Annotated in this window: 42 protein-coding genes and 3 tRNA genes; 26 read left to right on the forward strand and 19 right to left on the reverse strand. The window is 62.9% G+C overall.

From position 1 onward, the window contains the following. On the reverse strand, window positions 1–292 hold a 292-nt coding region (locus tag ACODSD_RS21965), incomplete at its 3' end, for a hypothetical protein (protein WP_488878330.1). A 91-nt stretch (window positions 293–383) separates the two neighbouring features. Continuing rightward, window positions 384–1,226 carry a ChaN family lipoprotein gene (locus tag ACODSD_RS21970; protein ID WP_488878331.1) on the reverse strand — a complete coding sequence of 281 codons (843 nt, stop codon included), beginning with the start codon at window positions 1,224–1,226 and terminating at the stop codon, window positions 384–386. Window positions 1,227–1,571: 345 nt separating this feature from the next. Between ACODSD_RS21970 and ACODSD_RS21975 the strand changes: the two genes are divergently transcribed. The 4 genes from ACODSD_RS21975 (at window position 1,572) to ACODSD_RS21990 (ending at window position 5,004) form a co-directional block, all read left to right on the forward strand. Beyond that, window positions 1,572–2,168 (forward strand): TetR/AcrR family transcriptional regulator, encoded by a 597-nt coding sequence (locus ACODSD_RS21975; protein ID WP_107799942.1) that lies wholly within the window; start codon window positions 1,572–1,574, stop codon window positions 2,166–2,168. Window positions 2,169–2,259: 91 nt separating this feature from the next. Next, window positions 2,260–3,000: an NADPH-dependent oxidoreductase gene (locus ACODSD_RS21980; RefSeq protein ID WP_107799943.1), complete on the forward strand. Its 741-nt coding sequence runs from the start codon at window positions 2,260–2,262 to the stop codon at window positions 2,998–3,000. Window positions 3,001–3,048: 48 nt separating this feature from the next. Next, window positions 3,049–4,149, forward strand: a complete 1,101-nt coding sequence (gene nemA / locus ACODSD_RS21985; protein ID WP_107799944.1) for an N-ethylmaleimide reductase — start codon at window positions 3,049–3,051, stop codon at window positions 4,147–4,149. Window positions 4,150–4,581: 432 nt separating this feature from the next. Beyond that, window positions 4,582–5,004, forward strand: coding sequence for a hypothetical protein (locus ACODSD_RS21990; protein ID WP_146176674.1), 423 nt, complete (start codon window positions 4,582–4,584; stop codon window positions 5,002–5,004). A gap of 89 nt (window positions 5,005–5,093) precedes the next feature. On the opposite strand, the gene ACODSD_RS21995 is transcribed toward ACODSD_RS21990, so the two are convergent. Continuing rightward, window positions 5,094–5,759, reverse strand: coding sequence for a UPF0149 family protein (locus tag ACODSD_RS21995; RefSeq protein ID WP_488878332.1), 666 nt, complete (start codon window positions 5,757–5,759; stop codon window positions 5,094–5,096). 93 nt (window positions 5,760–5,852) lie between these two features. Next, window positions 5,853–7,541, reverse strand: coding sequence for an AMP-binding protein (locus ACODSD_RS22000; RefSeq protein ID WP_488878333.1), 1,689 nt, complete (start codon window positions 7,539–7,541; stop codon window positions 5,853–5,855). 147 nt (window positions 7,542–7,688) lie between these two features. On the opposite strand from ACODSD_RS22000, the gene ACODSD_RS22005 reads away from it, so the two are divergent. Further along, window positions 7,689–8,087 carry a MerR family transcriptional regulator gene (locus ACODSD_RS22005; RefSeq protein WP_107799948.1) on the forward strand — a complete coding sequence of 133 codons (399 nt, stop codon included), beginning with the start codon at window positions 7,689–7,691 and terminating at the stop codon, window positions 8,085–8,087. A 119-nt stretch (window positions 8,088–8,206) separates the two neighbouring features. On the opposite strand, the gene ACODSD_RS22010 is transcribed toward ACODSD_RS22005, so the two are convergent. Next, entirely contained in the window at window positions 8,207–8,824 is a 618-nt protein-coding gene (locus tag ACODSD_RS22010) for a nitroreductase family protein (RefSeq protein ID WP_227107356.1), read from the reverse strand. A 45-nt stretch (window positions 8,825–8,869) separates the two neighbouring features. Further along, a complete protein-coding gene (locus ACODSD_RS22015) occupies window positions 8,870–9,772 on the reverse strand; it encodes an EamA family transporter (protein WP_488878348.1) in 903 nt (300 codons plus the stop codon). A 129-nt stretch (window positions 9,773–9,901) separates the two neighbouring features. Between ACODSD_RS22015 and ACODSD_RS22020 the strand changes: the two genes are divergently transcribed. The 4 genes from ACODSD_RS22020 to ACODSD_RS22035 all read left to right on the forward strand — a co-directional run bounded on the left by ACODSD_RS22020 (window position 9,902) and on the right by ACODSD_RS22035 (window position 14,522). After that, window positions 9,902–10,414, forward strand: a complete 513-nt coding sequence (locus ACODSD_RS22020; protein WP_231464600.1) for a MarR family winged helix-turn-helix transcriptional regulator — start codon at window positions 9,902–9,904, stop codon at window positions 10,412–10,414. A gap of 104 nt (window positions 10,415–10,518) precedes the next feature. Beyond that, a complete protein-coding gene (locus tag ACODSD_RS22025; RefSeq protein WP_199225893.1) occupies window positions 10,519–12,189 on the forward strand; it encodes a sensor histidine kinase in 1,671 nt (556 codons plus the stop codon). Beyond that, a complete protein-coding gene (locus ACODSD_RS22030; protein ID WP_048410449.1) occupies window positions 12,183–12,911 on the forward strand; it encodes a LytR/AlgR family response regulator transcription factor in 729 nt (242 codons plus the stop codon). Before ACODSD_RS22025 ends, ACODSD_RS22030 begins: the two co-directional genes overlap by 7 nt. Before the next feature lie 396 nt (window positions 12,912–13,307). Beyond that, window positions 13,308–14,522: an L-lactate MFS transporter gene (locus ACODSD_RS22035; RefSeq protein ID WP_488878334.1), complete on the forward strand. Its 1,215-nt coding sequence runs from the start codon at window positions 13,308–13,310 to the stop codon at window positions 14,520–14,522. Between the two features lie 392 nt (window positions 14,523–14,914). Here ACODSD_RS22035 and ACODSD_RS22040 read toward each other — a convergent pair whose 3' ends face one another. The 5 genes from ACODSD_RS22040 to ACODSD_RS22060 all read right to left on the reverse strand — a co-directional run bounded on the left by ACODSD_RS22040 (window position 14,915) and on the right by ACODSD_RS22060 (window position 20,181). Next, window positions 14,915–17,128 (reverse strand): phage tail tape measure protein, encoded by a 2,214-nt coding sequence (locus tag ACODSD_RS22040; protein ID WP_488878335.1) that lies wholly within the window; start codon window positions 17,126–17,128, stop codon window positions 14,915–14,917. Window positions 17,129–17,252: 124 nt separating this feature from the next. Next, complete coding sequence (locus ACODSD_RS22045; RefSeq protein ID WP_488878336.1) at window positions 17,253–17,630, reverse strand: hypothetical protein; 378 nt, start codon at window positions 17,628–17,630, stop codon at window positions 17,253–17,255. A 193-nt stretch (window positions 17,631–17,823) separates the two neighbouring features. Then, on the reverse strand, window positions 17,824–18,729 hold the full coding sequence (locus ACODSD_RS22050; protein ID WP_488878337.1) for a Mu-like prophage major head subunit gpT family protein: 906 nt from the start codon (window positions 18,727–18,729) through the stop codon (window positions 17,824–17,826). Between the two features lie 123 nt (window positions 18,730–18,852). Next, window positions 18,853–19,242, reverse strand: coding sequence for a Mor transcription activator family protein (locus ACODSD_RS22055; RefSeq protein ID WP_488878338.1), 390 nt, complete (start codon window positions 19,240–19,242; stop codon window positions 18,853–18,855). A gap of 75 nt (window positions 19,243–19,317) precedes the next feature. After that, on the reverse strand, window positions 19,318–20,181 hold the full coding sequence (locus ACODSD_RS22060) for a Mor transcription activator family protein (RefSeq protein WP_488878339.1): 864 nt from the start codon (window positions 20,179–20,181) through the stop codon (window positions 19,318–19,320). A gap of 292 nt (window positions 20,182–20,473) precedes the next feature. On the opposite strand from ACODSD_RS22060, the gene ACODSD_RS22065 reads away from it, so the two are divergent. From ACODSD_RS22065 to ACODSD_RS22075, 3 genes are all read left to right on the forward strand, one after another. Continuing rightward, window positions 20,474–20,701: a hypothetical protein gene (locus ACODSD_RS22065; protein ID WP_488878340.1), complete on the forward strand. Its 228-nt coding sequence runs from the start codon at window positions 20,474–20,476 to the stop codon at window positions 20,699–20,701. A 382-nt stretch (window positions 20,702–21,083) separates the two neighbouring features. Next, window positions 21,084–21,410 carry a hypothetical protein gene (locus ACODSD_RS22070; protein WP_488878341.1) on the forward strand — a complete coding sequence of 109 codons (327 nt, stop codon included), beginning with the start codon at window positions 21,084–21,086 and terminating at the stop codon, window positions 21,408–21,410. Between the two features lie 916 nt (window positions 21,411–22,326). After that, entirely contained in the window at window positions 22,327–22,851 is a 525-nt protein-coding gene (locus ACODSD_RS22075; protein ID WP_488878342.1) for a hypothetical protein, read from the forward strand. Between the two features lie 131 nt (window positions 22,852–22,982). Here ACODSD_RS22075 and ACODSD_RS22080 read toward each other — a convergent pair whose 3' ends face one another. Then, window positions 22,983–23,432, reverse strand: a complete 450-nt coding sequence (locus tag ACODSD_RS22080; RefSeq protein ID WP_043593836.1) for a YaiI/YqxD family protein — start codon at window positions 23,430–23,432, stop codon at window positions 22,983–22,985. Between the two features lie 140 nt (window positions 23,433–23,572). Here ACODSD_RS22080 and ACODSD_RS22085 point away from each other — a divergent pair, with 140 nt between their 5' ends. From ACODSD_RS22085 to ACODSD_RS22120, 8 genes are all read left to right on the forward strand, one after another. After that, entirely contained in the window at window positions 23,573–24,742 is a 1,170-nt protein-coding gene (locus ACODSD_RS22085; protein ID WP_081547845.1) for an isovaleryl-CoA dehydrogenase, read from the forward strand. 183 nt (window positions 24,743–24,925) lie between these two features. Beyond that, a complete protein-coding gene (locus ACODSD_RS22090; protein WP_486636762.1) occupies window positions 24,926–25,189 on the forward strand; it encodes a hypothetical protein in 264 nt (87 codons plus the stop codon). 8 nt (window positions 25,190–25,197) lie between these two features. Continuing rightward, window positions 25,198–26,796 carry a carboxyl transferase domain-containing protein gene (locus ACODSD_RS22095; RefSeq protein WP_488878343.1) on the forward strand — a complete coding sequence of 533 codons (1,599 nt, stop codon included), beginning with the start codon at window positions 25,198–25,200 and terminating at the stop codon, window positions 26,794–26,796. An 18-nt stretch (window positions 26,797–26,814) separates the two neighbouring features. Continuing rightward, window positions 26,815–27,678 carry an enoyl-CoA hydratase/isomerase family protein gene (locus ACODSD_RS22100; protein ID WP_374422835.1) on the forward strand — a complete coding sequence of 288 codons (864 nt, stop codon included), beginning with the start codon at window positions 26,815–26,817 and terminating at the stop codon, window positions 27,676–27,678. A 205-nt stretch (window positions 27,679–27,883) separates the two neighbouring features. After that, window positions 27,884–29,851: an acetyl/propionyl/methylcrotonyl-CoA carboxylase subunit alpha gene (locus tag ACODSD_RS22105; RefSeq protein ID WP_488878344.1), complete on the forward strand. Its 1,968-nt coding sequence runs from the start codon at window positions 27,884–27,886 to the stop codon at window positions 29,849–29,851. Between the two features lie 5 nt (window positions 29,852–29,856). Then, complete coding sequence (locus ACODSD_RS22110; protein ID WP_488878345.1) at window positions 29,857–30,369, forward strand: GyrI-like domain-containing protein; 513 nt, start codon at window positions 29,857–29,859, stop codon at window positions 30,367–30,369. 12 nt (window positions 30,370–30,381) lie between these two features. After that, complete coding sequence (locus tag ACODSD_RS22115; protein WP_253315254.1) at window positions 30,382–31,293, forward strand: hydroxymethylglutaryl-CoA lyase; 912 nt, start codon at window positions 30,382–30,384, stop codon at window positions 31,291–31,293. A gap of 53 nt (window positions 31,294–31,346) precedes the next feature. Next, a complete protein-coding gene (locus ACODSD_RS22120) occupies window positions 31,347–33,305 on the forward strand; it encodes an acetoacetate--CoA ligase (protein ID WP_488878346.1) in 1,959 nt (652 codons plus the stop codon). A 132-nt stretch (window positions 33,306–33,437) separates the two neighbouring features. On the opposite strand, the gene ACODSD_RS22125 is transcribed toward ACODSD_RS22120, so the two are convergent. The 4 genes from ACODSD_RS22125 to cysS all read right to left on the reverse strand — a co-directional run bounded on the left by ACODSD_RS22125 (window position 33,438) and on the right by cysS (window position 37,974). Next, window positions 33,438–35,093: an ArnT family glycosyltransferase gene (locus ACODSD_RS22125; protein ID WP_107799961.1), complete on the reverse strand. Its 1,656-nt coding sequence runs from the start codon at window positions 35,091–35,093 to the stop codon at window positions 33,438–33,440. 109 nt (window positions 35,094–35,202) lie between these two features. Continuing rightward, a complete protein-coding gene (locus ACODSD_RS22130) occupies window positions 35,203–36,129 on the reverse strand; it encodes a hypothetical protein (RefSeq protein ID WP_235089640.1) in 927 nt (308 codons plus the stop codon). Window positions 36,130–36,262: 133 nt separating this feature from the next. Further along, window positions 36,263–36,478, reverse strand: coding sequence for a 50S ribosomal protein L31 (gene rpmE, locus ACODSD_RS22135; protein WP_043593861.1), 216 nt, complete (start codon window positions 36,476–36,478; stop codon window positions 36,263–36,265). Between the two features lie 122 nt (window positions 36,479–36,600). Further along, a complete protein-coding gene (cysS, locus tag ACODSD_RS22140; RefSeq protein WP_235089642.1) occupies window positions 36,601–37,974 on the reverse strand; it encodes a cysteine--tRNA ligase in 1,374 nt (457 codons plus the stop codon). A gap of 153 nt (window positions 37,975–38,127) precedes the next feature. Here cysS and ACODSD_RS22145 point away from each other — a divergent pair, with 153 nt between their 5' ends. The 3 genes from ACODSD_RS22145 to ACODSD_RS22155 all read left to right on the forward strand — a co-directional run bounded on the left by ACODSD_RS22145 (window position 38,128) and on the right by ACODSD_RS22155 (window position 40,288). Beyond that, entirely contained in the window at window positions 38,128–38,745 is a 618-nt protein-coding gene (locus ACODSD_RS22145; protein WP_107799964.1) for a UPF0149 family protein, read from the forward strand. Between the two features lie 77 nt (window positions 38,746–38,822). Continuing rightward, the gene (locus ACODSD_RS22150; RefSeq protein WP_235089644.1) at window positions 38,823–39,644 is read left to right on the forward strand and encodes an undecaprenyl-diphosphate phosphatase; all 822 of its coding nucleotides are present in this window, start codon (window positions 38,823–38,825) and stop codon (window positions 39,642–39,644) included. Between the two features lie 173 nt (window positions 39,645–39,817). Continuing rightward, entirely contained in the window at window positions 39,818–40,288 is a 471-nt protein-coding gene (locus ACODSD_RS22155) for an NUDIX hydrolase (RefSeq protein WP_048414591.1), read from the forward strand. 79 nt (window positions 40,289–40,367) lie between these two features. On the opposite strand, the gene ACODSD_RS22160 is transcribed toward ACODSD_RS22155, so the two are convergent. From ACODSD_RS22160 to folD, 3 genes are all read right to left on the reverse strand, one after another. Further along, window positions 40,368–40,949: a hypothetical protein gene (locus ACODSD_RS22160; protein WP_107799966.1), complete on the reverse strand. Its 582-nt coding sequence runs from the start codon at window positions 40,947–40,949 to the stop codon at window positions 40,368–40,370. An 8-nt stretch (window positions 40,950–40,957) separates the two neighbouring features. Then, complete coding sequence (gene purU, locus ACODSD_RS22165; RefSeq protein ID WP_048410466.1) at window positions 40,958–41,821, reverse strand: formyltetrahydrofolate deformylase; 864 nt, start codon at window positions 41,819–41,821, stop codon at window positions 40,958–40,960. Between the two features lie 162 nt (window positions 41,822–41,983). Then, a complete protein-coding gene (gene folD, locus ACODSD_RS22170; protein ID WP_488878347.1) occupies window positions 41,984–42,835 on the reverse strand; it encodes a bifunctional methylenetetrahydrofolate dehydrogenase/methenyltetrahydrofolate cyclohydrolase FolD in 852 nt (283 codons plus the stop codon). Between the two features lie 229 nt (window positions 42,836–43,064). On the opposite strand from folD, the gene ACODSD_RS22175 reads away from it, so the two are divergent. The 3 genes from ACODSD_RS22175 to ACODSD_RS22185 all read left to right on the forward strand — a co-directional run bounded on the left by ACODSD_RS22175 (window position 43,065) and on the right by ACODSD_RS22185 (window position 43,353). Continuing rightward, window positions 43,065–43,141 (forward strand) — tRNA-Pro (locus ACODSD_RS22175). 23 nt (window positions 43,142–43,164) lie between these two features. Next, window positions 43,165–43,241, forward strand: a tRNA-Arg gene (locus tag ACODSD_RS22180). Window positions 43,242–43,277: 36 nt separating this feature from the next. After that, a tRNA-His gene (locus tag ACODSD_RS22185) sits at window positions 43,278–43,353 on the forward strand. The last annotated feature ends 102 nt before the right edge of the window (window positions 43,354–43,455 follow it).

Consider the following 43,455-nt stretch of genomic DNA (forward strand, 5'->3'; position numbering starts at 1 on the left):
CGCGGGCCTCGCTCAGCGTGGCGGCCTCGCCCAGCAGGCTGAGCGCGCGGCCCGTGGCGCGGTCGGCGCGCCACAGCGCCGCGCCCTTGACCAGCAGCACCACCCAGCAGGCCAGCGCCGCCAGCAGCAGGCCCAGGATCACGGTCTTCACGACCGGGTCTGCCGCGCGGTACATGCCCAGCGCGCTCAGGTCGGCCGGCATGGCCGCGCCGGCTTCCGCCAGCGCCGTCAGCGGCCAGCACGCGCCTGCCAGCGCGCAGCCTGTCGCCGCTCGTTTCATGGTGTTCATCATCGGAAATCCAAGCGAAGTTTTATTTGTTCGAGTTGAGAATGTTATACGTAATGAGAATCATTATCAATATATAAGCGCAGCGCAACCGCGCTCAAGGCCGGGCCGGCGCCGCGAACCAGGCGTAATCGCCCTGGCGCGCGTCCAGCTTCATGCCCTCTTCCGCCAGGATCAGCACCCGCAACGGCGTTTGCGGCTGCAAATCGCGCACATGCAGCGGCACGCCGATGTCGGCGGCGGCGTGATAAGCGCCGGCGATCAACAGCGCCGGCGCCGGCGCCGCCAGCAGCCGCTCGGCCATGCGCCGGTCCCGCGCCTGCTGCACCGCCAGCATCGAGGCCAGGTGCTCGGCCTTGACCTCCCCGCCGTGCTCCTCGCGGATCAGTTCGCTCAGCTTGGCGCGCACCTCAGGCCGCGTGGACGCCTGGCCCGGCAATTGCACCTGGCTGCGGTACACCGCCTGCATCTCGTTCCTGTCCAGATTGGCCGCCAGCACCGGATAAGGCGCGCGCATCACATGCTCGGCCAGTTTGCCGTACAAGGGCCACGGCCAGCCCGGCAGCCAATCCACCGCCTGGGCGAGCGCGGCGCCGGACAGCGGCTGGCCGGCGCGCAGCCGGGCCTGCGCCTGTTCCACCTTGGCCTGCTGCGACGGGGTCAGCATTTCCAGCAGCACGCTGCCCTGCGGCCGCCGCGCCGCCAATTCCGTCGCCAGCCAGCGTTCGATGCGGTGGTGCTCGCGGTTGTCGTGCTTTTCCCCCACCAGCAGCCGCGGCGCCGCGGCCAGCCGCTGCAGCAATTGCGCCGGCTGCAAAACTTCGCCGCTGCGCAGGTCCACAATGCGGCCGGGCGGGTCCCCGGCCGGTTCGGCCTCCTGAGACAGGGCCGCGCAGCCGCTCAGCAGGACGATGGCCAGCAGCTTCCAGATTGACTTCATAGGGTTTCCTCTCGCATCGTCGGCTTAGAACCTGTTCAAAAATCTGCTGCGCTTCGTGCAGCGTTGCACGGTGAGCACCCGCTCAAAATACTCAGTGCCACGCGTACCTTCCGCTTTTCGCTCGTTTTCGCCTTGTCTCGCTCTTGCTCGCGGGATCATGAACAGGCGCTTAGCGTAAAACCCGGCATTGTAGTTGCAATTGATTCTTATTATCAATATTTACCATGCTAAAAGCATTCCTCGCCCGCCTGATTCGCCGGCCTCGCCCTTGTCGCCAGCGCGCGCCTCTCCCAGGGATTGAAAAATTTCTTGAAACTAGACGACCGGTCTAGTAGACTTCAGCCCATGTCACGTCCCAACCAGTTTTCAGACACTCGCGAACACCTGCTGGCCACCGGCGAAGCCATCATCCTCGGCAAGAGCTTCTCCGCCGTGGGCCTGGCGGAAATCCTCGGCGCGGCCGGGGTGCCCAAGGGTTCGTTCTACCATTACTTCCGCAGCAAGGAAGGCTATGGCGTGGAACTGCTGCGTCGTTATTTTGAGAAATACGACGGCAGACTGGTGAGCTTTCTGTCCAAGGACGCCGGCAGCGCCCGCGATTGCCTGCTGCATTATTTCGACGGCTGGCTGGAAACCCACCGTTGCGATCAGCCGCAGCGCTGTTGCCTGGCGGTGAAGCTGGCCGCCGAGGTCTCCGACCTGTCCGAGCCGATGCGCGAGGCGCTGGCGGAAGGCATGGGTTTCGTGGTGCGCAATCTGGCAGCCTGCATCCGCCGCGGCCAGCAGGAAGGCTCTCTGGACGCGGACCTGCTGCCGGACGAGACCGCCAGCGCGCTGTACAGCCTGTGGGTGGGCAGCGCGCTGCTGTTCAAGACTCAACATTCGCGCGCGCCGCTGTTGGCGGCGATGGCGCATACGCAACAAATTCTGCGCGCGCCCTAGCCAAGGCGAGGCCGCGCCCTCCCCCGCTCCCCGGAGCGGGTTATTTTGACATTAAAACTAGACGACTGGTCTACTTGAAGGAGTCCCAAGCATGAACTCGACACTGGAACTAATGCAAGAGCACCGCAGCGTGCGCAGCTACCAGGACAAACCCATTCCCGCCGAGGTGCTGGACGCGGTGCTGGACGCCGCCTGGAAAGGTCCCACCTCCATCAACGGCCAGCAGGTGTCGCTGGTGGTGGTGCAGGACGCGGAGCGTCGCCAAAAAATCGCCGAAATCGCCGGCGGCCAGCCGTGGATCGCCCAGGCGCCGGTCTTCGTCGCCATTGTTCCCGACTTCTACAAAACCCGGATCGGCGTGGAAAAAGCCGGCGCCGAGCAAGTGATCCACAACAGCGTGGAAGCCTTCGCCGTCGGCGCGGTGGACGCCGGCATCGCGCTGGGCAACCTCATGACCGCGGCCCGTTCCGCCGGCCTGAGCGTGGTGCCCATCGGCGGCATCCGCCGCGACCCGCAAGCCATGGTGGAACTGCTGGAGCTGCCGGAACTGACCTTCCCGCTGGTGGGCGTGGTGCTGGGCTACGCCGATCAGGACAGCGCGGTCAAGCCGCGGCTGCCGCGCGCCAGCTTTGTGCACCGCGAACGCTACCAGGCGGCGGAACTGCCGGCTATGATCGCGCAGTACGACGCGTCCATCATGGATTACTGGAAGAGCATTCAGCGCGCCGACGGCCAGCCCTGGTCCGCCAACACCGCGCAGTATTACCGCAACGTGTATTTCCCGCAGGTCGCGCCGGTGGCGCGCAAACAGGGTTTCGGTTTCGATCTGTGATCGCGCCCGCCCACTTTTCCCCGCTTAAATAGAGCCAAGGACATCGCAATGCAAGCCGACAAACTGTTCACCCCGCTGCGCGTAGGCGCCGTGACCCTGAAAAACCGCGTGGCGATGGCGCCGCTGACCCGGCTGCGCAACACCGAGCCGGGCGACGTGCCCACCGCGCTGGCGGAAACCTATTACGCCCAGCGCGCCGGCGCCGGCCTGATCGTGGCGGAAGGCACCCACATCTCCCCCACCGCCAAGGGCTACGCCGGCGCGCCGGGCATCTACAGCGAAGCGCAAGTGGCGGCCTGGACCAAGGTCAACGCCGCGGTGCACGCCAAGGGCGGCCTGACCGCGCTGCAACTGTGGCACACCGGCCGCATTTCCCACCGCTCCTTGCAGCCGGACGGCGAAGCGCCGGTGGCGCCGTCGGCGATCCAGGCCGACAGCCGCACCAATATCCGCGCCGCGGACGGCAGCCTGGTGCGCGAGCAGTGCGACACCCCGCGCGCGCTGGAAGTGTCCGAACTGGCCGACATCCTGGAAGACTATCGCCGCGCCACCGACAACGCGCGCCGCGCCGGCTTCGACCTGGTGGAAATCCACGGCGCCCACGGCTATCTGCTGGACCAGTTCCTGTCGCCGCAGGCCAATGTCCGCACCGACGAATACGGCGGCAGCGTGGCCAATCGCGCGCGCTTCCTGCTGGAGGTGGTGGACGCGGTGGTGTCGGAATGGGACGCCGAGCACGTGGGCATCCGCATCTCGCCGCTGGGCGTTTTCAACGGCATCAGCAATACCGATCAACTGGAGATGGCGCTCTACCTGGCCGAGGAACTGGCCAAGCGCAAACTGGCCTTCCTGCACATCTCGGAACCGGACTGGGCCGGCGGCCCGGTGCTGGACGAGGGCTTCCGCCAGGCGCTGCGCCAGCGTTATCCGGGCGTGATCATAGGCGCCGGCGCCTACACCGCGGAAAAGGCGGAAACCCTGATCCGCCAAGGCTATATCGACGCCGCCGCCTTCGGCCGCAGCTATATCGCCAACCCGGACCTGGCCGAGCGCCTGCAAAGCGGCGCGCCGCTGAACCCGCCGGACCTGGCCACCTTCTACGGCGGCGACGCGCGCGGTTACACCGACTACCCGGCGCTGAACGGCTAAGCCCACCGCTCACCGCCAGGCACGCGGCGCGCCTCCCCCATGGGAGCGCGCCGCTTTTTCATGGCCGCACCCATCCGGGCTTGCCGGCCGGCTATTTTCCGCCCGCGGCCGATACCGGCCGCGTAAGCGAGCATTGACGGGCTTTTAACGCCCGGCCTGCGCCTTGACCGGGCAGCGGGCAACTGTGCACAATCGCTGCCGTGCCGTTCCTCGCGGCACCGGACTTGGCCGTCCGGCGAACTACACTGCGAACAAGCGCTTGAGCTTTGCGTTTGGATCGCTGCACTCGTGCGCGCTCACAATGGCGGGCCGGGTGGGGACACCTTAGCGGGTGTGCCGGAGTCGTGTAGTCCGGTCGGCCAACCCTGTTCGGTCTGCCACCTCCGCTTGGCCGTGGGGGTGGCAATGAAAAACCGCTACACGGAGGTGATCATGTCGATCAAAACCCCATCCCGCCGCCATTACCGTCCAGACCCGGACCCGACGTCCCGCGCGGAATTGCCGTTTGCAGCCAACGCGTCCAACCGGCGCGGCGTTCATTGCTGGCAAGTTCCGCCCATAGACGACCAACACGCCGCGCATTTGCTGGGCCGCGAATTCGCAGGACATTTCATCAAGTATCTGCAGGACAATCCCGACGACGGGCTGCGAAACCTGCTCGCCCAAATCGCCGCGGACATAGACTTTAGCGACGACAGCGCCGCCAAAGGCTATTGGGAAGGCTTCTTCAGCCTGCTTGAGCAAGTGCTGGCGCTGACCACCTCGCTGCTGGACGTATTCGATTACATCGACCGGCTCAACGCCCGGGAGGCCGCGGAACGCGCGCTAAAGCCCGCCGCCGCGGCCGGTACTTAACAATTTCAGCAAGCGCCAAGCGCGCCGGCATGAAAAAAGGAAGCCTCCCGGCTTCCTTTTTTTAACGCCCGGCGCAACGCGCGGGACAATCAGTTGCGGCCGCAGCAGGCCTTGTACTTCTTGCCGCTGCCGCACGGGCAGACGTCGTTGCGGCCCACTTTGTCGCCTTCGCGGCGCACGGTGCTGGGCGCCTGTTCCTTGGCGCGCCAGTAGGTGTGGACCGCGGCCAGCGCTTCCAGCATTTCTTCCTTGTAGCCTTCCACTTCTTCGTCGCTGAAGGTCAGCAGGTCTTCGCCGTCTTCCTGCTCGAAAGCGCCGCCCAACACCAGCATCGGCATCATCAGGCTTTCAAAGCCCTCGTCCTCGTCGGCCACTTCGAACCAATCGGTGTCCACCACGTCCAGCGCGTAGAGGAAGGCGTTGGCCCACGGCCAGTAGTCCGGCTCGTCGCTGTCGTCTTCCGCGTACAGGATCAGGTCCAGCTCGTCGCCGGTCGCCAGCGCGGCGGCGGTGGCGTCGTACAGCTTCTGCAGCAGGGTTTTCAGTTCCGCCGCGTCGTCCGCGTTTTCAAAGGCCGGCGCGTCGCCCAGCACTTCTTCCAGCCAGAAATCGGCGTCCACCGCGTCCGGACCGCACGCCAGCGCGGCGAAAAAGCCCTGCACTTCGTCCGGGCGCATGGTGCTGCCGCTGGCGGACAAGGGGGTCAGCAGGTTTTCCAGACGCAGCAGATCGGCGTCGTTGAATACGGTAGTCATGATGGATTCCTCAGCTTAAAGATCAGTCTGGCGGCATTGTAAGCCAAAAAGCCCCGGCAAGCCGGGGCTTTTGCTCCCATTGTTTGAGACGGGTCAGGCGGTTTTGCCGTCCGCCAGACCCAACTTCTCCTTCATCTTCTCTCGCATGACGAATTTCTGAATCTTGCCGGTGATGGTCATCGGGAAACTATCGACGAATTCGATGTAACGCGGAATCTTGTAATGCGCGATCTGCCCCTGGCAAAAAGCACGGATATCGTCGGCGTCGGCGCTCTCGCCGTCGCGCAGCCGGATCCACGCGCACAACTCCTCGCCGAAGCGCTCGTCCGGCACCCCGATCACCTGCACGTCCTGAATCTTGGGATGGCGGTAGAGAAACTCCTCCACCTCGCGCGGATAGATGTTCTCGCCGCCGCGGATCACCATGTCCTTGACCCGGCCGACGATGTTGACGTAGCCGTCCGCGTCCATCTCCGCCAGATCGCCGGTGCGCATCCAGCCGGCGGCGTCTATCGCCTCCGCGGTCTTGGCCGGGTCGCCCCAATAGCCGGGCATCACCGAATAACCGCGCGTGCACAACTCGCCGCTCTGGCCGCGCGGCGTGATGCGGCCTTCCACGTCCACGATCTTCACCTCCACGTGCGGATGGATGCGCCCCACCGTGGCCACGCGCTTGTCCAGCGGCGTGTCGGTGGCGCTCTGGAAGCTCAGCGGACTGGTCTCGGTCATGCCGTAGCCTATGGTCACCTGGCTCATATTGAGCTGGCTGGTCACCCGCTTCATCACCTCGATCGGACACGGGCTGCCGGCCATGATGCCGGTGCGCAGCGTGGACACGTCGTAATCGGAAAAATCCGGCCGATCCAGCACCGAGATGAACATCGTCGGCACCCCGTGCAGGCCGGTGCAGCCCTCCTCCTGCACCGTGCGCAACACCTCCTGCGCGTCGAAGCTCTCCGCCGGAAACACCATGGCCGCGCCGTGGCTCAGGCACAGCAAGGTGCCCAGCACCATGCCGAAGCAATGATAAAGCGGCACCGGGATGCATAGCCGGTCGTCCGGGCCGAAAGCCATCGCCGCGCCGGCGAAGTAAGCGTTGTTCAGGATGTTGTGATGGGTCAGGGTGGCGCCCTTGGGGCTGCCGGTGGTGCCAGAGGTGAACTGGATATTGATCACGTCGTCGAACTGCAGCGTCTCGCCCAAGCGCTGCAACCCGGCTTTCTCCTCGGCCGACGGCGCGGCCATCAGATCGGCGAAATTGAACATGCCCGGCGTGCGCTGCTGCCCCAGACGGATGACGATTTCCAGCTGCGGCATGGCGGCGGACTTGAGCCGGCCCGGCTCGCTGCCGGCCAGCTCCGGCAGCAGATCCGCCGCCATCGCCAGGTAGTCGCTGCTCTTGAAGCTGGGCGACAGAATCAATGCGCGGCAGCCCACCTTGCTCAGCGCGTATTCCAGCTCGGAGCGGCGATAGGCCGGATTGATGTTGACCATGATCAGGCCGGCCTTGGCGGTGGCGAACTGAGTCAACACCCATTCCGCGTTGTTCTGCGACCAGATGCCGATGCGGTCGCCGGGCTTGAGTCCCAGCCGGATCAGGCCGCAGGCCAGCCGGTCCACCTGCTCGCGCAATTCCTCGTAACTCCAGCGTATCTGCTGATGGCGCACCACCAGCGCTTCGCGGCGGCCGTGCTCGCGGCAGGTCTGGTCGAACAACTGGCCTATGGTCTGGCCGATCAAGGCTTGCGGGCTGGCGCCGTGGACATAGCTGGGCAAGGTCATCGAATCTCTCTCTCCTGGTGGACGGTACGCATCGCTTTTGTTTTTTTCATTCATCCCACAAGTTGACGATTACGTAAACGTAAATCATGCTAGGGCTGAGAACGCGTTAAAAAAAAGCTACAATCGCCGCTTGCCTTGGAACACACCATGACCGAACCCGAATTCTTCAGCATCTCCGACCTGGCGCGCGACTTCGACGTCACCCTGCGCACCATCCGCTTCTACGAGGAACAGGGCCTGATAGAACCGCAGCGCGACGGCCGCCAGCGGGTGTTCAACCGCCGCGACCGCGCCCGGCTCAAGCTGATCCTGCGCGGCAAGCGCATCGGCCTGTCCTTGTCCGACATCCGCGAAATCCTGGACCTGTACGAGCAGGCCCACGACGAGGCCAGCCAGTCGCAAAAACTGCTGGACCTGGTGCTGGAACGCCGCCGCCTGCTGGAAGAACAGCGCCGAGACATCGACGCGGTGCTGGAAGAAATCACCCGCCTGGAAAGCCACTGCCGCACGGTGCTGGCGCAGCCGCCGGCCGCGCGCAGCGCCTGAGAACCTGTTTACGATCTGCTGCGCGTCGACGATACCGCGTTGGAACCGAGCTCAAAATGCTCATGCACCACGCGGACATTGAGCTGGCTCTCAAAACCAGTTCACGATCAAGCAGGCCATCAAGCCCACACCATCACCTCGGCCACCGGCCGACGCGGCTTCTGCGGCCAATTGCCGGCCGCCGCCCGCCCCACCGTCACCAGCATCACCGGCAACTCGTCCGCGCCCAGGCCAAACTCCCGCGCCACCGCGGCCGCGTCGAAACCGCCCATCGCGCAACTGGCCAGGCCGCGCTCCTCCGCCGCCAGCAGCAAGACCATCGTCGCCAATGAGGCGGAACGGATCGCCTCGTCGCGCTGCGCGCGCGCGTCGTCCCGGTGGGCGTTCTCCGCCGCGCGCAGCCAGCTGTCGCCGACCTCCGGCGGCAGAATGCCGGCGTCCACCGCCGGCCGCAGCGACGCCTCCAGCCCGCGATGCGCGTTCAGCGTGCCGCAGCAGATGAAGGTCACCGCCGCGTCCGCCACTTTTTGCTGGCCGTAGCTGGCCGCCTGCAAACGGCGCTTGGCCTCGGCGCTGCGCACCGCGACGAACTTCCAGTTCTGCAAATGGTAGGCCGACGGCGCGCGGGTGGCGGCGTTCAGCAACTGCTCGATCTCCGCGTCCGCCAACACATGGGACGGATCGAAGTGATTGGCCGACACGCGCTGGTCCAACAAGGTTTGCAAAGCGCTCTTCATGAACAGACTCCTTATTTGATTGCTGCTGATTGATTCCATTACCGCTCAAGACCGCGCGCGCGCCGCGCCGGCCATGATCTGCTTGTCCGCCGGCGGCGGCGCGGCCATGCTGCGCTGCACCGCCAGCACGCTGGCCAGCACCGTGGCCAGGCCGGCCAGCTGCAAGGGTCCCAAGGCCTGCCCCAGCAACAGCCAGCCCAACAGCACCGCCGTCAGCGGGCTGAGCAGGCCCAGCGAGGACACCGCCACCGACGGCAGCCGCGTCAGCCCGCGAAACCACAATAAATAGGCTAGCAAGGCGCCGAACAGGCAGAGATAGCCGTAACCCAGCCACTGCGTCGCGCCCAGCGCCGGCAAGGCCGGGTCCAGCGCCCAGGCCAGCGGCGCCAGCATCAGCCCGCCCAGGGCCAGTTGCCAGCCGGTCAAGGCGGCGAGCGGCGCGCTCGGCCGCCAGCGCCGGGTCAGATAAGTGCCGCTGGCCATCGCCGCCGCGCCGCCCAGCGCCGCCAACATGCCGATGCCATCCCAGACCGCGCCCGGCGACAACAGCAAGGCCGCCATGCCCGCCACCCCGGCGACGCCGGCCCAGGCGGCCGTCCGCGCCGGGCGGCGGCCGTCCAGCCCCCAGGCCAGGCCCATCACCAGCAGCGGCTGGGTGGCGCCCAGCACCGCGGCCAGGCCGCCCGGCAAGCGATAGGCGGCCACGAACAACAGCGCCTGGAACACGCCGATGTTCAAGGCGGACAAGACCAGCAGACGGCCCCACTCGCCGCGCCGCGGCAGGTGGCGGCTGGCCAGGATCAACAACAAGCCGGCCGGCAACACCCGCAGCAAGGCGGCGGTGAACGGCCGGTCCGGCGGCAGCAGCTGGGTGGTGACGATATAGGTGGAGCCCCAGATCGCCGGAGCCAGCGCGGTCAACAACACATCGCTCCAACGGGAGGCCATCAGGCGCGCAGACATGGGCATTCCTTTCGCAATCGCTTATAATCGCATCGAAAACTAACTTGAATTCAAGATAACATTGCCTTGAATTCAAGACAAATAAAATCTTGAATTCAAGATAAAGGAATGCGCATGACGCAACAGAACGCCGGCGACGCCGTGGACGCCATCCTGGCGCAATGGCACCGGGAACGGCCGGACCTGGACGTGGCGCCGATGGGCCTGATCGGCCGGCTGCGCCGCTGCTCCGTGCTGCTGCAGCACAGGCTGGACGCCACTTTCGAGCAATTCGGCCTCAGCGGCTGGGAGTTCGACGTGCTGGCCACGCTCAGACGCGCCGGCGCGCCGCACAGCCTGGCGCCCACCGCGCTGTTCTCCTCGCTGATGATCAGCTCCGGCACCATGACCCACCGGCTGAAAGTGCTGGAAAGCAAGGGCTGGATCGAACGCGCCGCCTGCGCCGAGGACGCGCGCAGCACCCTGGTGCGCTTGACCGAGAGCGGGCTGGAACTGATAGACCGCGCCGTCACCGCCCACGTGGCCAACGAGCACGCCATCCTGTCCGGCCTCAACCAGCGCAGCCAGGACGCGCTGGACCGCAAGCTGGCGGAGTTGCTGGCGGCCTTGGAACCTCCAGCGTCATGACGCCCGCCTAATCTGCGCCCGCCTGCGGCCAAAGCCCGCCGCATGGCTTAAAATCAGGGCTTGAGGCCGGCCCGAGCGGGCGCGGCCGCCCCACTCCCGACGCCATGATAGAAAACCAAGCCATGCTGCTGGCGGTGTTCGAACGGGCGGCGCTGATGTTGATGGCGCTGTTCTTCCTCACCCGCACCCGCCCGTTTCAACACCTGTTGCGCAAACAGGACCACAGCCCGGCCGAACTGGCGGCGGTGTCGCTGCTGTTCTGCCTGTTCGCCGTGTTCAGCACCTATACCGGCATTCCGGTGGACGGCTCCCTGGTCAATGTGCGCATCATCGCCATCCTGTCCGGCGGCATCCTGTTCGGCCCCTGGGTGGGGATACCGGCCGGCATCGTCTCCGGCCTGCACCGCTACCTGATAGACATCAACGGCTACACCTCGCTGCCCTGCCTGATCTCCAGCGTCTGCGCCGGCCTGCTGGCCACCTGGATACACTGCCGCGCCGACCGGGGGCGGCTGTGGCTGTACGGCATCCTGGCCGGCATGCTGTGCGAAGGGCTGACCATGGGCCTGATCCTGCTCTTGACCGAGCCGGCGGTGGGCGTGCCCATCGTCAGCCACATCGCCTTCCCGATGATTGTCGGCACCGTCTGCGTCGGCCTGATCATCAAGCTGGTGCAAGACCTGAACGACGAAAAAGAACTGCTGGCCGCGCGTCAGGCCAAGCTGGCGCTGACCATCGCCAACCGCACCCTGCCCTATTTCCAGAACCTGGACCGCGACGCCATGGTCCAGGTCTGCACCGTGATCCGGGACCAGCTGGACGCCGACGCGGTGGCCATCACCAACACCTCGGACGTGCTGGCCTATGTCGGCCTGGGCAAGGACTACTACGAGATGGACGAGCACTCCGCCATCGGCGCCATCACCCGCCAGGCCATTGCCGGCGACCAGATCATCATCGAGAACAATCTGCAGCAATACCACCTGGCGGACTTCCACTCGGTGATCATCATCCCGCTGCGCGAAAAGGCCGGCGTCAGCGGCACGCTGAAAATCTTCTACCGCAAGAGCCACGGCATCAGCACGCCGCTGCGCGAAGTGGCGGTGGGCCTGTCCCAGCTGATCTCCACCCAGATGGAAGTGTCGCGGGTCAAACAGCTGGAAGAAATGGCGCGCAAGGCGGAATTCAGCGCGCTGCAAAGCAAGATCAACCCGCACTTCCTGTTCAACGCCCTGAACGCCATCTCCTCGCTGATCCGCATCCAGCCGCAGCAGGCGCGCCAGCTGATCGCCAACCTGGCGGACTACCTGCGCTACAACCTGTCGCTGGGCGACCGGCTGATCGACATCCAGGAAGAACTGCAGCAAGTGCGCGACTACGTGGCGATAGAACAGGCGCGCTTCGGCGCCAAGCTGACGGTGGACTTCGACATCGACGACGTGCACGTGCGCATCCCCAGCCTGCTGTTGCAGCCGCTGGTGGAAAACGCCATCCTGCACGGCATCCAGCCGCGCAAGGAGCCGGGACGGGTCAGCATCGCGGTCAAGCGTGACGGCGCCAAGGTGCATGTCTGCGTGCGCGACACCGGCTACGGCGTCAGCCAGGAAGTGCTGGACGGCGTGGCCGCCGGCACGCTGTCCAGCCGCAGCATCGGCCTGAGCAACGTCAACCAGCGGCTCAAGCTGCTATACGGCGAGGGCTTGCGGCTGACCCGGCTGGAGCCCGGCACCGCCGTCTGTTTCGACCTGCCCGCCGCCGAGGAGCCGACATGCTGAAAGCCCTGATCGTGGAAGACGAATACCTGGCGCGCGAAGAGCTGGCCTATTTGATCCGCGAGCACAGCCGCATCGACATCGTCGCCAGCGTGGAAGACGGGCTGGAAGCGTTCAAATTCCTGCAGGAACACGAAGTGGACGTGGTGTTCCTGGACATCAACATCCCGTCGATAGACGGCCTGCTGCTGGCCAAGAACCTGCACAAATCGTCGCGGCCGCCGCGCATCGTCTTCGTCACCGCCTACAAGGAGTTCGCGGTGGAAGCGTTTGAAGTGGAGGCCTTCGACTACATCCTGAAGCCTTACAACGAGGCCCGCATCATCAATCTGCTGGCCAAGCTGGAAGCGCAGACGCCGCCGGCCGCCGCCGCGCCGGCCGAAGCCCCGGCCGCCAGCCGCACCGTCAACCTGGTCAAGGGCGACAGCATCATCGTCACCCCCTGCGAACAGATCTACTACGCCGAGGCCGACGAGAAAGTCACCCTGGTCTACACCGCGCACGACCGCTACGTGATGTCGATGAGCATCAGCGAGTTCGTCGCCCGCCTGCCGGCCGACAGCTTCTTCCGCTGCCACCGCTCCTACTGCGTCAACATCCACAAAATCCGCGAGATCGCGCCCTGGCTCAACAGCACCTACATCATCAAGCTGTACGACCTGAAAGCCGAGATTCCGGTCAGCCGCAGCAATATCAAGGCCTTCCGGCAGTTGATGCATCTTTGAGCGTTGGTCGCCCGCGCGGCGCATCAAACCGGCTGCCAGCCGGCTCCTGAATAAGAACCTGTTCATAATCTGCTGCGCTGCGGCGATACGGCGTTGAAACCGGCTTCGAAATGCTCATGTACCCTATGTACACTCCGCTTTCTCAGCCGTTTTCGCCTTGTCTCGCTCTGGCTCGCGAGATTTTGAACAGGCTCTAAGGCCAGACATTCCATTGGCAAGCCGGCTTTGCAATGGAAATGCCATCCACTCATTCGAGCCATTTTCAGGGCCTGCAACTGGTTCGCCGCCGTCTGCACTTCATTCCGCGCCGCCTGCATCTCATGCCGCCGCCGCGCCCCCTACATAAGCACAGGCTTATAGTCACACCAACAGTAATGACTTTAAGCGAGCAGCGCCATGAACGCCTCAAACACCATCCGCTACCGTACCCTGGCCGGCACCGTCCTCACCCAATTCGCGCTAGGCTCCGTCTACACCTGGAGCCTGTTCAACGCCCAACTCTCCGCCAAGCTGTCCGAGCCGGTCAGCCAGGTGGCTTTCGCCTTCGGCCTGCTCAGCCTGGCGCTGGCGGTGGCCTCCTCGCTGGCCGGCAAACTGCAAGAACGCTTCGGCGTGCAGCGCGTCACCCTGGGCGCCGGCCTGATGCTGGGCCTGGGCTTCTTCCTCACCGCCCAAGCCAATAATCTGGTCATGCTCTATCTGTGCGCCGGCGTGCTGGTGGGCCTGGCCGACGGCGCCGGCTACCTGCTGACGCTGTCCAACTGCGTCAAATGGTTTCCGGAGCGCAAGGGCCTGGTATCCGCCTGCGCCATCGGCGCTTACGGCCTGGGCAGCCTGGGTTTCAAATACATCAATCTGGCGCTGCTGGCCCGCTTCAGCCTGGAAACCACCTTTGAGCTGTGGGGCCTGATCGCCATGGCCATGGTGGTGGCCGGCAGCCTGCTGATGCGCGACGCGCCGCAGCAGCAAGCCGCCGCTCAACAAACCGCCAGCCATGACTACACCCTGGCCGAGGCGATGCGCCAACCGCAGTACTGGATGCTGGCGCTGATGTTCCTGACCGTGTGCATGAGCGGCCTGTACGTGATCGGCGTGGCCAAGGACATTGGCGAAAGCTATGTGCACCTGCCGGCGCTGACCGCCGCCAACGCCGTCGCGGTGATCGCGGTGGCCAATCTGTCCGGCCGCCTGGTGCTGGGCATTCTCTCCGACAAGATGCCGCGCATCCGGGTGATCACCATCGCCCAGATTGCCGCGCTGGCCGGCATGCTGACCCTGCTGTTTGTGCCCCTGAACGCCACCCTGTTCTTCCTGGCCATCGCCTGCGTCGCCTTCAGCTTCGGCGGCACCATCACCGTCTACCCGTCGCTGGTCAGCGATTTCTTCGGCCTCAACAATCTGACCAAGAACTACGGCGTGATCTATCTGGGCTTCGGCATCGGCAGCATCGTCGGCTCCATCGTCGCTTCGCTGTTCGGCGGCTTCCTGGCCACCTTCCACCTGATCCTGGCGCTGTTGATCGTCGCGCTGCTGTTCTCGCTGACCATCCGTCAGCCGGGCAGCAGCAAGGAAGCGGAGTTCGAAGCCGAGCCGCACCTGGGCAAGGCCTGATTCCCGCGCCGCTCGCCGCAACGCCCCCGTTTTGGGGGCGTTGTTGTTTGATTGAATCCGCTGCGCGGATGATGATTTTGATTGCCGGGGCTGCCCGGCGGGCAGGAAGGGGAATTTGCTCGGCCAAATTCCCCTTCACCCCAAAGGCCGCCCTGCAAGCCTGGCCTGCGGCTTCCCGCCGGGTCCCGTCAGGCCCGAGGCGCGGCTGAACTCGCACCGCGCTAATGTAACGCGGCGCGCTATTTGTCACTCATTTGCACTTTTTTTGGCACCGTGGATTGTTGTGCATTTTGGTTATATAGCGAGCTTGCCATCCCTGCTTGGCCAGCCCTTTAAAGGGCTAAGTTCTGGCAAGGTAGGTGCGTGCTAACCATGTTCAAGAAAGATGGATGCTACTGCCTTTGCGCATTCCTCGAGTTGGCCCCGTTGACTGTTGCCACCAAATCACCGCCACTTAAACGAAACTCTCCGCCAACTTGAACTTTTATCTCTTCGACTTGCACCTTTACAGGCTGATTGGCTGCTTGCTGCATCTTCTGTGCCAGCATATCGAGCCCGGTGGAGGCATTGAGAGAGGATTGCAGCAAACCTAACTGAGGGATAGGGGCTGCACTGCTAGGGGCATTGCGTAGATCAATAGGCGGTGCTTTTGATCGTGCCTCATCTTGGCTATAGCGTTTCAACCACTGCTCGTTTTCGGCGGCGTAGCCATCGCCAAACTGATACCAGGGCTGATAGCGTTTGCGTGCTGCATCAATTTGCGCTTGCGAGTACCGGGAACGAATTTGCTTCCAAAGGGCTTTCCCATTTTTTAGCTCCTCATCTTCCTGATCGGTGGTGAAGTTTGCCAAGGATAGAGCTGCCAGGCCAAGCCCTCCCGCTCGTAGAGCCACGCCAGCATTACCGGTGGCACGGGTTGCGGGACCATTCCCCCCAGATCGAGAGCCAGGTAACCCGCCTCTCCCCATCAAAAGCATTGGTAACGCAGCTGCGCCGGCAGCAGCAGCCAAGGCGCTGATGGCAGTTGTCGCACCAACCAGCGAAGCAGTGAGACCAGGGTATTGAGAGCCATACTCAGCAAGCTTGCCAGCAACATCGCCAGCAACACTATTGAGTTTGCCAACAGAGTCGTATAACCCTCTTTCCTTGGCATTTGCCACCTGTTGAAACTTAAAGCTATCTTGCTCTTTCATGAACAGATGGTTTGTCTCAACATCTTGTGCACCACCTGCTTTTGTCTTTTTATCCAGTTCGGCAAGTTTTGCCGGATCAAACAAGATAGGTAGCAGCCCAAGTAGGGCCTGCCTGTCTTGAACGGTTTTGCCAATACCTTTTGCCATCATAATATCGGCCATGCTGGCGAACATATCCGATTTGTCTTTGTCGCCGGCAGATGATTTTACCCGCTGTTCCAGCTTGGCAAACTCGGGGTCTGCCTTTGCAACCTTGCTCACCAGTGCTGTAAATGCATCGACAGCATCCATGCCTTTTTCTCTGGCTTGTATCAAGGTGCCATACAGGTCTATCCCTTTTTCTCCACGCTTTTTATCACCGAAGGTGCGAGCGCTGATTTTCTTAAAATCGTTTGCTGTATCTGCTGAGGTAAGTTTTTGCAGAAAGTTGAGGACGTTATTTCCCGCCTCTTCTGTACCACCCGCCGCTGTTACGGCCATTTGGCTGACAGAAAGAATCTTTGAAAGCCCATCGATTCCACGAAGTCCTGCGACTCCGCCAACGGCCAGCAGTTTGGGCAACCATTTTGCCATGTCTTTAAGTTCAAAGCCGCCAAGTTGGCCAGCTTTCAAAGCCATCCCTAAAGCTTTCGGGATTTGATCAATTGGAATTTTGGCATTTTGCACTGCGGCCATGACTACATCAGTCATTTCCTCTGCACTGGAACCCGATGCAGTGGCCGCCTTACTGATCATGGGGAGCAGCTTGCCAGCCTGTTGTGGGGAGAAAATACCGCGTGCAATCAGTTTATCAAGTGCGGCGGCGTTATCATCGTTAGTCCCACCTTCAAGACCAGCTGTAGCGATATAGTCTTGCAACTGTTTTTTGCCATCCCGGCGGCGTTGTAATTGCTCTTCAACCGAAAGCTTTCTCCCATTCTCTTCCGTGTCGTTGAAGGCAGTGTTTGCCATTTGCGCCAAGCGCATGTCGTAGTTGGCCACTCTACGCATGGGGGAAGAGAGCACCGCACCACCTGCGACTGTTCCTACTGCCACAGCTGCCAACGTTTTCGAGCCAGCAGCAAGATTTCGGTGCAATTGGCTGACACCAGTCATTTCGCGGCGAAGCTCTTTGACCTGATCCCGCATTGCACTGTAGGCGCGGGTTTGCTCCCGCGCCGTCATGGTGCCGCTGCTGGCCAGGCGCTTGTAGGCGGCCTCGGTCTGCTGAATCTCGCGTTGTATGGCGCGCTCCGACCTGACGCCCAGTTGCTCCCGTGCGGAGGCCATACGCTGGCTTTCACGCGACAGGCCGATGACGGCCTTCTCGGCGCGCTGGGTGTTCTTCTCCAAATCCTGCATTGCCCGCGCAATTGGGCGCGAGGCTTCGTCGCGGGCCTTGAGAATTAAACCAACTTCAGGTGCTCTTGCCATGTTTAACCTGGCTTTCTTTTACGCTGGGATTTAATGCTGCGCTGCTCGACGCCACCGCGCTGACGTGTCTTGCCGCCGTACAAGCTATTGACGGCGGCAAGGAAGCCTTCAAACTCGACGGCGCTTAGCTCGCGGGCCCGGCATTCGGAGATGCCGTGCCGGCCGAGGACGACGACGGCGAGTCGGAACCCGCTGAGTTGCTCTTCGGCCGCATCCGCTTTTTTTTGAGACGATCCCGCGCCTCTGCCATCACGTCGAAGTCGTCATCTACCATACCAACCAGCAGCTCGTAGGTGATCGCCTCACGCGGGATGCTGCCCAGCTTCACCAAGCTAGCGGCTAACATCATCGTGTTGATGCGAAAATTGGAGCTGCCACTGCGGGCCTCAATGGCGTCGATGTTGTCGCCTACTGTCGGCAAGCGCAGCTCGAATTCGTAGTGCATCTGGCCAGACCCTGCCGGGTACTCCACGCCATATTGCAATTCGTCTTTTTCGGTCATGGCAATCGTCCTTTCGCGTGACTTGCTTATGAAAATAAGTTGGTAGCAGGGGGCCACCTTTTGTCTCGGCGGTGGACTGCTACCGGTTCCAAAGCCAACCATATTCGGGCTTGTTGAGTGGTGACTATGATCGGCCTATCTCGTCACCATCCGCCCCCCAGCCTGTCGGAGGGACAGGACTCGCTGAACTCACTTAGTCCAAATGCGACGTGACGATCACGTCCAGCAGGCCATAATTCGGATTCGATGCGCCGTTCTCCAGTCTTTCGGCCTGCGCGATGTAGAAGGCCGCTTCGCGGTTGGAACTCCCCACCAGCAGGATGTTCGGTTTGATACCCAGCGGGCGACCTTCATCGGTCTTTTGCGCCGTCATGGCGGCGTACAGTGCATTGAAGTTGGCCGCAGTCAGATCGCGGCGGCTGGCAAAGGCCTGCTGCCAGAAGGCAAAGCCGACGTTCAGTCGAGCATCCACGCCATACAGGAATTCATCCCGCATGAAGACGTTTTCGTCATTTTCGTTGGTCAGTTTTTTCAGCGCATACGGACGGCGTTCCTGCATGATGAACGGCTTGAGCGGGCGGGTAGTGTCCAACAGGAACCACGTGGGTTTGGCTTCAGGCTCGGTGGCCGGGGCTTGATAGTTGGCAACCGAATCCACGCCTGCCTTGGTGACGACCGGATGATCGGTGTCAAAGAAGTACTGGCCGTCATAGCACGGGGTCGAGAAGCCGGAGCGAATCAGTTCGAACAGTAGTTCATCGGGGTGCGCGGCGGCGGCGTTGCCCATTTCTTGGAACAGAGGCCCCATGACACCAATGCGGTCATCTTCGATGTCTTCGCGCTTGAGCGAGATGGTAGATTCAAACTTACGGTTCTTGATGGCATAGCCGTGCGCCGTCAAACTGCTGACCTGGCGTTCGCCCAGCCATTCCCGTAAGCGGGGAAACTGCCCCAGCCAGGCATAGTTTTCCTCGCTGGAGACAGACGTCACCTTGGTTGCCAGGTTCGGCCATTCTGGCTTGGCGGTCTCCACCCCCTTGTTGAACAGAGTGTTTACGTTCGTATAGATGGCTTTGAGCGTGTTAGCGTTAACAATCATTTCGTATCACTCCTCTACATGTGTTTAATTGGCGTTTAAAAACGCCTCTACTGCGTTTTTTTGTGGCTTTCGTAGCCCTGAGCAGGGTTTGGTCACAAAATCGTTTTTAAACGCGTTTCTGGCTTAAGTGCTAGTCGGTTCGTCGGCTACGCTATTGGCTGAGCGGGCCTTGCCAAAGATCACGTACACCTGACGTTCGCTGAGCTGGAACTCTTCTGCCACCTGAGGCACAGAGAAACCATCCCGCAAACGGGACACAATACGGGTGTTACGAGCGTCGATCTCGCCAGCTTTATTTTTGGGTATATAGAGACGGTCCCCGCCAAAATGGGCACACATCTTGGCTGTACCCTCTTCGCCGAAGCGGGTGTGCCAGATATCTTTCAGGCCATCACCATGGAAATATTTAGGAATACGAATGGTGTGTCCGCCATAGGCTTCACACATATTGATGGTCCCTTTTTCGCCAAGCAGCGACAGGAGCATTTCATAGGTGGTGCTCGGTTCGCGCATCTCAGTCTCCTCTGTGATGAAATGATTCACGACAAAGATAAGCGACTGAAACTCGACACCTGCAAATGATGGTTTTCAGTGGATTGGCAGCGGCTTTTTTAGGATGCTCCAAACCTGTCGGGTGGTCAGTTGATACTTGCGTGCCAGCTCTTCAACCGCTGTTGTGGCGCTACTATTGCTAAGCATGCGATCGAAGCCCCTTAAGATTTCGATGTCCCTCCCAAGCCTCAACGCCCGGGTAGCTTTGGGTATCGCCACGACTTCGCATGCGTAGTTTTTTGCCAGCTTACTGGCGGCTTCGTAGCCGGTTGCCTCGGCAATTCTTTCATAAGCAAGTAAGCCTTCTTCTCGCTTCATGGCTGGAATGGCCAAGGTTTTTCCACCAAATGTTTTTACCAAGCTCAAAAATGCGTCAGCACCAATAGTCTCTAGAAGCTCGGCGCAAAACCCCCCTTTAATGTGCACCAGTTCTACCAACGCCGAATTAATACTTTTTTTATCTAGTTTAAAAGTGCCGCCACATAACGTTTCGAACCCTCTCTCCACTATCGAGGCCTTGCCATTGGAAAGAATTCTGTAAACGTCTCGCTCGGATATGTCGTATTTCTCTGCCAACATTCTTACTGAGTTGTGTTTTCCAAATGCTTGCGACAGCACTTCGCGGTCTTTTGTTATTTGTGCATCACGAGCATCAAAAAACGCTTGAAGACAGCGCGGAACAGACAAATGCCTGTTGCCAAATTCTTGGCTAAGTTTCTCCATGGCCTCATAGCCAATGACTTCTGCAATGGCTTCATATCTAGCCATACCATCGGACCGCTTCCCCTTGCCAATAGTAAGTTGAATGCCGCCAAAGTGCTTGATTAGCAAATGTGTAGGCTCTATCCCAATTAGTAAGATTAGTCTTTTTACCATCTTTGGGAGGCTGCTGCTATGCATGACTTTTCCTTTTCCTGATTTCCCCCTTATATTTTCTAATTTACTCCTATATGAATAGCCTGAAATAATTCACTTGAGTTTAATTGTCGTTGATTTTGGCTGTGAAAACGTCGTGCATTAATGCTTGCGTAAAAATGAAACTCCTATTTATCTCCATCTCTATGTCTGGTTGACTTTCCATAGTTTTTCTAGTGAAAAATATCTGCCACGATTCACTGTTGCTGTTCGTGGTGTTTCGCTATAGTCGTCTCAACCGACAGCAGACCTTTACTTAACTTTCCTCGGAGGACGTATGGACGAACAAATTTTTTGGTTTGATGGCAAAGAGACGCCCAACCAGCGTGGAGTTACGCTTCGTATCAAGGCGGATGAGTTGTCCATTGGAATAGTTGTAGGGGAGGAGGATGAGCTGTCTTGTTCCTTGGGGGCTGAACAAGTTGCAAAGCTATGCACAGTTATGAGCGAGTGGCTTACCAAGCACAACCAAGCTGATTTGCTACGGCGGGCGGCGGGGCTCTAATGCTAGACCTAGCCTTTCATCATAAGGAGCATCGCAGCGATGCTCGTGCCCATGCCTTGCTAGAAGTGACAAAAGGGATTAGCATTGAGTCAGGTGCTAGTAACACCTGAATAGTCTTGTGACTCGAAAACCCTCAGCGGCACGATTAGGCCGCTCGCGCTTACAGCGCTTGCGGCTTTTTTGTGTTAGCCACAGCAGTGGCAGTCCATCAGTTTCTCCTATGGGTGCGTCCTTGCATCATGGGTATGGTTGATGGGTGGGAGTGCGAGGAATACAAGACCCGCAAGGGGAATAACTCCGCGGACTGAGGGCCGTTACTAGCTCCCACCCGCCCATCTAGTAAATGGGCAACGACTAATGCTCTCCCTCAGGAGTACCGATCATGGTTGCTCACCTTAGCCTGCCTGTTGTAGTCGCAGTACAGCCGCTGCACAGCGTGTTTTCGTTCCCTCGTTGCTATTCCGTGGCACATGCCTCTTTGGCTAGTGATGAAGGCATCCGTGCGATTGATGCTCAAGTTGATCTTGAAGCCATACGTATCCAAGCCCTCGGTCTTTGTCAGCAGCATCTTACATTGTCTCCATTAGAACGTTTCGAGCAACTCAAAGCAGCGTTGGCGAACGCTATTGTGGATGATGGTCAACAGTTGGATTCAACCGAGCTGACCTCCGACCTCGTCCGCCACTTGTTTAAAACCATTGGCAAGTAAAGCTGACCAGGCCTCAGTTAGAGCAAAGCCCGCGATTAGCGGGCTTTGCTGCTCCATAAACTCCATGAACTGCATGGCAGTTAGGGTACACTTTAGCTACAGCCGATTGACTAGGGGGTTATTGCTTAACCACCATGAAACCCTTGCAACACAATGGCGTGAGCACATAGAGCGCCCTCAAGTGAGACGGCACACCTAGCGATGCACTTCGCTTATCTTGATCAGGAACAGTCTTTTCAGTTATAAGGCGGTGCTTCTTCCTGGATTCCCTGGCAGTACAAGGCTTTCGCTATATCTCATAAAGTTGTTATTTACGCTCATTTCAGTGTCAAAATTGCGCAAATATCGCTCATTTTTTCCTATTTAGTGCCAAAAATTTTGCAAGAAAAAAATCATGCCTCTCACCCTGAGAGCCTTATATGGCAAAGGTTTCAAGGCATCCTAAGGCCACATCTTCCCAGAGACAAAATAACCACCACCCCACAGCTAACGTCGCGGTGCTCGAACAAGCAGCCGCTTAAAACCTCGGGCCTGCCACCCGACGGCAGGCTTGAAGGGACCGGGGCACATCGGATACGTAGTGTGCTTCGCATCCAGCCCTACCACACAGTCCGTGTTGAAAACCACTGAAAGCCTCTTGTAGACCTCGAAGACTTGACGCCCTTCACCCACTCGCCAACAATGGCCACCGCGCTGCTACACAAACAGCGCCGGGATTAGTCTCCCGTTTTACTTTCAGCGGACACGCCGCGTTTTGCGGCTTTTTCGTGTCCGATTGCTATTGCTTTGCCTAAATCTGGGCGGGCCGTGGCAAGGGCGCCCTTGGGCGCGCTGGACTGAAAGCCGGTGAGACTAACCTTGTCATGTGCCCGCCTTGCCGCCTTGCGGCTAGGCCCTTCTGCTCAGGAGGTTGCAAATGGTAAAGCCTGTCCATCCGGTGCTAGGCATCGAACTCTCTCCGTCCTCTGCTGAAACCCAAGACATCCGTCTGGACTCCGTATCCCCACTCCCACCGCTAGGCCCGCGCTCGCGCTACCGGTTTGCCGGTCCCCACGCCAAAGACCTCAGCCTGCCCTTCATACGCCGTATCGAAGGCCGCACCTATCCGCATTACTGGCAGCCGGCCGAGGCCAAGGATGAGTTCGAAGCCTGCGCCTTGGGTCGCCAGTACGCCGCCCATCTGGCGCAGTTGCTGAAGCTCAACCGCCAGCATTCCGGGCGCGGACTGCTGTTCCGCATCACTAACGACATGGATTTCAGCGAGCGCGGCCACCGCCGCAGCATGTGCAAAAGCTTCTTCAACTATCTGGAGATACTGCTGAACTTAGGAGTGCAACAGCTCGACCTGCCTAAGCATGTGGAGGCGATGCAACGCTTCCATCTCAGCCTGGACGAATTGAACACCTTGCAGCGGAAGCCGCGTAGAAAGAAGAAAGGCTAAAACCTATTGGCGCTGGAAACGGGAGCGGCTGCGGCTCCTCCGACCCTACGCGCAGTGGCTCGTCATGGGTAGGGTGGGTGGAGCGCAGCGATACCCACGCGGCTCCCCTCTCCTCCATAACTGCTGTCGCCTCAGCCCCGCCGCTTGGCCAGCCAGATATCCAACTGCCGGGCGAAAGCCTGACGGTCCGCCTGGCTCAAAGGCGGCGGGCCTTCGGTCTGCACGCCGCTGGCGCGCAGCGTGTCCATGAAATCCCGCATCGTCAGCTGTGCGGCGATGGTGTCCGGCGAATACACATCGCCGCGCCAGTTCAGCGCCTGCGCACCCTTGCCCAAGGCCTCGGACGCCAAGGGGATGTCACCGGTGATCAAGAGATCGTTCGCCGCGATACGGCGGACAATCTCGTTGTCCGCCACGTCAAAACCCTTGGGCACTTGCAAGGCGCGGATATTCGGCGCTTTCGGCACCGTCAATAGCTGATTGGCGACGAACACCAGCTCCACGCCGGTGCGCTGTGCCGCCCGGCACAATGTTTCGCGGATCACCTTGGGACAGGCGTCCGCGTCCACCCATATCGTCATGTCTGTTCTCTGCATGCAAACCCGGCCATGATAACGGTTTCGCGCCGGTTTCCGTCGTTGCCATGTTGACGCTTACGTAAACGTAAGTAATGATAGAGCATATCACGCGAATCACGCGCGCCCATCAGAGGAGAGAAACCATGTACAGCAGCCTGCGCTTCGCCTTTGGCGACACCTACGATATGTTGCGCGAAACCGCGCGCGACTTCGCCCAAAGCGAAATCGCCCCGCGCGCCGCCGACATCGACCGCGACAATCTGTTCCCGGCCGATCTGTGGCGCAAGTTCGGCGATCTGGGCCTGCTGGGCATGACGGTGGACGAGCAGTACGGCGGCACCCAGATGGGCTATCTGGCTCATATGATCGCGATGGAGGAAATCAGCCGCGCCTCCGCCTCGGTGGGCCTGTCCTACGGCGCGCACTCCAATCTCTGCGTCAACCAGATCCACAAGAACGGCAACGACGAGCAAAAACGCCGGCTGCTGCCCAAGCTGGTGTCCGGCGAGCATGTCGGCGCGCTGGCGATGTCCGAGCCCAACGCCGGCTCCGACGTGGTCAGCATGAAGCTGAAGGCCGACAAGGCCGACGGCGGCTACCTGCTCAACGGCAGCAAGATGTGGATCACCAACGGCGGCGACGCGGACGTGATGGTGGTCTACGCCAAGACCGACGTCAGCGCCGGCGCCAAGGGCATCACCGCCTTCATCGTGGAGCGCGGCTTCGCCGGCTTCAGCCACGGCAGCAAGCTGGACAAGCTGGGCATGCGCGGCTCCAACACCTACCCCATGTTCTTCGACAACTGTTTCGTGCCGGACGCCAATGTGCTGGGCGGCGAAGGCAACGGCGTCAAGGTGCTGATGAGCGGCCTGGACTATGAGCGCGCGGTGCTGGCCGCCGGCCCGCTGGGCATCATGCAGGCCTGCATGGACATCACGGTGCCTTACCTGAACGACCGCAAGCAGTTTGGCCAGGCCATCGGCGATTTCCAGCTGATGCAGGGCAAGCTGGCGGACATGTACGTCAAGCTGTCCGCCAGCCGCGCCTATGTCTACGCGGTGGGCCAGGCGCTGGACCGCGGCGAAACCGGCCGCCAGACCCGCAAGGACGCCGCCGGCGCCATCCTGTACGCGGCGGAGGGCGCCACTCAGATGGCGCTGGACGCCATCCAGTGCCTGGGCGGCAACGGCTACATCAATGAATACGCCACCGGCCGCCTGCTGCGCGATGCCAAGCTGTACGAGATCGGCGCCGGCACCAGCGAGATTCGCCGCTGGCTGATAGGCCGCGAACTGATGGCGGAAACCCGGTAATCGCGGCGGATACAGTGCCTGATGCCGCGTTGCGCCGCCTGGCCGGACCGTATGTGCTGTCTGCGGCGGCGCGCCTGGTCTCGGGCGATGTATCCAGCCATGCCGCCATACGCTTCCGCTTGGCAAGGACTGACCCCATCTGCGGCCAAGCTCAGTTGCCTGTAGAAACATGGAATTGACCAAATGAAGCAAGTACATACAGCGCCTTTTGATATTCAAGCACTGGCCGATGAGGTTGAGCGCGACGGCTTGGCCATCCTGTCTTCAGGCACCAGCTTTCAACGGCAAACCGGCAAGCAAGTCATTGCGGCATTGGAAGATCGTTCCATCCAAGCCCTGTCCACCGAATCAGGCGCCCCAAACTTTCTTCACTGCATTTTTGACATTGAAGAATTCACATCGCTAGAAGCTGCTGCTATTGGTCAATCCTTGGATAAAGAAGAATAGAGATAGCCATGCCCATCCTCGAATCCAAACTCTCGCCGCGCGCGGCGGACTTCCAGGCCAACGCCGACAAGATGCGCGCGCTGGTGGCCGATCTGCGCGACAAGGTGGCCAAGGCCGCGCTGGGCGGCGGCGACAAGGCGCGCGCCAAGCACGCCGCCCGCGGCAAGCTGCTGCCGCGCGAGCGCATCGATCTGCTGCTGGACCCCGGCGCGCCCTTCCTGGAGCTGTCCCAGCTGGCCGCCTTCGGCATGTACGACGACGACGCGCCCGGCGCCGGCCTGATCAGCGGCATTGGCCGCGTCGCCGGCGTGGATTGCCTGATCATCGCCAACGACGCCACGGTCAAGGGCGGCACTTATTACCCGATGACGGTGAAGAAGCATTTGCGCGCTCAGGAGATTGCTCGCGACAACCGTCTTCCTTGTGTGTATCTAGTCGATTCCGGCGGCGCCTTCCTGCCCTTGCAGGACGAGGTGTTTCCGGACCGCGAGCACTTCGGCCGCATCTTCTACAACCAGGCCAATCTGTCCGCCGCCGGCATTCCGCAGATCGCGGTGGTGATGGGCAGCTGCACCGCCGGCGGCGCGTATGTGCCGGCGATGTCGGACGAAACCGTCATCGTCAAGGAACAAGGCACCATCTTTCTGGGCGGCCCGCCGCTGGTGAAGGCGGCCACCGGCGAGGTGGTGACGGCGGAGGAACTGGGCGGCGGCGATGTGCACGCCCGCGTGTCCGGCGTGGCTGACCACCTGGCGCAGAACGACGCCCACGCGCTGTCCATCGCCCGCCGCATCGTGTCCGGCCTCAACTGGCGCAAGCAGGGCGAGCTGGACTGCGCCGAGCCGCGCCCGCCGCGCTACGCGGCAGAGGAAATTTACGGCGTGATCCCGGCGGACCCGAAAAAACCCTTCGACGTGCGCGAGATCATCGCCCGGCTGGTGGACGACTCCGAGTTCGACGAGTTCAAGCAGAACTACGGCGCCACCCTGGTCACCGGCTTCGCCCGGCTGAACGGCTACCGCGTCGGCGTCATCGCCAACAACGGCATCCTGTTCTCCGAGTCCGCGCTCAAGGGCGCCCACTTCGTCGAGCTGTGTTGCCAGCGCGGCATTCCGCTGCTGTTCCTGCAGAACATCACCGGCTTCATGGTGGGCAAGAAGTACGAGAACGGCGGCATCGCCAAGGACGGCGCCAAACTGGTCACCGCCGTGGCCTGCGCCCGCGTGCCCAAGTTCACCGTGCTGATAGGCGGCAGCTTCGGCGCCGGCAATTACGGCATGTGCGGCCGCGCTTATTCGCCGCGCTTCCTGTGGATGTGGCCGAATAGCCGCATCTCGGTGATGGGCGGCGAGCAGGCGGCCGGCGTGCTGGCCCAGGTGAAGAAGGAACAACTGGGCGACGCCTTTGGCGCCGAGCAGGAAGAGGCGCTGAAAGCGCCGGTGCGCGAGCAGTACGAACGTCAGGGCCACCCCTATTACGCCAGCGCGCGCTTGTGGGACGATGGGGTGATAGACCCGGCGCAAACCCGCGAGGTGCTGAGCCTGGCGCTGGAAGCGGCGCTGTCCGCGCCGATTGAAAACACGCGCTTCGGCGTGTTCCGGATGTGACGGCCAAAGGTGACGCAGATGAGTTACTCCACGCTTGAAATCGAACACAGCGGCAAGACCGCGACGATCTGGATGAACCGGCCGGACGTTCACAATGCGATGAACGAAACCCTGATCGCCGAGCTGACCGCCGCCTTCACCCATCTGCAATTGCAGGCGGACTGCCGCGCCATCGTGCTGGCCGGCCGCGGCAAGAGCTTTTCCGCCGGCGCGGACCTGGACTGGATGCGCCGCGCCGCCGGCTACGGCGAGGAGCAGAACCTGGCCGACGCGCAGCGGCTGGCGGCCATGCTCAAGAGCATCTACCGCAGCAAGAAGCCGGTGATCGCCCGCATCCACGGCGCGGCGCTGGCCGGCGGCACCGGCCTGGCCGCGGTCTGCGATGTGGCCATCGCCACCGAGGCCGCCAAGTTCGGCCTGACCGAGGTGAGGCTGGGCCTGGTGCCCGCCACCATCGGCCCTTATGTGGCCGACGCGATAGGCTGGCGTCAGGCGCGGCGTTATTTCCTGTCCGCCGAGCGCATCGACGCCGCCACCGCGCTGCGCATCGGCCTGGTGCACGAGCTGGTGCCGGCCGAGGCGCTGGACGCGCGCGTGGCCGACATCGCCGAGGCGATGGCCCAGGGCGCGCCGCAGGCGCTGTCCTCGGCCAAGGACTTGCTGGCCATGCTGCGCGAGGGCTCGCCCTGGGACGATCAATTGCTGGAGGACACCGCCGGCCAGATCGCCAGCGTGCGCGCCGGCGCCGAGGCGCGCGAAGGCCTGGCTGCCTTCTTCGAAAAACGCGCGCCGAACTGGCTGGAAGCAGGCCTGGACGCCCCCTCTCCCCAACCCCTCTCCCACAAGGGGAGAGGGGCTTTGAGTGGCGACGTCGACAAGTGACTTTGACCGAACGAGATTCGGCGGTTGAAACGGCAACAACGCTTGATCTCTCCCCCTCACGGGAGAGAGGCTTTGGATGGCGACGTTGACGAGTGACTTTAATCAAACGAGATTCGGCTATTGAAACGGCAACAACGCTTGATCACTCCCCTCTCCCCTCGCGGGAGAGGGGCTGGGGGAGAGGGGCCGACCATGAAAGAGCACCATGTTCAATAAAATACTCATCGCCAACCGCGGTGAAATCGCCTGCCGCGTGATCAAGACCGCGCGCGCGCTCGGCATCGCCACCGTCGCCGTCCATTCCGACGCCGACGCCGACGCCCGCTTCATCAAGCTGGCCGACGAGGCCTACCGGCTGGGCCCGGCCCCGGCGGCGGATTCCTATCTGCGCGGGGACTTGATCCTGGACATCGCCCGCCGCAGCGGCGCGCAAGCCATCCACCCCGGCTACGGCTTTCTGTCCGAGAACGAGGACTTCGCCGCCGCCTGCGAGGCCGCCGGCATCGCCTTCATCGGCCCGCCCGCCTCCGCCATCGCCGCGATGGGCAGCAAATCCGCGGCCAAGGCGCTGATGGAGCAAGCCCGGGTGCCGCTGGTGCCCGGCTATCACGGCGAGCGCCAGGAGCCGGACTTCCTGCGCGGCCAGGCGGACGCCATCGGCTACCCGGTGCTGATCAAGGCCAGCGCCGGCGGCGGCGGCAAGGGCATGCGCATCGTGGAAGCCTCCGCGGACTTCGAAGCGGCGTTGGCCTCCTGCCAGCGCGAGGCGCGCGCCAGCTTCGGCGACGACAAGGTGCTGGTGGAGAAGTACCTGCCGCGCTCGCGCCATGTGGAAATCCAGGTGTTCGCCGACAGTCACGGCCAATGCGTGTATCTGTTCGAGCGCGATTGCTCAGTGCAGCGCCGCCACCAGAAAGTGCTGGAGGAAGCGCCGGCGCCGGACTTGCCGCCGGCCACCCGCGAAGCGATGGGCGCGGCCGCCTGCGCCGCCGCCCACGCGGTGGGCTATGTCGGCGCCGGCACCGTGGAATTCATCATGGAAGTGCAGGCCGACGGCAGCCCCGGCCGCTTCTTCTTCATGGAAATGAACACCCGGCTGCAAGTGGAGCACCCGGTCACCGAGATGATCACCGGCCAGGACCTGGTGGCCTGGCAATTGGCCGTCGCCAGCGGCCAGCCGCTGCCGCTGTCCCAGGAGCAGCTCAGCATCAGCGGCCACGCCATCGAGGCGCGCATTTACGCTGAAGACCCGGACAAGGGCTTCCTGCCCGCCACCGGCACCCTCTACCACCTGCGCGCGCCGGCGGAATCCGCCGTCGTGCGCATCGACACCGGCGTCGTCGCCGGCGACAGCATCTCGCCCTTCTACGACCCGATGATCGCCAAGCTGATTGTCTGGGGCAAGGACCGCCGCCAGGCGCTGCAAAGGCTGGACGCGGCGCTGGCCGATTACCAGGTGGCCGGCGTCACCACCAACATCCCCTTCCTGCGCCGCATCGTGCAGCACGCCAGCTTCGCCGGCGGCCAGGTGGACACCGGCCTGATCGCCCGTCACCACGACGCGCTGCTGCCGCCGCCCGCCGCACCGGACGCGGAGCAATTGGCGCTGCTGGCGCTGGCCGAGGCGCTGGCCGCGCCCGGCGGCTTCCCGGTGGCCGCCGGCTGGCGGCTCAACGGCGCGCTCAGCCGCAAGCTCGTGTTCCACATCGCCGGCCAGGACTATCCGGTAACGCTGCGCCATCTGGGCAACGGCTGCGAGATCGCCGCCGCCGGCAGGCTGTTCTCCGCCAGCGGCCGCCTGGACGGCGGAACGCTGCGCGCGCGGCTGGGCGATCAACAACTCGAAGCCGTCGTCGCCCGCAGCGGCCCGCAACGGGTGTTGTTCGCCGCCGGCAGCCGGCTGGAAGCGCAGTGGCTGGACCCGCTGGCGGTGGCCGCCGAGGAGGTTCACGGCGAAACCCATTTGAAAGCGCCGATGCCGGGCCGCATCGTCGCCCTGCTGGCCGCCACCGGCGTCAAACTCAACAAGGGCGACCCGCTGCTGATCCTGGAGGCGATGAAGATGGAGCACACCATCCCCGCGCCGGCGGACGGCGTGGTCAAGGCTTTCTATTTCGGCACCGGCGAGCAGGTCAACGACGGCGACGAGTTGGTCGACTTCGAAGCGGAGTGACACCCATGGATCCCATCATCATCAATCATCCCGGCCTGAATCTGGCCGGCTACAGCATCGCCACCCAGATGGAGAACGGCGACAATCTGCGCCAGATTCCAGAATTCTGGGGCGAATACGCGGCCACGCTGCGCCAGCCGCTGCTGGCGGCGCTGGGCCACGCCGACGCCGCGGAATACGGGCTGATCCACGACTTCGACCCGGACAGCGGCCGCTTCGGCTATATGATAGGGATGGAGTGCGCCCAGCCCTTGCCGCTGCCGCCCGGCTGCGCGCGGCTCAGCACGCCGCCGGCCAAGTGCGCGGTGTTCACCACCCAGCCGGCCGGCAGCGACGCCGAGTTCGGCCAGGCGATCCAGGCGGCCTGGCGCTACATCATGCAGGACTGGCTGCCGGCCTCCAAGCAATGGGAGCAAGCGCCGCTGGGCTCCTTCGAGCGTTACGACGGCCGCTGCGCGCCGGGGCTGCCGCAACGCCAGATGGACATTTACATCCCGGTGCAGCCGCGCCGCCGCTAACGGAGAGCCGAAGTGCCGCAAGTGAAGATAGTGGAAGTGGGTCCGCGCGACGGGCTGCAAAACGAAAAACAGCCGGTGAGCACCGCCGTCAAGCTGGAGCTGATCCGCCGCCTAGCCGCCAGCGGCCTGCGCACCATAGAAGCCGGCGCCTTCGTCTCGCCCAAATGGGTGCCGCAGATGGCCGGCAGCGCCGAGGTGCTGGCCGGCCTGGACCTGGCCGGGCCGGTGTCCCACCCGGTGCTGGTGCCCAATGAGCAGGGACTGGACGCGGCGCTGGCGGCCGGCGCGCGCGAAATCGCCGTGTTCGGCGCCGCCAGCGAAAGCTTCAGCCAACGCAATATCAACGCCAGCATCGCCGAAAGCCTGCAGCGCTTCGCGCCGGTGATGGCGCGCGCGCAGGCGGCCGGCGTGCCGGTGCGCGGCTATGTGTCCTGCGTGGCGGGCTGTCCCTACGAGGGCCGCATCGCGCCGGCCAAGGTGGCGGAGGTGGCCGCGCGGCTGCTGGACATGGGCTGCTACGAGATTTCTCTGGGCGACACCATAGGCGTGGGCACGCCGTCCAGCGTGCTGGCGATGCTGGAAGCGGTGAGCAAGACTGTGCCAATGTCGCAGCTGGCCGGCCACTTTCACGACACTTACGGCATGGCCATCAGCAATATTCATGCGTGTTTGCGCGCAGGAATGATGACATTCGATTCTTCGGTTGCCGGTCTGGGCGGCTGCCCTTATGCTCAGGGAGCTTCCGGCAACGTCGCCACCGAGGACGTGGTCTATCTGCTGCAGGGCGAAGGCTTCGACACCGGCGTCGACCTGGCCGCGCTGGTGGACACGGCCTGGTTCATCGCCGGCGCGCTGGGCAAGCTGCCGGCCTCCAAGCTGGCGCACGCCGTCGGCGACAAGCGCCGCGCCAGGCCGGAGCAATAACAAGCCGCCGCCCGTCCATGGGCCGGCGCGCGGAGAAAATATCAGGAGAAAGCATGACCCCCGACACGCCCATCTGGACCCCCTCCGCCGGCCGCCTGGCCGGCGCTCACCTGACCGCCTTCGCCAAGCTGGCCGAACTGTCCTACGACCGCAAACTGAACGGCTACGCCGAACTGTGGCGCGCCAGCGTGGCCGACCCGGCGCGCTTCTGGTCCTTAGTCTGGGATTACTGCGGCGTGATCGGCGACAAGGGCGCCACCGCGCTGAGCGACGGCGACAATATGCTGGCCGCCCGCTTCTTCCCGGAGGCGCGGCTGAGCTATGCCGAAAACCTGCTGCGCCGCGACGACGACGGCGACGCGCTGGTGTTCTGGGGCGAGGACAAGCTGCAGCGGCGCTGGAGCTGGCGCGAGCTGCGCGCCCAGGTGTCGCTGCTGCAACAAGCGATGCGCGGCGCCGGCATTCAGGCCGGCGACCGCGTGGCGGGCTTCATGCCCAATATGCCGGAAACCATCGCCGCGATGCTGGCCGCCAACAGCCTGGGCGCGGTATGGACCAGCTGTTCGCCGGACTTCGGCGCGGACGGCGCGGTGGAGCGCTTCGGCCAGACCGAGCCCAAGCTGCTGTTCTGCCCGGACGGCTATTGGTACGCCGGCAAGGCGGTGGACATCCGCGCCAAGATGGCGGCGCTGGCCGAGGCGCTGCCCTCGGTGCGGCAAATCATCGTGGTGCCCTATCTGGGCGAAACCGGCGTGTTCGCGGAAAACGTGCCCAAGGCCATCACCCTGACGGACTTCACCGCCGCGTATCAAGCGCAAGCGCTGAGCTTTGAACGGCTGCCCTTCCGGCACCCGCTGTTCATTCTGTATTCCAGCGGCACCACCGGCAAGCCCAAGTGCATCGTCCACGGCGCCGGCGGCACCTTGCTGCAGCATCTGAAGGAACAGCAGCTGCACGGCGACGTCCATCACGGCGACCGCCTGTTCTACTTCACCACCTGCGGCTGGATGATGTGGAACTGGCTGGTGTCCGGCCTGGCGTCCGGCGCGGCGCTGATGCTGTTCGACGGCTCGCCCTTCGTCGGCGAAGGCCGCACGCTGTGGGACTACGCCGAGCGGCAGCGCTTCACTCACTTCGGCACCTCGGCCAAATACATAGACGGCCTGCGCAAGAGCGGCATCGCGCCGGTCCGAGAATGGAAGCTGGATTCGCTGCGCGCGGTGTTCTCCACCGGTTCGCCGCTGGTGGCGGAAAGCTTTGACTGGGTGTACGCCAACATCAAGGCCGACATCAATCTGGCCTCGGTGTCCGGCGGCACCGACATCGTGTCCTGCTTCGCGCTGGGCTGCGCCAGCCTGCCGGTCTACCGCGGCGAGCTGCAATGCCGCGGCCTGGGCATGGCGGTGGACATCTACAACGAGTACGGCCGGCCGGTGCGCGGCGAAAAAGGCGAGCTGGTGTGCACCCGGCCCTTCCCGTCGATGCCGGTGGGCTTCTGGAACGATCCCGACGGCGGCAAGTACCGCCAGGCCTATTTCGGCCGTTTCGACAATATCTGGTGCCACGGCGACTACGCCGAACTCACCACCCACGACGGCATGATCATCTACGGCCGTTCCGACGCGGTGCTCAATCCCGGCGGCGTGCGCATCGGCACCGCGGAGATCTATCGCCAGGTGGAGGCTTTCGACGAGGTGCTGGAAAGCATCGCCGTCGGCCAGCAGTGGCAGGACGACGAGCGCGTGCTGCTGTTCGTGCGCCTGCGCGCCGGCGCGCGGCTGGACGAAGACCTGCAGCAGCGGATCAAGGCGCAGATCAAGACCGGCGCCAGCCCCCGCCACGTGCCGGCCAAGATCATCGCCGTCGCCGACATCCCCAAGACCATCAGCGGCAAGATCGTCGAGCTGGCGGTGAAGAACGTGATCCACGGCCAGCCGGTCAGCAACCTCACCGCGCTGGCCAATCCGGAAGCGCTGAAGCTGTTCGAGAACCTGGACGAACTGCAAAGCTGAGCCCACGCGCTGCCCATGAAAAACCCCCGCATTGATTGATGAATGCGGGGGTTTTTAGCCTGCTTAACAAAACCCGGTTTTACCGCTGGGGCAAGGCGCGCCACACAGCGTCAGGGGGTTTGCTCGCCGCTCTTATTGCTCATGCGGATGAATGCGCCGCAATAGCGCGAACATCATGTTCTGCTCGCGCGGCCGGGAGCCGTACCACAGCACTTCCCAACCCGGCTCGGCGATGCCCTCGTCCTCCGAGCGCACCACCAGCTGGTAGTCGCAGGGCGAGGCGTTGCCCGCCGGATAGGACACCAGGTCCAGGCCGGCGTAATAGCGCCAGCTGATCAGCGCCAGCTGATTGCGGCTCTCGGTCGCCACGCAGGCGGCGTTGGCCGGCAGCGCCTTCATCATCCGCTCCACCACCGGACGGTAGCTCTTGGCGGCGTCGAACCACGGCAGCCACAAGGTCATGCCCAAACCCCACAGCAGGGTCAGGCCCGCCGCCCAGTTGCTGATGGCCTGGCGGCCGCGCAAATGCTTGCGCGTCAGCGCCCACAGCCACACCAGGGTGGCGATCACCGCGCACACCGCGGCCAGGCTGGACACGTGCTCCTGATAATACGGGCTGAAATACTGGGCGCGCCCGGCCAGGCCCCGCGGCCAGCCGAAGTTCATCGCCGCCCAGCCGGCCCACACCAGGATAGCGAAGAAGCCGAAGGTCATCAGGCCGAACCAGTTGAGGAAGGCCGCCGCGCCGCGCTTGAGATTGTCCAGCTCCACCGCCGCCAGCAAGGACAGCGGCAGCAGCAGCGGCATCGCGTAAGTCATATTGGGACGGCTGGACAAGGTCAGCAGGATCAACACCACGGCGAAGAACATCAGCGGCAGTTGCAAGCGCGCCTGGTCCAGCCGTTCCCGGTTGCGGTACAAGGTCCAGCCGGCCAACGGCCAGGCCGGGAAGGCAAACCACAGGGCGTTCAGGCTGTAGTAGCCGAAGTCGTGGAACAGCTGCACCCGGCCAAAACCGTTGAGCTGGCCCAGCGAGTACTCGTTCCACCACAGATTGAACGCGTCCGGATGGCTCTTGGCCAGCGCCAGCGGCCACACCAGGGAGGTGGGCGCGGCGATCAGCAAGGCCAGCAGCACGGTGATCGCGTATTGCTTGCTGCGCCAGGCGGAGAAGGCCGGCAGCAGCAAGACCACCATCCACAGCAGCAAGAGCTCCATCAGGCTGGCGCTGAGGAAGATGGCCGCGCTGGCCGCGCCCAGCAAGGCGCCGGCCAGACCGGGCGAACGCAGGGTCAGCGACAAGGCGTAGAAAGCGGCGGCGAAGCCGGCGAAACCGGCCACCACCGAGGTCAGCTGATGGCCGGTTTCCACCAGGCCGACGCAGCCTATCAGCACCATCACCACGCTGCGGCCGTGACGACGGCCGATCAGATCGCGGCCGGCCATGCCGGCCAGCAGCAAGGCCAGCGCCATGAACAAGGGCGTGGCCAGCCGCGCGGCGTCGTGCGCCGCCAGCAGCCAGGGAGACAGCAGCTTGACCATGAAGGCCGCCACCCAGTAATACAGCGGCGGACTATCCAGATAGGGCGCGCCTTGCACCGTGGGCAGCAGCCAGTTGCCGGTGTCCAGCATGCCCTGCACCGCCGCCAGCACGAAGGGCTCGTCCGGCTTCCACGGATCGTGGCCCAAGATGCCCGGCCACAGCCAGACAAAGCACAGCAGCAGCAGAATCCACGGTTTTTCCGTGGGCTTGGCCAGGGTTTGGGATTGTTCCGAATAAGTGAGCATGAGTCTCGTTCAAACAGTTTCAGGGGAGCTCGAAAGATCTACCGCGCGGCCCGAGCGCTGCGGCGCGCCTTGCTCTCGAACCGCTCGCGACGATTGTTCGAGGCCCCTTTCAATCAGCCGACGGCAAAGCGCCGCGCAAGCGAGCGATCAGAATGCGCCAATCCACCTTGCGCTTGGCGATGGAGTTGCGCAACTTGTTGCGGCGGCGCTGGCGCTTGTGATCGGGATCGGCCTGTATCGTCTTCAGCCTCGCCTCGTCCCAGGCGAATTCGCCGCAGTACTGGGCCTGGCGCGCCACGTCCCAGTCCGGCGCCATGCCGGCGAACACTTCAGCCAGGTAGAGCGGCGCCTCGTAACTGTAGTTCCAGTAATGATGCAGCGCATCCCCCAGCGCCAGCGGCTGACGGCCGTCGCAGGCCACCAGCGACCAGGCCAGCTGCTCGGTCCAGTTGCGCGCTTCCACGCGCGGCAGCAGGAAGTCGTTGATGCGCAAGGCGGTTTCAAAGAAGGGCACCATGCCGGCGGAAGCGCCGACCACGCCGGCGTTCCACATCGCCAGGCCCTGGACGTCGGCCACGCCCATCTTGCGCAGCTCGGCGCCGTGCTTGTCCACCGCGGCCAGATAGTCCGGGAAGAAGCCGGGGCCGAACACGCCTTCGTTGACGTGCATGCAGCTGGCGTTGCCTGCTTCCAGCCGGGCGAACAGCTCGTCCGGCACCCGCAGCCAACGGGTGTCGCAGTCCACGTACAAGACGGCGGTGCCCAGTTCGCGCGCCGCCTTCAGCATCACTTCCAGCTTGATGCGGTGCACATAGTCGAACTGGCCGCGATACGCCTGCAACTGCGCCCGGCTCAGGGTCTCGGTGCGGACCAGGGGATGCGCGGGCACGCTGTCCGGCGCGTCGGTGTACACCATGATCTTCACGTCCTGCCGCTGCTGCTTCAGCAGCAAATGCAACAGGCTCAACACGGAAAAGCGGGTCTGGTCGTAGTATTTCTTGCCGCCGTGGGACAGGTAAACGATGTGGATCGCCATGGCCTCAACCTTGCAGAATAGGTACGCGCGCCGCCGGCCGGAATCTGCCAAACCCTGCCGCCGCCGCGCCGGAATCATAGAAAAAAGGCAGCCTGAGCTGCCTTTTTCTGGGTGTCCAACGTATCCTCGGCGCTTAGCGCTTGAAGAAGCCGCCGAACTTTTGGTTGAACTTGTCAACGCGACCGGCGGTGTCGACGATCTTTTGCTTGCCGGTGTAGAACGGGTGGCAGTTGGAGCAAACTTCAATGCCGAACGCGTCCTTGGACATGGTGGACTTGGTCACGAACTGGCTACCGCAGGAGCAGGTAACGGTCAGGTCTTTGTAAGTCGGGTGAATATCGGTTTTCATGTGTCTTCCTTTCAAATCGGGTACAGGGGATTTGCCTGTACTGCTTGCGAAACTATCGATTATCCGCGCTTTGCCGCCGCTTGACAAGTGCCAAATCCACTGTCAACGGCGGCCCCTGCGGCTCAGGCGCGGCGCCAGACCGTGCCCTGGGCGCTGTCTTCCAGCACGATGCCCTTGGCGGTCAACTCATCGCGAATGCGGTCGGACTCCGCCCAGTTCTTGCCGGCGCGCGCATCCTTGCGCGCCTGAATCAAGGCTTCCACCGCCTCGGCCGACAACTCCTCGTCGCCGGCGCCGCCCTTGAGGAAGTCTTCCGGGTCGCGCTGCAGCAGGCCCAGCACGCCGCCCAGGTCCTTCAGCAGGCGCGCCTGACGCGGATCGCGACTCTTATTGACTTCGCCGGCCAGCTCGAACAACACCGCCACCGCTTCCGAAGAATTGAAGTCGTCGTTCATCGCGGTCTGGAAGCGCGCGGCGAACGGGTCCTTCCAGTCTATGCCGGCGGAGGCCGGCAGCTCCAGGCCGCGCAAGGCGGTATAGAGCCGGGTCAGGCCGTGCTTGGCGTCGACCAGGATACTGTCGGTGTAGTTCACCGGGCTGCGGTAATGACTGCGCACGATGAAGAAGCGGATCACCTCGCCGTCGAAATGGCCCAGCACGTCGCGGATGGTGAAGAAATTGCCCAGCGATTTGGACATTTTCTCGCCGTCTACATTGATGAAGCCGTTGTGCAGCCAGTAATTGACGTACTGGTGGCCATGGGCGCCCTCGGACTGGGCGATTTCGTTCTCATGGTGCGGGAATTGCAGATCTTCGCCGCCGCCGTGGATGTCGAAATGCTCGCCCAGATGATGACAGCTCATCACCGAGCACTCGATATGCCAGCCCGGACGCCCCGCGCCCCACGGGCTGTCCCAGGACGGCTCGCCCGGCTTGGCCGCTTTCCACAGCACGAAGTCCAGCGGATCGCGCTTGTGCGGGTCCACTTCCACCCGTTCGCCGGCGCGCAGCTTGTCCAGGGTTCGGCCGGACAATTTGCCGTAGCCCTCGAACTCGCGCACCGCGTAATACACGTCGCCATTGTCCGCGGCGTAGGCCTTGCCGTTGGCGATCAGCTTTTCGATCAAGGCCACCATGCCCGGCACATGCTGGGTGGCGCGCGGCTCGAACGTCGGCGGCAACAGGCTCAGCGCGGCGGCGTCCTGGCGCATGTCGGCGGTGGTCTCTTCCACCAGCTGCTGCGGCGGAATGCCGCGCTCGGCGGCGCGCTTGATGATCTTGTCCTCGATATCGGTGATGTTGCGCACATAGGTGACGTCGTAGCCGGACGCGTCCAGCCAGCGATAGATCACGTCGAAGGCCGTCAGCATGCGCGCGTGTCCGATATGACAGAGGTCGTAGACCGTTATGCCGCACACGTACATACACACCTTGCCGGGCTCGATGGGTTTGAACTCTTCTTTCTGGCGGGTCAGGGTGTTATACACGGTCAACATGATGGAAACCTATTGGAGGTTGGGTCAAAAAAGAACGATTGTAACAGAGCCGTCAAGCCCTCCGCATCGTGATTGCGACGCGCCGCGCGGCCGGCGGTGCGCTGGGCCGCCAGATGGCGGATAATGGGCTTTTCTCCCTAGCCCTGGTCCGCCATGAGCCATACCCCGCTTTCCGACGCCGACTACCAACGCCTGGCCGCCACCCTGAACCGCTTCCTGCCGCAGCAAGGCATGAATCTGGAACATCTGGACGGCTTCTTCGCCGCCCTGCTCTGCGGCCCGGAACCGATCAAGCCGACAGAATGCCTGCCCGCCATCATCGGCGACGCCTTCGACGACGATGCCGCCTTTCCCAGCGACAAGGCGCTGGAACAGTTCGCCAAACTGTTGATGGGGCATTGGCTGGACGTCTCCGCCGCGCTGCGCGAGGACGACGCCTTCCAACCCTGGCTGGAAGCGGACGCCGCCGGCGAGATCCGAGGCAACGACTGGGCCGAAGGCTTTTCCGAAGGCATGCAATTGCTGAACGAGGACTGGGGCCTGCTGTTCGACGATCCGGAGCAGGCGCCGCTGCTGGAGCCCATCCTGACCCTGGCTTTCGAGCGCAATCCGGACCCGGAAGTGCAAATGCCCGCGCTGACGCCCGAGCGGCGCCAACAATGCCTGGCCGAGCTGTCCGAATCCGTGCACGGCATCCACCGCTTCTTCTCCGCCATTCGCCGGCGGCTGGAAGAGGAGGAACAAGCGCTGGAACGCCGGCAGCGCAACTGAGCCGGTCAACCGGTCCGCGGCGGCGGCGTTGATAAGCAGGCCGGCGCAAGCCGCCTCCCACCGCCACAGGACCCGCCATGAACCCTATCGAAGCCCTGCTGTTCGCCGTCATCCAGGGCGTCAGCGAACTCTTTCCCGTCAGCAGCCTGGGCCACGGCGTGCTGATACCGGACTGGCTGCATTGGTCCATCAACCGCATGAGCCCGGATTTCCTGCCCTTCATGGTGGTGCTGCACCTGGGCACCGCCGCCGCGCTGCTGCTGTACTTCCGCCGCGACTGGCTACAACTGATAGGCGGCTTCCTCAAGGCCGGCGGCAAGGCCTCCAATCCGGACGCCCGGCTGATGTGGCTGCTGATCGCCGGCACCATCCCCGCCGGCTTGCTGGGCCTGCTGCTGGAAAAACAGCTGCGCGCGCTGTTCACCAGCACCACCGCGGTGCTGATCTTCCTCAGCCTGAACGGCTTGCTCCTGCTGTGGGGCGACCGCCTGAAACGGAAGCAAGCCCATCTGGACCTGGAGCGGCTCAGCTTCTCTGGCGCGATCAAAATAGGCGCGGGCCAGGCCCTGGCCCTGCTGCCCGGCTTCTCCCGCTCCGGCGCCACCCTGGTGACCGGCCTCGCCCATGGCCTGGACTACGCCTCGTCCGCGCGCTTCTCCTTCCTGCTGGCCACTCCCATCATCGCCGCCGCCGGCGTGCTGGAAGTGCCCAAGCTGGCGCACAGCCAGGTTTCCGCAGGACTGCTGCTGGCCTGCGGCCTGCTGTCCGGCGCCTGCGCTTACGCCAGCACCGCCTTCCTGATGCGCTACTTCAAGAAAAGCGAAATCGAGTCGCTGCGCCCGTTTGGCTACTACTGCCTGCTGGTGGGTCTGGGCGGTTTATTGGCCAAACTACTTTGAGCGCGGAAACCGCATGGTTTCAATTTGAATGGCGGCGCGATTTATCTCATTCAAATCAGATATATGAGTAAATTTTGAGCACAGCTTATTGGACTGATCGGTCTAGTGCTTTAGAATGGAAAAATAATATCCAGGGCCACTCTCGCCGGTGGCCCTAACTAATTTTTTGAAGAATGAGTGTTTTGGAAGAAAAAAGAAACGAGCGCCTGCCGGCGGACCTGGCCAGGCGCGCAACCGCTATTATCGAACTGCCCGACGGCGTGCTGGTCACCGCGGCCAAAGGCGGCCGCTACAATCTTCCCGGCGGCAAGGCCGCCCGCGGCGAACTGCGCTCCCAGGCGCTGATCCGCGAAGTGCGGGAAGAAACCGGCTTGCGCATCAACTCCATGCTGTATCTGTTCGATCACATCACCCCCTTCAACGCGCACAAGGTCTACCTGTGCATCGCGCAGGGCCAGCCGCGCCCGCAGGGGGAAATCGAACGCATCGCCTTGGTGTCCTCGCCGGACACCGACATGGACCTGTTCATAGAGGGCCGCGCCATCCTGCGCCGCTACGCGCGGCTGCGCGGCGAAGTCACCGCCAAGGGCGATGCGCTGCGCGCGCTGCTGGGCCTGGCCCGCTACATCGCCAAGGTGGATTGAGCGCGCCGGCCCGTTCACGCGCCCTCCATGCAAAACAGGACATGCCTTGGCATGTCCTGTTCTTTTTTCAGCCCGCGGCTCAGATGCCGCTTGCGGGCGCCGAGCTCTCCGCTCCGCGCGCGGCGTCGGCCACGCCGGCGGGCAAATCCACCCAGCCCGCCGCCGAACCCAGCGACAAGGCCCCGGCCAGCAAGACCATGGCCACCGGCGCGAACAACAACACTCCCAGCGCCACCCGCAGCCGGTGAATGCCCGACACCACGGCCAGCGCGTTGACCAACACCAGAATGCCGAAGATGGACAACACTCCGTTGACCGCCAGCGCCGCGTCGTCCGGCAGCCAACTGGTCAGCGGTTCCACGAACTGCAGGCCGCTGGCCACCGCCACCAGGCCGAACAGCGAACCATGGCCGTCCCACTTGGCAAAACGCAGCCATAGGCCGATGAAGCCGGCGAAACACAGGGTTTCCGCCAGCGTGAACAGCACCATGAACAGCATGCGGCCGGTCAGGTTGTTGCCCAGCTCAGCGGTGTCGGCGCTGGCCACCAGGCCCAGCGCGATCAGAAACAGCAGGGTCTGCCAGCGCGGATACTGATACTCGCCCAGGGGCTTGACCCTGAAGCGCAGCAAATCCACCACATCGTCAATCAGCAGGCGCATGTCCGCTCTCAGTCAAAGACTACCGTCTTGTTGTTATAGGACAGCACGCGGTTATCCATATGCCAGCGCACGGCGCGCGACAACACCACTTTTTCCAGGTCGCGGCCTTTCTGGATCAGGTCGTCCACTTCGTCACGGTGAGAAATGCGGGTGACTTCCTGCTCGATGATCGGGCCCTCGTCCAGATCCTCGGTCACGTAGTGGCTGGTGGCGCCGATCAGCTTCACCCCGCGCGCAAACGCGCGGTGATAAGGCTTGGCGCCGTCGAATGCCGGCAGGAAGCTGTGATGGATGTTGATCACCCGGTCCGGATAGCGCTCGACGAAACCCTGGGACAGGATCTGCATATAGCGGGCCAGCACGATGAAGTCCACGCCGGCCTCTTCCAGCAGGCGGAACTGCTCGGCCTCGGCCTCTTCCTTATTGTCCTTGGTGACCTTGATCACATGGAAGGGAATGCCATTGAATTCCACCAGCCGGCGGCAGGTTTCGTGATTGGAAATCACCAGCGGGATCTCGCAGTCCAGCTCGCCGATGCGCCAGCGGTGCATCAGGTCCACCAGGCAGTGCTCGTACTGGGATACGAAGATGGCCATCCGCGGCTTGCGGGTGGACAGCGACACCTTCCAGTTCATCGCGTGTTCGTCGGCAATCGGCTGGAAGGCGGCGGCGAAGTTCTCCATCGGCAGGGTGAAGCCGTCCACATCCCACTGCACCCGCATCAGGAACAGGTTTTCGCTGGTGTCCTGATGCTGGTCCGCGTGCATGATGTTGGCGTTGTAGGTCATCAGGAAGTTGGCGATGGCCGCCACCAGGCCCTTCTTGTCCGGCGCGCTGATCAACAGCGTGGCCGATTGCTTGTCTTGACTCATGATCGGATTTGCTTACTGCTAACTAAAACCGTCGATTTTACGATAGCCGGGCCGCCAGCGTCTCGCTTTGTTTGCAAGCGCCGGCCCTATCGCGCGCCGATAAAACAAAAACGCCGCCGCCGCGGAAGCGGCGATGGCGTTTTGGGCTGAACGGCGCGCCGTTCAAGCGTGCATATTGGCGGAATCCAGAGTGTTCTGCAGCAAGGTGGCCACCGTCATCGGGCCGACGCCGCCCGGCACCGGGGTGATGAAGCCGGCGCGCTCGGCCGCCGCGGCGAACGCCACGTCGCCGCACAGCTTGCCGCTGTCCAGACGGTTGATGCCCACGTCGATCACCACCGCGCCCGGCTTGACCCACTCGCCCTTGACGAAGTTGGGGATGCCCACCGCGGCCACCACGATGTCGGCGGCGGCCACTTCGGCGGCCAGATCGGCGGTGGCGCTGTGGCACACCGTCACCGTGGCGCGCGCCAGCAGCATTTCCAGCGCCTGCGGACGGCCGACGATATTGGACGCGCCGACGATCACCGCTTTCTTGCCCTTGGGATCGATGCCGTATTCTTCCAGCAGCGTCATCACGCCGCGCGGGGTGCAGGGACGCAGCAGCGGCATCTTGATCGCCAGCCGGCCCATATTATAGGGATGGAAGCCGTCGACATCCTTTTTCGGGTCGATGCGCTCGATCACCGCCTGCGGGTCGATCTGCTTGGGCAGCGGCAGCTGCACCAGGATGCCGTCCACCTCGGCGTCCGCGTTCAAGCGGTCGATGATGTCCAGCAGCGCCTGTTGGCTGGTATCGGCCGGCAGATCATAGGCCAGCGAACGGATGCCGGCTTTCTCGCAGGAGCGCTTCTTGCTGCCCACGTAGACCGCGGACGCCGGGTCCTCGCCCACCAGGATCACCGCCAACGCCGGGGCGCGCTTGCCCGCGGCCAGGCGCGCCTGCACGCCCTCGCCCACCTTGGCGATCAGTTTTTCCGCTACCGCTTTGCCGTCAATCAGTTGTGCTGCCATGGGCCGGTTCCATAATAGAGGCTGAAAAAGAAGGCGCATATTCTCGCATTTTTCGGCGGCCTCCGAAATGCCGCTGCGCAACAAAACTTACTTAAGATCAAGATAAATAAAGGGAACTGCCGCCCAGCCCGCCGCCCGGCCAATATCGCGCCCCTGGCCGACCGCAATTTAATTACAAACAGGTGTTGACAGCCCAAATCGCCATCCGTATAGTTGCGGTCTCTGTCGTCGGGGCGTAGCGCAGCCTGGTAGCGCACCTGATTTGGGATCAGGGGGTCGCGAGTTCGAATCCCGCCGCCCCGACCAGCAGTAAGGCGAAGCCCGACCGAGCGCCCGTAGCTCAACCGGATAGAGCACCGGCCTTCTAAGCCGGGGGTTACAGGTTCGAGTCCTGTCGGGCGCGCCAAGTAATTGTGGTACAATGCAGTGCTTGTTTTCAGTGGTGGATGTAGCTCAGTTGGTAGAGTCCAGGATTGTGATTCCTGTTGTCGTGGGTTCGAGCCCCATCATCCACCCCACCCTATTTCAAGTTGCCGCCTCAGGGCGTCGGCTCACCGCTTTCGGCGGTGGATGTAGCTCAGTTGGTAGAGTCCAGGATTGTGATTCCTGTTGTCGTGGGT

The organism is Chromobacterium sp. FG22 (genome assembly GCF_057809415.1).

What these genes read in the sequence shown, in the direction of transcription:
- ACODSD_RS22130 (WP_235089640.1), bottom strand. Translation starts at nt 36,129, where the DNA reads ATGGCGATCCACATCGTTTACCTGTCCCACGGCGGCAAGAAATACTAC.
- ACODSD_RS22155 (WP_048414591.1), top strand. Translation starts at nt 39,818, where the DNA reads ATGAGTGTTTTGGAAGAAAAAAGAAACGAGCGCCTGCCGGCGGACCTG.
- ACODSD_RS22110 (WP_488878345.1), top strand. Translation starts at nt 29,857, where the DNA reads ATGGATCCCATCATCATCAATCATCCCGGCCTGAATCTGGCCGGCTAC.
- ACODSD_RS22095 (WP_488878343.1), top strand. Translation starts at nt 25,198, where the DNA reads ATGCCCATCCTCGAATCCAAACTCTCGCCGCGCGCGGCGGACTTCCAG.
- ACODSD_RS22060 (WP_488878339.1), bottom strand. Translation starts at nt 20,181, where the DNA reads ATGCATAGCAGCAGCCTCCCAAAGATGGTAAAAAGACTAATCTTACTA.
- purU (WP_048410466.1), bottom strand. Translation starts at nt 41,821, where the DNA reads ATGAGTCAAGACAAGCAATCGGCCACGCTGTTGATCAGCGCGCCGGAC.
- ACODSD_RS21990 (WP_146176674.1), top strand. Translation starts at nt 4,582, where the DNA reads ATGTCGATCAAAACCCCATCCCGCCGCCATTACCGTCCAGACCCGGAC.
- ACODSD_RS21975 (WP_107799942.1), top strand. Translation starts at nt 1,572, where the DNA reads ATGTCACGTCCCAACCAGTTTTCAGACACTCGCGAACACCTGCTGGCC.
- rpmE (WP_043593861.1), bottom strand. Translation starts at nt 36,478, where the DNA reads ATGAAAACCGATATTCACCCGACTTACAAAGACCTGACCGTTACCTGC.
- ACODSD_RS22120 (WP_488878346.1), top strand. Translation starts at nt 31,347, where the DNA reads ATGACCCCCGACACGCCCATCTGGACCCCCTCCGCCGGCCGCCTGGCC.
- ACODSD_RS22150 (WP_235089644.1), top strand. Translation starts at nt 38,823, where the DNA reads ATGAACCCTATCGAAGCCCTGCTGTTCGCCGTCATCCAGGGCGTCAGC.
- ACODSD_RS22050 (WP_488878337.1), bottom strand. Translation starts at nt 18,729, where the DNA reads ATGATTGTTAACGCTAACACGCTCAAAGCCATCTATACGAACGTAAAC.
- ACODSD_RS21980 (WP_107799943.1), top strand. Translation starts at nt 2,260, where the DNA reads ATGAACTCGACACTGGAACTAATGCAAGAGCACCGCAGCGTGCGCAGC.
- ACODSD_RS22105 (WP_488878344.1), top strand. Translation starts at nt 27,884, where the DNA reads ATGTTCAATAAAATACTCATCGCCAACCGCGGTGAAATCGCCTGCCGC.
- ACODSD_RS22000 (WP_488878333.1), bottom strand. Translation starts at nt 7,541, where the DNA reads ATGACCTTGCCCAGCTATGTCCACGGCGCCAGCCCGCAAGCCTTGATC.
- ACODSD_RS22100 (WP_374422835.1), top strand. Translation starts at nt 26,815, where the DNA reads ATGAGTTACTCCACGCTTGAAATCGAACACAGCGGCAAGACCGCGACG.
- ACODSD_RS22040 (WP_488878335.1), bottom strand. Translation starts at nt 17,128, where the DNA reads ATGGCAAGAGCACCTGAAGTTGGTTTAATTCTCAAGGCCCGCGACGAA.
- cysS (WP_235089642.1), bottom strand. Translation starts at nt 37,974, where the DNA reads ATGTTGACCGTGTATAACACCCTGACCCGCCAGAAAGAAGAGTTCAAA.
- ACODSD_RS21995 (WP_488878332.1), bottom strand. Translation starts at nt 5,759, where the DNA reads ATGACTACCGTATTCAACGACGCCGATCTGCTGCGTCTGGAAAACCTG.
- ACODSD_RS21970 (WP_488878331.1), bottom strand. Translation starts at nt 1,226, where the DNA reads ATGAAGTCAATCTGGAAGCTGCTGGCCATCGTCCTGCTGAGCGGCTGC.
- ACODSD_RS22035 (WP_488878334.1), top strand. Translation starts at nt 13,308, where the DNA reads ATGAACGCCTCAAACACCATCCGCTACCGTACCCTGGCCGGCACCGTC.
- ACODSD_RS22030 (WP_048410449.1), top strand. Translation starts at nt 12,183, where the DNA reads ATGCTGAAAGCCCTGATCGTGGAAGACGAATACCTGGCGCGCGAAGAG.
- ACODSD_RS22145 (WP_107799964.1), top strand. Translation starts at nt 38,128, where the DNA reads ATGAGCCATACCCCGCTTTCCGACGCCGACTACCAACGCCTGGCCGCC.
- ACODSD_RS22080 (WP_043593836.1), bottom strand. Translation starts at nt 23,432, where the DNA reads ATGACGATATGGGTGGACGCGGACGCCTGTCCCAAGGTGATCCGCGAA.
- ACODSD_RS22125 (WP_107799961.1), bottom strand. Translation starts at nt 35,093, where the DNA reads ATGCTCACTTATTCGGAACAATCCCAAACCCTGGCCAAGCCCACGGAA.
- ACODSD_RS22025 (WP_199225893.1), top strand. Translation starts at nt 10,519, where the DNA reads ATGATAGAAAACCAAGCCATGCTGCTGGCGGTGTTCGAACGGGCGGCG.
- ACODSD_RS22055 (WP_488878338.1), bottom strand. Translation starts at nt 19,242, where the DNA reads ATGCGCGAACCGAGCACCACCTATGAAATGCTCCTGTCGCTGCTTGGC.
- ACODSD_RS22015 (WP_488878348.1), bottom strand. Translation starts at nt 9,772, where the DNA reads ATGGCCTCCCGTTGGAGCGATGTGTTGTTGACCGCGCTGGCTCCGGCG.
- ACODSD_RS22090 (WP_486636762.1), top strand. Translation starts at nt 24,926, where the DNA reads ATGAAGCAAGTACATACAGCGCCTTTTGATATTCAAGCACTGGCCGAT.
- nemA (WP_107799944.1), top strand. Translation starts at nt 3,049, where the DNA reads ATGCAAGCCGACAAACTGTTCACCCCGCTGCGCGTAGGCGCCGTGACC.
- ACODSD_RS22005 (WP_107799948.1), top strand. Translation starts at nt 7,689, where the DNA reads ATGACCGAACCCGAATTCTTCAGCATCTCCGACCTGGCGCGCGACTTC.
- ACODSD_RS22160 (WP_107799966.1), bottom strand. Translation starts at nt 40,949, where the DNA reads ATGCGCCTGCTGATTGACGATGTGGTGGATTTGCTGCGCTTCAGGGTC.
- ACODSD_RS22085 (WP_081547845.1), top strand. Translation starts at nt 23,573, where the DNA reads ATGTACAGCAGCCTGCGCTTCGCCTTTGGCGACACCTACGATATGTTG.
- ACODSD_RS22010 (WP_227107356.1), bottom strand. Translation starts at nt 8,824, where the DNA reads ATGAAGAGCGCTTTGCAAACCTTGTTGGACCAGCGCGTGTCGGCCAAT.
- ACODSD_RS22075 (WP_488878342.1), top strand. Translation starts at nt 22,327, where the DNA reads ATGGTAAAGCCTGTCCATCCGGTGCTAGGCATCGAACTCTCTCCGTCC.
- ACODSD_RS22020 (WP_231464600.1), top strand. Translation starts at nt 9,902, where the DNA reads ATGACGCAACAGAACGCCGGCGACGCCGTGGACGCCATCCTGGCGCAA.
- ACODSD_RS22070 (WP_488878341.1), top strand. Translation starts at nt 21,084, where the DNA reads ATGGTTGCTCACCTTAGCCTGCCTGTTGTAGTCGCAGTACAGCCGCTG.
- ACODSD_RS22045 (WP_488878336.1), bottom strand. Translation starts at nt 17,630, where the DNA reads ATGACCGAAAAAGACGAATTGCAATATGGCGTGGAGTACCCGGCAGGG.
- folD (WP_488878347.1), bottom strand. Translation starts at nt 42,835, where the DNA reads ATGGCAGCACAACTGATTGACGGCAAAGCGGTAGCGGAAAAACTGATC.
- ACODSD_RS22065 (WP_488878340.1), top strand. Translation starts at nt 20,474, where the DNA reads ATGGACGAACAAATTTTTTGGTTTGATGGCAAAGAGACGCCCAACCAG.